Here is a 44,780-nt window from a genome sequence, read left to right on the forward strand (position 1 = left end):
GTGGTTTGACGTTGATTGTAGTGTTTGAAATTCATGTCTAATCATCTGTAAATCAGATATAAATATACAAATTGCAACTCTTTTATGCAAGAAAAAACGTAAAAAAAAACCGTCTCAAGTTGTGAGACGGCTTCTTTTTCTATACAGTAAATTGTTTTTATTAACTGTATACGCGCGCTACTTTTTCAATCCCATCGATCTTTTTGATGTTTTCAATCATACGCTTTAAAATCTGATTGTTTTGCACAATCACGGTCACTTGCCCATTGAAAATTCCCGCTTCGCCACTCAAGGAAATGCTTTGAATGTTTACGTGCATTTGGTTGGAAATTACTTTGGTTAATTCATTGGTTAAGCCCAACGTGTCCATTCCCGTAATGTTGAGCATTACTTTAAATTCTTGTTTGGTCGAATCAATCCAACGGGCTTGCATAATGCGGTAGGCGTAATTCGACTGTAAGCTGATAGCGTTAGGACAGTCTTTTTTATGGACTTTAATCCCTTCGTTGATGGTCACAAATCCGAAAACTTCATCTCCTGGAATAGGATTGCAACAGGAGGCCAGTTTATAATCCAAGCGGTCTTGTTCTTTACCAAAAACCAACAGGTCATAGTTGCTCGTCAACTCGGGTCGGTTGATTTCTTCAGGATTGTTACTATGGCTGCGTTTGATTTTATTTTTAAAGAAATTAATCAACGTATTGCTTTTTTGAGCAGCATAGTCTTTCAGTTGCTGGTTTTCTATGGCGCCAATGCCCACGCGATAAAACAGGTCCAAACTGGTTTTCAGTTTAAAATAATTCACCAACTCATTCACCACCGATTCATTTAAGGTAATCTTCAAATGTTTCAGTTTTCGTGTGAGCAATTCCTTGCCTTCTTCCGCAATTTTTTTGGTGTTTTCATTGAGAACGCTGCGAATTTTATTCTTCGCCCGAGAGGTCGTTACATAATCCAACCAGTTGATCGTGGGCTTTTGGTGTGGGGAAGTGATGACTTCCACCTGGTCGCCACTTTTCAACTCATGGTTTAAGGGAACCAAACGGCCGTTGACCCGAGTACCGCGGGTTTTGATCCCAATTTCGGAGTGGATACTAAAAGCAAAGTCTAAAGAGGTGGCGCCTTTGGGTAACGATTTAATTTCGCCTTTGGGGGTGTAAACAAAAATCTCCTTGGCATACAAGTTCATTTTGAAATCCTCCACAAAGTCAACCGCATTGGTTTCGGAGTTTTCCAAAGCTTCTTTCAACAAGTTCAGCCATTTCTCTAAGCCCGATTCTTCGGTGGCTCCTTGTTTGTATTTGTAATGGGCAGCATACCCTTTTTCGGCAATTTCATCCATGCGTTCGCTGCGCACCTGTATTTCAACCCAGCGGCCTTTCGGCCCCATCACGGTGATGTGTAAGGCTTCGTATCCCGTCGACTTGGGGGAGGAAATCCAATCGCGGAGGCGGCTCGGACTTGGGCGATAGTGGTCGGTTACCACAGAGTAAATCTTCCAGGCGAGGAATTTTTCATCATGGGGATTGGACTTGTAGATAATCCGCAGGGCAAATTTGTCGTACACTTCATCAAAAGTGACCCGTTGCACCAGCATTTTGCGTCGGATGGAGTAAATTGATTTTGGACGGCCTTTCAACGTATACTCAATGCCTTCTTCGTCCAACGATTTGCGCAACACATCAGAAACCATTTTAATATAGGCATCTTGCTCCTCTTTGGTTTCTTTGATTTTACTCACAATGTCGCTGTAAATGGCGGGTTCGGTATATTTTAACCCTAAGTCCTCCAACTGTGTTTTGATGTTGTATAACCCCAAACGGTGGGCGAGTGGCGCATAAATGTACAGAGTTTCCGAAGCGATTTTTTCCTGCTTGTACTGCGGCATGGAATCCATGGTTTGCATATTGTGCAAGCGGTCGGCGATTTTAATAAGAATTACCCGAACATCATCGTTTAACGTAAGCAGCATTTTTCGGAAATTCTCGGCCTGCATCGAGATGTTCATGTCCTTTTTTACCTGCGAAATCTTCGTTAATCCTGCGACCAATTGCGCAATTTTTGGATTGAACAAGCGCTCAATGTCCTCCACCGAAATGGGCGTGTCTTCTACCACATCGTGCAACAAGGCCGCGGCAATTCCGGTTGCGCCCAAACCAATTTCCGAGGCGACTATTTTGGCCACTCCGATGGGATGAAAAATATAGGCTTCTCCCGACTTACGGCGTTGGTCTTTGTGGGCATCGACCGCTACATCAAAGGCTTTGCGAATCAGTTTTTTATCGTCCTCAGTAAGGGTTTGGTAACTGATACGCAACAGCTCCTTGTACTCGCGTGCTAGGGCTTTTTTTTCTTCTTCTAAATCTATCTCGTGCATGGGAAATCGCTTAGTTGGCTAAATATACAACATTTTCAGGCAATTTTGCAACACTCATGAGCCTTTTTCTAATCGACTTTTGTAAACTCCAAATCCTGAAAATCGTAACTAAAATCGGTCAACGGCGAAATTGGAGCCATGGTAAAACCGATAAGCTTTCCGCTGGAATCCCGTTTGAAGTACACATGAGCGTCGGCCATCATGCTGCGGTTGAACCATTTGACCGCAAAGTGATCGTCTTTTACCCAATGTAGCGTTCCTGTAAGGCGAGGCGAACGGTGGGAGGTAAATAATATTTTGTTTTTGCCTTCGCTGATGGTGACCGCTCCAAACCAAGGGTCATGGTATTCGCCCAGCATATATTTTTTCGGGCGATAGCCTTTTGCCTGTTCGTTTTCGGTTACTTGTTGCCAAATCGCAGCTGTAATTTGATCGGCTTGGGCTTCTTTACTTGCACGATCCGATTGAAGGGTAGTCACATGATCGGGGTATTGCAATCCCAAATAGGCATCTTTAATGGTATTGGAAATCGCTGTAAATGCGGCGCCGCTTTGTTGGTTGGTGAACACGATGATGCCCAATTGGATTTCGGGAAAAAGCACCGTTTGCGTGACCATACCGTCTAAACCTCCTGTGTGTGAGACTTGCAAATGCCCGTTAATATCGGTCAATTGCCACCCCAGTCCATAGGCTTTAAAATGACATCGGTAAGGGGATACTCCGGTAGTAGGCATTACCGTTTGCGGTTTCCACATTTCCCGGTGTGTAGTTTCCGAAAAAAGGGTTTGCGTTGCCAAAGGACCGTATTTTCCTTGCTGCAATTGGGCGATAACCCATCGACTCCAATCTTCAACCGAAGTATACACGCCTGCAGCAGCATCAAAAATGGAATTGGTATAGCGTGGAATTACTTGCAAGCCTTTTTCCATAGGGATGTGCGGTACACTGCAATTGGTGGTGTCTTTTACCCGTTCCCAAGAAGTGGCACTGCGCGTCATGCCCAAAGGCGCCATCAAATGTTGCTCCACATAGGCATTCCACGACATTCCGCTCACTTTGGCAACCACTTCTCCAGCGATAATGTAAAGCAGGTTGTCGTAATCGTATTTAGCACGAAATCCCGAAACCGGTTTTAAATACTGAATGTTTTGCACGATATCATTTCGCGTGAAATTATGTCCGTCGGGCCAAATCATCAAATCACCAGCGCCCAATCCTAAACCACTGCGGTGCGTTAGTAAGTCCCGTATGGTAAATTCGGCGGTCACATAATCATTATACATTTTAAAATTAGGGAGGTACTGTACCACTTTATCGTCCCATTGTAATTTCTTTTGGTCGACCAACTGCCCCAAGGCCGCTGTTGTCATCGCTTTGGTATTGGAGGCTACCGCAAATAAGGTTTGGGCATTGACTTTTTCCTGGGTTTTGGCATTTCGCATTCCATACCCTTTGGCGAGCACCAGTTTTCCATCTTTTACAATACCTACGGCGATACCGGGGACATTAAAGGCGTTGCGGGTGCGTTCGACCACAGCATCGACTTGTGCTTCTGTAATTTGGGCTTGTACACTTCCTATACAAAGGAAAAGCATCGAAAAAAGGAATTGTTTCATGGGTAAAAATTTTAAGAAAAGCCGCGTTGACGTTTGGCTTCAAAGAGTAAAATTGCGGCGGCCACCGATACATTCATCGAATCGATGGTCCCCGACATGGGTATGATAATGTTTTGTGTTGCGGCGTCACGCCACGCCGCTGTGAGTCCGGTAGCCTCTGTTCCAACGACCAAAGCGGTTGGTCCCGTAAAATCATTTTCATGATAAGCGTTGGCGTTTTGCAACGTGGCACTGAATATGGCAATGTTTTTTTGTTGTAAAAAGGAAATAACTTCAGCCGTTGTTCCCATGGCAATTGAATTGGTAAACAAGCATCCCACACTTGAACGCACAATATTGGGATTGTACAAATCGGTTTTGGGATTGGCAATCACGACCGCATCGGCACCCACCGCATCAGCCGTTCGTAACAAAGCGCCTAAATTGCCTGGTTTTTCAATGGCTTCTGCCACAAGTAGCAGTGGATTTTGAGGAAGGACCAACGACTCGAGTTCGTGATTTTGCATTTTGGCCACAGCAATAATTCCTTCCGTAGTATCGCGATAGGCCAGTTTTTGATAGACTTCCCGACTGATTTCAATCCAGGCTACCGTATGGGGAACTTGGGACTGAAGGGAAGTTATTTCAATCATTTCGGGGACAAATAAAATCGTTTCAAAAGTATATCCTCCTTGCAAAGCCAAGCTGATTTCCCGCTGCCCCTCAATGAGAAAGGTGCCCGATTGTTTGCGCGCTTTGGCTTTTTCTTGCAGCAGCACTAAGGATTTTATATACGGATTTTGAGGTGATTGAATTTGTTTCAAAACAACGGATTTTAAACGGCTAAAATACAAGAAAAGTAGGAATCCTTAAAAGGTGAAATACAACCAACCCACGTAAGGCTCCGGAAAACCGGGGTCGTTTAATCTCAGGATGTAATAGTAGGTTCCTTTGGGAGAAATGTAGTTACTTACCGTATGGGGTTGGTTGGCAAATCCGTCCCAAGGCGATTGCGTATGATTTCCTTTCCAAACCAAACGTCCCCATCGGTTGTAGATTTCCAACTCAAATTGGAGGAAAACGCCATAAAGTCCGTCAATAGTAAAGAAATCATTGGCGCCATCGTTGTTGGCAGATACGTAATTGTAAATGGTTGGGGGACAGTTTTTCGTTTGCAATTCAAATTGACCAATTTGATAACAGTTGGCATTTTCAATCCGAAAATAAATCGTTTGGGGAGTTTGTATAGCGGTGTAATCTTCAGGATTGGCGATCGGATTGGTTCCGGCATCGGCGTTGGCAAAGCTTTCATAAAATCCAACAAACGTAGCTTCACTCGCATCAAAAGCGGTATCGGCGTAGTTTTGAAAGTCAAAAATCCCTCGCGTGAATCCTAAGTTGCAACTCACCAAAGGCGGGAGATCAGTGAGTTCAGGTTTAAAAATCAAGGTGTCTGAAAAGCTTGCGCCGTTGTTGGTTTCGTTCAATTCCAAAACGACCCCTTGTCCATTGCCGGTATCATCTACCTGACCCACTACCGTAAAGGCAGCTGTAATCGAGTTGGGTAGGGTGAACGTAATTTGTCCCGATTCACTCCCATTGATAGGGAGTATCGTTTGGGTAGCGGTTTGTCCGAGTAAAATGCCCTCCACATAAAAGGCGATTGGCGTATTGGCCGGTAACGGGTCGGTGGCGTTGGGATTGGAGACCGTATATTGCACGGTGATTATTTTGGAATCACAGGTTTTTTCAATGGCATCAATCGCCAAAGCGGCGTCGGGGAGTTGACTGTTGAAGGTGGTTAATATAACATTCATCAGCACCATATCTTGACCTGAGGTGAGTTGTATCAAGGCTGAAGTATCGCCCAGTTGGATGTTGTTTTGTATGGAATAAATGTCCAAATCCATATTGTATAATTGGCTGCTCCCCGTAACGCTATTGGTTCCATTAAAGGCATTGTTAGCGGGATTCAACGGGGGATTGCTTAAAACCGTTCCGTTGATGCGTAAACTTTCATTAATGGCCAATCCGCGATCCCCTTCCCAGGCAACAAAACCAATTTTAGCCCCAACATTATCGACCACATTCAAATTGGTTAGCGTGATGTCTATGGAGGTCGGGATATTTTGTAACCCATCGTAAAGGTTCAATTGGTTGATGGGTAGGGAAGGATCAGTGTAAATGATAACCAAGGTCCAGCCCGCAAAATTGGTTCGGTTCGTGCAGTAGCCCGCGTTAGCATTCAACACGCTGCTAATATCCAATTCCGATAAGGTGTAGGTTCCATTGCCTATGCTTGACACGATTGAAGTTACCTCGGCAAAAGCACTAAAATAGGTGAGACCGCTATTGATTAGGGTATTGTTGAACAGCCGTTGCGCGGAAATTGGTTGTCCATTGAGTTGTACCGTGGCATCGCCTGCCCCCGATCCGGCCCAGTACAAATAGGCTTTGTGCAATTGTTGGGTTGAGGTTAAATTCATTACCGCACTGGAAGAGGGTGCAATTAACTCGGCACATCCTTCACTGGTATTGTTTTCGCCCAAATTGAGTGTATTCCCCACAAAAGTAAAGTCATATTGGCCGTTAAATTGTTGGTATAAGCTCACATTTTGTGCTTTGATTTCCTTAGGAAAAAGACAGGTGAAGGCGAAGAGTATAAATAACCGCACGGACATTGAAATTTGTTTAATGCTCCGAAAATTAGTGATTTATTTTGATTTATCCGTATTTTTGAAAAGGGTTTGTAGCCCATTTATCATTTTAATTCACAGATAGCAAGTCGATTTGTATCAGGTTAGCACATATACCTCCGCCGATTTTGAAGCCTGGAATGCTTTTGTAGCCCAGTCCCGTAACGGTACTTTTCTATTTCATCGGCATTTTATGGAGTATCATGCCGATCGATTTCACGATGCCTCTTTATGTGTTGAAAAAAATGGCCAACTCTGTGCTGTTTTGCCAGCGCATCGTGTGGATGAGGCCCTTTATTCGCATTATGGGTTAACGTATGGTGGATTGGTACTTGCGAAAGGACTGCATTTTTCGGAAGTATTGGCTATTTTCAAAGCATTGTTGGCGTATGCGGAAGCCCAAGGATTTGCGACCCTTTTTCTCAAAGAGATTCCTCCCTTTTATTGCTGCGAATTCAATGGCGATATTGCCTATTTGATGCAGTTGTGTAGCGCAAAAATCCATCGTGCCGATTTGTTGGCTACGGTCAATTTACGGCAACCCCTCACCATTAGTAAAACCCGTAGGGAGAGTATACGAAGAGGGCAAAAAAAGGGACTCACCATCGTGGAAGAGTCCAATTTTGAGGCCTTTTGGAACACGCTTTTGATACCCAACCTTCGCGATCGACATCAAACACAACCCGTACATTCACTCGCTGAAATAACTTACTTACATCAAAAATTTCCGCAACACATTCGCCATTTCAACGTATATGAGGGGACACAACTGGTGGCTGGAACCACGGTGTTTGATACCGGTAGGGTGGCCCATCCGCAATATGTTGCCGCCGACCAACGCCGTTCTGAGACCGGGGCTTTGGACTTCCTCTACCACCATTTGATGACCGAAGTGTATGCGCAACGGGACGTTTTTGATTTTGGGATTTCTAATGAAAATCAAGGCAAACAAGTCAATAGCGGCTTACAGTTTTGGAAAGAATCCTATGGTGCGCAGCCCGTTGTACAACACTATTACCAAGTGCCCACCGCACAACACACCCAATTAAGTCAGGTATTACTATGATTCCGTTTCTAGACCTACAAAAAATAAACGCGCGCTATGCTGAGGCTTACCATCAAAAACTGGATGAAATACTCCATAAAGGATGGTTTATCCTAGGCGATGCTGTCCAGCAATTTGAGACCGAATTCGCGGCTTTTTGCCAGGCTCGTTACGCTTTTGGGGTTGGCAATGGATTGGATGCGATTACATTGCTTCTTCGGGCCTATACTCAATTGGGGCGCTTGCAGGAAGGCGATCACATTATCGTGCCTGCCAATACCTATATTGCCACCATTTTGGGTATTCAACAAGCGGGCTTGGTTCCGGTGTTGGTCGAACCCGATCCGGTGACGTTAACCCTTTGTCCGATACAGGCAAAAAAGGCTATTACCCCACAAGTAAAGGGAATTATGGTCGTGCATTTATACGGTCAACGGGCCGATATGCCGAGTTTGGCGGCTCTCGCAGCAGAGTATGATTTGGCACTCTTTGAAGACGCGGCGCAAGCACACGGGATATCGTTTTATGGGAATTATTGTAAAACCTTTAGTTTTTATCCCGGTAAAAATTTGGGCGCTCTCGGCGATGCTGGGGCTGTGGTAACCGATGATCCCGATGTTGCCGCGTTGGTTTGTCTTCTCCGTAACTATGGCTCTCCCGAAAAATACGTACACACGCTTGCGGGAACCAATTCTCGATTGGACGAACTCCAAGCGGCATTTTTACGGGTGCGCTTACCTCATTTGCTCGACGAAAATGAGCACCGTCGCCAATTGGCAGCGCGGTATGCCAAAGGAATTGTACATCCCTTAATACAATTGCCGCAGGTTGTAGATCCCGCGTTGCATGCTTTTCATTTGTATGTGATTCGTACACCAAAGCGCGAAGCATTGCAAGCGTATTTGTCGGCCAACGGCATTCAAACCATGATTCATTATCCTATTGCGCCTCACCAACAAGCGGCGTTAAAAAATTGTGCAACTCCTGCACTACCATTGACCGAACAGTTGCATCGCGAAGTATTGAGCTTGCCCATAAGTCCTGTACTTACTTTTGAGGAACAGCAAATGATTATTGACTGTATAAATGCATTTCCGGGGTGAACTGGCGTCATTACATAAAAGAGCAGGAACTCTGGCGGATTACCTCGCTCAATAGTCTGTCGGTATTGGTGCGTATGGGGACAGGGTTGATTTCGGCCAAGGTAGTTGCCTTGTGGATTGGCCCCATCGGAATGGCATGGGTGGGTAACCTCCGCAATTTTATCACTGCAGTAGAAAATATCGCTACGCTTGGCATGACCAATGGCATTGTCAAATACATTACTGAATACCGCAATGACCCCAATACCCAAGCCGCATTTATTCATACGGTGTTGACCGTACTAACGGCAGTTGCGCTTCTCACCTCCTTGGGGATTGGGAGTTTGGCCGTATTGTGGAATCCCATGCTCCTTGAAGGATATACCACCGATACCGCTTTATGGTGGTGGATTGCCGTTGCCTTACCTTGGTATTTAGTTTCCATTGTTTTGGTCGCTATCCTCAACGGAATGGAGGCTTTTCGTCAGGTGGTTCAAATTCAAACCTGGGGCGCTATTTTAGGATTGGGTGCCACGGTTGGGTTGGTGTATGCTTATGCCACTTGGGGCGCCTTGCTCGCTGTTGTTGTCGCTCCTGCGGTATCGTTTGGGTTATCTTTTTGGGCGCTGCGGAACACGATGTATCAGTATCGGCCTAGGGTACAATGGTCATTTATTGGGAATTTAAGCCATTATTCGCTCATGGCATTAGCGTCCGCTGTTGTTGGACCCTGGGTGATGATTCTTATTCGAAAAAAATTGATTGCTTTTCATGGTTTGGAGCAGGCAGGCTATTGGGAAGCTTTGAATCGGTTGTCGGGATTTTACTTTGTTTTTGTCACTACCCTCATCGGATTATATTTCCTCCCCAAGTTGGTTCAATCCGAAAGTCGTGCTGCCGATAGGGAGGTTTTTCGAGCCTATTATGGAAAAATTATCCCGCTGTTTGGAGTCGGATTGTTTTTGGTTTATCTGTTGCGTAATTCACTGATTACATTTTTGTACACGGAAGAATTTCAGCCGATCACTTCGGTGTTGGTCTGGCAATTGCTTGGGGATTTTTGCAAAGCCTTAGCGATATTGTTGGGGTATCGTTTTTTTGCCAAGCGGCAAACGTTCCAATTTTTAATCACCGAATTAGGATCGTTGGCCTTACTCTACTTTCTATGCTCTTTGTGGATTCCAATTTATGGATTGTTGGGCTTATTGTATGCCTATGCCCTAAATTACGCGGTTTATTTTATACTCCTAGTACTGTTATACCGTTTTCGCCAGTCGCAATAATTCCCGGTCTCCACGACCGTTACCATAAACTTCAATGGTAGTGTATTGGTTTAAATCGTAGGCTAAATTAACCCGTCGCACTTTCTCAGGTCCTGTACAATTGGCTCCCTCAAGTTCGCCTGTTAATTTTCCATCATCATATTTCAAACCCGTTGCTAAAAGTTGAAAGTGCTCGCGTTTTGCCCATGCTTCTATCCATGCTGCTGCCGAGGCGGTGACAATGACAATGGTACTGTCGTGTTGGGTTTTTAGATAGTGGTAAAGCGTAGGGTTGAGGTGATGGTCAATTTCATGGAGCGCAAATGATTTTCCCATAGCTTGAAAAGTCGCTGCAGGCCATCCTCCGAAGAAATAACGCAACCAAAGCGCTTTGGTTGCAGCCCCTTCGCGCAGTCGGAGTCGATACGTGATGAGGATAGGCATTAATCGAACGATACCCCAAAACCATCGACGGGTTCCCACCGCATACCGGGTAAATTCCAATAAGCTATCCCGACGGTACAAGGTACGGTCAAAATCTACTAATATCAATTTTTTGCTAGCCATATAAGAGTCCTCCCAAAAAGATAATCCACCCCAAAATTGCACCTTGAATAATGCGGTCGTCAAGCAATATACTATTGGGCGATTTTAGGGTATGTTGCCACAACGCCAATTGCAGGTACCGCAAGAGTCCAATCGCTACAAAAACCGCCGATACAAATACCCATTCAGAGCCATAGCGCCGCATCACTTCGGGCGTTAAGCAATACCAAATATACCCTAAAAGCAATGCGATGCTTAGAAATAGTAGCCCAATATCTACCGTTTTTCGGGTGTAGTGGTGAATGTTCTTGCGGGTCACGACACCTTGCTCATATAGCAATACCTCGGTACGTCGTTTGGCTAGTGCCAAAAACAAGGCAAGAAAAAAAGTTTCTCCCAAAATCCACAGCGATAAGTTTGCCGCACTGGCATAGCTTCCGGCCACCAAACGGAGCACAAAACCAATAGCAATGATAGTGATATCGAGGTAAGGCCATTTTTTGAGTTGTACGGTATAGGCTACGTTGAGTAGGGCATAAGCTAAAAGTACCCCAGCTACACCTAGGTCAATACAAACGCCTACACCGAGTGCCATTGTACTTAGCAACCCTGCCAAACGCCATGCCGATGGTACGGGGATACGACCTGCTGCCAAAGGGCGATTTTTTTTTTCGGGATGAAGTCGGTCTTCGGCGATATCGTGGTAATCGTTGAAAATGTATACGGCACTCGCCATAGCACAAAAGGCCATAATGGCTCCCAGTGTGGGTAGAATCCCTTTTCCGAGTTCATGACCAGAAAAAAAAAGGGGTGCTCCTACAAAGCAATTTTTAAGGTAATGTTCGGGGCGAAGAAGTTTGAGGTAAGGGTGCATCTATGGGAGTTCCGTTGTAAATCAAAAAATGTTTTGTTTCGCGTTGTAAACGAAAGTGACGAACGATATAGTCGGTTACCACACTAAAATCTTCTCGGTTTTGGGGCATGAAATGTTCGTTACCCTGTACAAAAGACTTTTCAACGAAAATAACGTTTTCTTTCGAACTGGCAATTTCCAAGAGGGTTTTGGGATCGCGATGGATTTCCCAATTCAACAACCAATCGGCAGGGAGCGGATTGTGTAGGCCCATGGCGTAGTAAAACAAGGCCATATTCGGAGCAACAATGGGTGTTTTGTTACGAAATTGACGACGTAGTTTTTTGAGTTCCAGCCACTTTTCGTAATGCACTTTACTCGTTTTTATACCGGCGAGTTTTGGACTAACCGTACCCAAGTCGTAATGCAGTTCATTGAGTGGTCGTTCGGCATAGGGTTGGTATTGGTAAACCGTGCCACACAGGATACCAATGATTAAAAGGCCTTGCGCGAGGGATGTGTAAGACGGAAAATACCTTTGTAAAAGCCAGAGTAGAAGCACCAACATCCCGGTTCCCATCAGTATAGGGTAGGGATACCCCAAACTTATAGCAGCACACCAAGCGACTGCCAAGACAAGTCCCAACACGCTCGCTTTATGTCGACTGGCTTTCGTCCCCAACATCGCCATCATGCCCAGCAGGACTCCAAGCCAAAGGAGTCGCGAACCCTCTTGAAAAGAGAAAACAACCGCCCATAACACCCCATAGATTCCAAAGCATAGTGCTAGTATTTGCCCCCTTTTTTCCCAACCACAACGCGTTTTCAACACCCATATACCCCAAGCCAATACGATGCAAAGTAGGGGGATCCATAAGATTTCAAGTTGTTGATAAGCAATGAAATAATTGATTGCCCCACTGTAAATTAAATCGGTCAATGCGGTTTCTCCCGTGGTATGCGAAATAAAATTTTCCCAAGAGGTGAAGGATAAAAGGGCTGCAAAAAACAATCCCAACCCCAACAGTTGACTCAGGAAAAGGTAGCCCACAGTACGCATGGGATAACGGAGTGCCGTTGCGAGTAAAAAAGCAACAGGGACGGCATAGAAGGATTGTTTGGTCAAGGCAGCGGCGATACTAAAGAGACCAATCCAGAGGATGTAAAAATTGATTTTATAGGTTTTAAAACACAGGGTCCATAAATAAAATGCAATCGCGCTATACAACAAGCCATCAGTGGTAGGCCAAGGATACATGGGAAAAAACTGTACCGAAAACACAACCCCCATCCACCCGATAAGGTTGCGATTGGGTATTTTCCATCCCAAACCACGCTCTATGCCCGCAAGCCAAAGCTGTGTTTGCCAACCGAAGAGCAACCAATTGATAAGTTTTAACACATAATACTGTCCCCAAACGGGTAGTATTTTAATCCCTATCGACCATAGAAAGAGTGTTGCCGGTGGGCCTTTGTAAAAAAAGTCTTGATAGGGGAGCGCTCCATTGGCTATGCGCCAGCTGTATCCGACGATATACCCGCTATCCCACAAGTCCAATCCCTGGGTGGCCATGTAAGCCGCGCCGGCCATGAGGATGAGGTAAAAACTTAGATTACGGACTCCCATCGTTGGCAATAGGTTTGGGCAATGTGTATGTGGTCATGGTGCTGGCGGATAAACGCTTGGGCACGTTCACTAATTTCACTAATTTTTTTGGGATGTTGAATAAAATCTTCCATTTGTTTTACCAAATAGTCCACATCAGGCAAAGCATTGATGGCTACCTCGTTGGCTTGCACCCCGTAATGCGATAGAAACTCTTGTTCGGCTCCTGTGAATACCACCTTTCCTTGGGCCATAGCTTCTAGGGCATTATACCCTTGGTCAAAGGCATACACTTGGTCCAATACGATGTGGGCCCGCTGAAAATGCGTATGATAGGTTGCATAGGGCACATCTCGGGTAATGATAATTTCGGTTTGATCAGGCCAACGGGATTGAATTTTTTGCAAGGCTTGTTCAAAAAAACGGATTCCTTTTACGTGGTAGTTTCCCGAATTAATACCCAAAAAAAGCACCACTTTATTACCAAGAACTAGCGGATTGTAGGGGTTTCTATGGGTATTGATGGGATTGGGAATCAACCCAAGGTATTTTGGATGCTTGACAAGGGGCGCCACATAATCGAGATCGGAGGCAATTATGCCGCGGCAATGCGTCATCAGTAACCGATGAATTTTTTGATGTGAAGGCGTTTGGTATTCCCACATGAAAGCATATTCTTGCGCAGTGGCGGTTGGATTTTCAAAATACGGCGTCAGGATGGAGTAACGTTCTTTTTGGGCCAAGAGATGCGGCAGGTTGATTGCATCGACACCACAACTCAGCAGAAAACAGTGTTTGTTTTGACGAATGATTTTTTGCAATAAATAGTGTTCCAAACTTGGGAGCGTTTGGATGGGTTTTTCGTTGATGCATTGCACTACATCAAACCCTTGAAGTTGGTGAATCAGTCCCCAACAGCGTAACCCATGTTCGAGTAAAGCCAAATCAAACCGAAAGAGGCGGTGCCATGCCTTGCGGATCAAGGTTCCCAAGGGTGAAGTAAAAAAGTGCGCCCGAATGGAATAATCGGCAGGGTAATTTTTAAAACCATCACCGTTGTTGACCAATACAACCTGATGACCCAAGGTTTCCAATCCTTCTTTCAAGGTATTGTGCAGCCGGCTGAATTCCCCCAACAGTAATATCCTCACTTTCGTTATATTTGCTTGGGCTAAAATAGAAAATTTTGGGTGTACCATCAAATAACATAACCGTTTGTTTAGTTTCCGATCAATTGGCTGGGGGAGGTGCTGAGCGATTTTCCGCACAATTGTCAACATTCTTGGTTGAAAAAGGGATTCATGTTCACCATGTATTGGTTTTAGATGCAATTGAGTATCCCTACCAAGGTGAAGTGTTTAATTTGGGTCGCTTGAAAAAAAAAACACCCTTTTTTTTGCATCGTTTCCGACGTTTTGTAGCCTTCCGCAATTTTTTCAAGACCCATAATTTTACTGTTATTATTGACACTCGTGTAAAGAAAAAATACCTTCAAGAGTTGCTCATTCATCGTTGGATATACCAAAGTCCTTATATATTAATGGTGCACAGTGCGCGAACAGAGTGGTATGTTCCTATGGGAAGTTGGGGCGCCCGTTGGATATATAAAAAGGCTGCTGCGGTTGTTGCCGTATCTCAGGGGATTCAGCAACTATTGGAATTACAATATGATTTAAAAAAAGTTACCCATATCCCCGTAACCTATCCTACATTTACAACTTGTTCCTCTTTGGATTTACCCCCTTTCATTTTGGCTGTGGGGAGAATGAATGATCCTATCAAGCAGTATGATCGATTGCTTGCGATGTATGCTCGATCGGAATTACCACAAAAAGGAATTCATTTGATTGTATTGGGTGAGGGAAATCTTCTTCCTGAATACCAAAAGCAAGCAGCCCAGTTGGATTGTTCCGCGTTGATTCATTTTCCGGGCCGCGTGACGAATACTAATGATTATTATTCTAAGGCCCTATTTTCAGTACTTACGAGTAAAAATGAAGGCTTCCCAACGGTATTGTTGGAGTCGTTGGTCATTGGAACGCCTGTCATAGCTTACGATTGCCCTACTGGGCCTAATGAAATTATTCAGCACGAATACAATGGTTTGTTAGTTCCCGATCAAGATGAGATGTCCTTTATTCGAGCACTAAATCGAATGATTTGTGATAAAGACTTATATTTACGCTGTAAAGACCAAGCAAAGTCCTCAGTTGCAAAATATTCAATGGAGCAAATAGGGGCGCAGTGGTTAAATTTGATAAGCCAAAAACTATGATTATTGATTGGATAGATATACCAAAAGTTAAGAATCCCAAAGGGAATATTGCGATTTTGGAAGGGGATACACTTCCTTTTGAAGTTAGACGCGTCTATTATTTGTATGATGTTCCTTCAGGAGCGCGAAGAGGAGGGCATGCGCACAAGACCTTGCAACAAGTTCTTATTGCAGTTTCGGGAAGTTTTGATGTGGTGTTGAAAAATGGAAAAACGACCCAACGTATAACGCTTAATCGTCCCGACAAAGGCTTAATAATTTCCCACAATACATGGCGTGAATTAGAAAATTTTTCATCAGGTGCTGTTTGTTTAGTTCTGGCTTCTGAGCCTTACGATGAAACAGAATATATTCGTTCCTATAAAGAGTTTTTGAAGTTTATCTCATGAAACTTTTGTATGTTCTTCCAAGAATGTCTGGTGAAGGGGGAGTGCAACGAGTTATCGCATTCAAGCTCAATTACCTAGTTACTCATTTTAATTTTGACATTCATCTTCTTTGTCATGACCAAACGCCTGCTTTTTATCCCTTGGACTCACGTATACAAATGCATTACTTGACTTTAGAGGGTAATCGCTGGTCTTATTTTCAAAAATATCGCCGAGGAATTAAAAATACCGTTGCTACAGTTAGACCTGAAGTTGTTGTAGTTTGTGATGGTTTTAAAGGGTACTTTCTTCCCTATTTTAAGTTGGATGTTCCTTTGATTTTTGAAGTACACGGTTCGTATTACAATCGCATTTATCCATCAAGAGGTTGGGGATGGAAAAATATAAAGTACTTCTTCGAATTGCTTATAAAACGACGATTGGCAGCTCGTTTTAATTGTCTGGTTGTATTATCAAAGGAAGCAAAAGAAGAATGGAAGTTGCCGTCAACCGTGGTAATTCCTAACCCTAATTGGATTATTCCATTACCCAGAAATCCGCAAAAAGTAGCCTTAATGGTCGCACGACATAGTTATGAAAAAGGGATTGATCGTATGTTACCCATCTGGGCTCAATTCATTCAAAATCACCCCGATTGGATATTGCGAATTTTTGGGTCGGGTTCCAAAATCAATTCTCATTCATTAGCCCATCAATTAGGAATTTTGGATTCGGTACATTTTGAAGATCCTACCTCGTCCATCACTGAAGTTTATGCACAATCGGGTATGTTTTTGATGACATCGCGTTTTGAGGGTCTTCCCATGGCGTTAATGGAAGCAATGGCTTGTGGGGTTCCGAGTGTGGCCTATGATTGCCCTGTAGGACCGCGAGCATTACTACTTACCAAAGAACATGGGTATTTGATTCCCGATGGAAATTCGGAAGCCTTTTTGTCGGCAATGAACGAGATAGCTCTAGATTTTCCAACGGCTCCACATGCCAAAACAGCCATAGCATCAGTAGCGCGTTTTCAGCCAGAAATAGTTATGAAACAGTGGGTTGTGTTATTAGAATCAATACGGTCTAACGCCAATGACAATAAAGTTTGAACACATCTAACACCCATAGTTTTGGTCTCGGCCCTTCTAAATTTTTTTGTAATGCAGGGGCGACTTTTCTAAGAATTACCCCTAAAAACGGTTGAATCCCCCATTTTTTTAGACGTTGACTCCAATAAACAACTTTCAAATCATTACTTTCTAATTTTCCTAAGGAGCGTAATTTTTCGGCGTGTCGCATGGCTTCGGCAGTTTTGGCTAAAAAAACAGTTGCATCTTCTAATCCATCGTGATAAGCTGGATTTTCAATGTGATGAATAGGAATCCCATTTTTTCGTAACGTTTTTATAAAAAGTAAATCTTCATACCCATAAGCGGTTAGTGCAGCATCAAAAGGATATGCATCAAATATTTTTTTCGCAATTAGTAGATTGGAGGTGAAACAAGTTGTATATGGATTTTTTATTCGTTGATTTAGAGCGTATGCTTCTCTTGAACGGCCGAATAGCCATCGTAATTGATAGTTGTTTTCTGGTGATGTTTCTCGGTAAGCAATTCCGCCAAATACCACAGGATAGTGCGTGCTCATGGCGATATATTGCGCTATGAAATTTTTGCTTTTTGGCCACATATCACCATCCAAAAATAGAAGAATTGTCCCTTTTGCCTTTTGTGCTAATGCATTTCGGTTGCCACTTCGCCCCAAAGTTTTTAAATTTTTATGGTAATGACAATTTGGCAAGTTGTTAATGTTTGACGCTACAGTAGTATTTGCAACTAATGAGTCGTCAGAGACAAGAATTTCATAAGGAATTCCCGAAGCGATACATTGTTTTTGCAGCTCCATTACCAAAGGATAGGGATCGAGTTGATAAATAGGAAGGAGTATGGACAGCATTACACCGTTTTTTGAACCACTTCAAAAAGGGCTCCGTCTTCACATTTTAAGGTTTTCGAGGGATATTTTAACAACAAGGCATAATCGTGGGTAGCCATAATAATGGTTTTGCCGTTGCCGTTAATTTTTTTCAACAATTCCAAGACTTCAGCGCTTGTTTGTGGGTCAAGATTTCCGGTGGGTTCGTCGGCCAAAATGACTTCTGGATCATTCAATAACGCCCGCGCTATAGCCACCCGTTGTTGTTCCCCTCCCGACAGTTGATGCGGCATTTTGGCAGCAAATCCTTTCATTCCCACATGGGTCAGCACTTCATCGATTTTATCCTGCATAGCCACTTTATCGGTCCACCCCGTTGCTTTCAGCACAAACAACATGTTTTCTTGAATGCTGCGGTCGGGGAGTAGTTTAAAATCTTGGAATACCACACCCAATTTTCGGCGGAGAAAAGGAATGTCTTTTTCTTTCAAGGCAGCCAAATCATAGTCCACCACATGGCCTTGCCCTTGGGTTAACGGTAGGTCACCATACAACGTTTTCATCAAACTACTCTTTCCTGTACCACTTTTTCCGATGATGTATAAAAAATCACCCGGATTCACTTCCAAATTTACTTGCGAGAGTATTACTCGATTTTCTTGATAAATAGTGGCTTGTTGTAACGAAACGACAGCGTTTGACATAAGTATGGTTGTTAAGTGGGGTAAAAGTAGTAAGATAACGGAGGTTTTCAAAATAAATTTTGCACGTCCACCAACCTCACCCCGTGAAATCGGCTAACTTCGCTTATGCACTCTCCATAACCTCCCATTGTCCAGTAATGTCCGCTTTTGTCCGGCAATGTCCGCTATTGACCGCGTTGTAATGTCCTGTGATTTTTTGAACATTTTTTTTCGACTTTGTTCGGGACTTGTTCGGGACTTCTTCGGTACACCTTCGGGAAAAGGGGTACTTTGCCGAACAAATGCCGAACAAGTCCCGAACAAGTCCCGAACAAGACCCTATTTTTGATTTCTTTTTTTTGCCGCTTTTGGAAAACGGTATTCACCCAAAGGAAAACCTTTTTTGGGGGTGTTTTTTGTCCCCTAGAAGAATGCTTCTTTTCCTGTTGGAATAGCAACGTTGTTAAGAAAAATGTTTATAATAAAACCACGGTATCTCCCGTTGTACATGGGAGTACTTTATTTTTGAGACATCGCTAAATTGGATACCCATGCGCAAATTAGAATTGTTTTTACTGTTTAACGGCTTGGCAATCACCCCGGTAGTGACGGCTCAACAGTCGGCTGTATATACCCACAACCGCTCCGAAATGGACCGGGCTGTGGCTTTGTATAATGATCAACAATACCAAGCGGCCCAGTGGTTGTTTGAAACGGTTCGTCGGAGTCAAAAGAATCCCGATATTCAAGCCGATTGTGCCTATTACATCGCTTCCTGTGCTTTGCAACTCAACCAACCTGATGCGCCACAATTGGTTGAGGCGTTTGCGGCCAATTATCCGTCGAGTACCAAGTTGAATCAAACGTATATCGATATGGCGCATTATTATTTTGCACAAAATGATTTTGGTCGGGCATTGACTTATTTTGATAAAGTTGACGAAAGTGGTTTAACACCCGAGCAGCATGATAAATTCAACTTTCAAAAAGGGTATGCCTATTTTGCGGACAAAAAAATTAAAGAAGCATCCAATTATTTCAACCGGGTGGCCAATACCAAAACCTATGGTCCCCAAGCCCGGTATTATTTAGGTGTCATTGCCTACGAGGGGGATAATTTTAAAGATGCCTCCAAGTATTTTGAACAAGTATCGGGGGATGAAAAGTACAAGGAGAAACTATCCTATTTTCAAGCGGATATGAGTTTCCGTCAAGGCGCTTTTGAAAAAGCAATCACCGAAGGAAAAACCGCAATGGCGAAGTCGTCACCGGCTGAAAAATCGGAGTTGAATAAAATTATTGGCGAAAGTTATTTTAACCTAAAAAATTATGCTGAGGCGCTCCCGTATTTGAAGGAATACAAAGGAAAAAAAGGCAAATGGAGCAATACGGATTATTACCAATTGGGGTATACCTATTACCAGCAAAAAGACTACGAAAACGCCATCCTACAATTCAATAAAATCATTGACGGTAAAGATGCGGTGGCGCAAAACGCCTATTATCACTTGGGCGAGAGTTACATGCGCACCGAGCGAAAACCTCAAGCATTGACGGCTTTTAAAAGCGCTTCGGAAATGGATTTCGAACCTAAAATTCAAGAAGATGCAAGTTTGAACTACGCCAAATTGAGTTACGATATCGGGAACTCGTTTCAAAGTGTACCGGATATTCTCTCAGGTTTTTTGAAAAAATATCCCAATTCGCCCAACAAAGCCGAAGTTGAGGGGTTGCTTATCAGCTCGTACATCACTTCCAAAAATTACAAAGAGGCGTTGTATTTGCTGGAACAAAATAAAGCGCCTGAATTGCGTGCAGCCTATCAAAAAGTAGCGTTTTACCGCGGCTTGGAGTTGTATACCGATGGGGATTACAAGGAGGCACACGTTTTATTCAAAGCCTCTCTACGCGATCCACGGGATGCCAAATTTACGGCCCGTGCTACTTTTTGGAAAGGGGAAATCGACTATTTGTTCAACAACTTTCAGGAGGCCTTGTTGAGTTTCAAACAGTTTGAAGGCATGGCCGAGGCTAAAAATACGCCAGAATACAAAAATATCAACTATGCCATTGCCTATTGTTATTTTAAGCAAAAAGAGTACGATCAAGCGGGCAATTACTTCCAAAAGCAAATTGACGCGGTCAAAGACGACCGTACGCGTTTAAATGATGCCTATTTGCGCTTGGGGGACAGCCGATTTGTAACGTCAAAGTATTGGCCCGCGATGGATGCCTACAACAAAGCCATTGATATGAAAGGGGTCGATGCCGATTATGCGGCTTACCAAAAAGCAATCAGTTATGGATTTGTATCCAAAAATGACCGTAAGATTGAAGACTTCAACCGTTTTTTACAGAGCTTCAAGTCGTCACCCTACCGCGATGACGCCTTATTTGAGTTGGCAAATACCTATGTTACCGAAGGAAAAGCAGATCTAGCGATTAAAACCTATGACGCCTTGTTGAAAGAATTTCCAAGCGGAACCTACGCGGCCAAAGCGGTGTTACGTCAGGGATTGGTATACTACAACGGCAATCAAGATGAGGCCGCTTTAGGTAAATTCAAAAAAGTCGCTGCCGATTATCCGGGTACTCCCGAAGCCCTAGAAGCCGTGGCCACTGCGCGCTTGATTTATGTCGATAACGGAAAAGTTGACGAGTATGCTACCTGGGTGCGTACCCTCAATTTTGTGGAAGTGACCGACAAAGAGTTGGATGACGATACCTACACGGCTGCCGAAAAGCAATATTTGCAAAATAATACCAAGTTGGCCATTTCGTCTTTGAACGGGTATTTGGCTAAATTTCCACAGGGTGCGCATGCGTTGAAAGCCAATTTTTATTTGGCACAAACCTATTATGCGGATGGGTTAAGTGAAAATGCAGTACCCCGCTATGAGCAGGTAATCGCACGTCCGAAAAACGAATTTACCGAACAGTCGTTGGTTCGTTTGAGTGAGATTCATTTGAAAAAGGACAACTATGCTTCGGCAAAGCCTGTTTTGGAGCGATTGGAAGCCGAAGCGGATTTTCCACAGAACAAAACCTTTGCGCAAGCCAACTTGATGCGGGCCTATTATGAAACCGAAAATTATGCCCAAGCGGTCGTATATGCCGATAAAGTGTTAGCCAACCCCAAAACGGATAATAAAATAAAAAGCGATGCTCAAATTATCGTAGCACGCTCGGCGATTAAGTCGGATGACGAACCCAAAGCGCGGGTGGCCTATGCCAATTTATTGAAAATAGCCAAAGGGGAATTGGCTGCTGAAGCCTTGTATTATGAGGCGTATTTCAAACATAAGGACGGTAAATTTGCCGAATCGAATAAGGGAATTCAAAAATTAGCCAAAGAATACTCAGGGTACAAATATTTTGGTGCCAAAGGGTTGGTCGTGATGGCCAAAAATTATTACGGTTTGAACGATAGTTTCCAAGCTACCGCCATTTTGGAAGGGGTAACGCAAAACTTTACCGAATACGCCGACGTAGTGCAAGAAGCCCAGACCGAGCTTACCCGTATCAAAGCTGAAGAAGCTAAAACCAATTCGTCCCTTGAAAAATAACTGATGCCATGATGAACAAACGTTTGCAATATATCGTACTAAGTAGTGTTTTCCTCAGTAGCTTTGGGGGATACGCTCAAAAACAAGATGAAAATATCGGAACCGAGGTGGTCAATGTAGTAAAGCCTTATACACCTACCATTTCGGATGCTTTCAAGGTGAAAGAAACGCCCAATCTGGACGATGAGGAAACCACCAAGCGGGAAACCATTCGATATACCATTTTTTCCTATCCGGTGGCCTCAACCTTCACGCCTGCCAAAGGAAAAGCGGCGGCCGTAGAACAAGATACTAAAGCGCGTTTATTCGCTAACTATGCTACCTTGGCGGCCGGAAATTACGGCAATGTTAATGGAGAATTGTTTTTGAACCACAATTTTGAAGACGGCAATTATTTTGGATTGATGTTGCGCCATTTATCGTCGCAAGGAGGCATTAAAAATGTAGCGTTGGACGACAAATTTTCCAATACCGGTTTAGACCTTACCTACGGCGGAAAGTCCAGTACGATGTCTTGGGCAGCCGAGGGCGGATACCAGCGCCAAGCTTATCGCTGGTATGGGATTAACAGTTATTTTACCGAAGGACTCACTTCAGAACAAGCGGATCTTTTTTATGGGGGTATCGAACCCAAACAAGTGTACCAAACGCTGTATGCAGGTGGACGCGTGGGATTCAATCAAGGAGCCTTCAAAGAAGCCATGGTGCGCTATACCCGTTTCTCCGATCGCTTTGATTCGGCCGAGAATCGCGTTGTGCTCAAACCTTCTTTTGCGTTTCCCGTAGCGGGCGAGAATATTGCGTTGGATGTAGTGTTTGACTACCTAAGTGGCAGTTTTGCTCGCAATTATGTTTTCGATACTGCCATTAATTACGGCTTTGCCAATATCGGGGTACAACCTTCATTTCAATTGACCGACGGTGATTTTTCAGCGCAATTGGGAGCGGCCTTCTTTTATAGTGCTGCTACCGAAGGAGGGGAGAGTCGCTTTTTTGTCTATCCCAAAATCAATGTAAGTTATAAAGTTGTGGGTGATATTATGGTGGCGTATGCGGGCGCTGAAGGGAATTTGAAACAAAACGCGTATCGCGATTTTGTGCAAGAAAACTTCTTTGTTTCACCCACCTTAGCCATCACCCCAACCGATCAGAAATACGATATTTTTGTGGGATTAAAAGGAAAACTGGCCAATACCATCGGGTATAATGTGCGTGCTTCCTACCTTACGGAAGACAATCGGGCGTTGTTTATCTCCAATCCCTATGACAGTTTTTCCACCAATCCCAACGGATATATCTGGGCCAACTCTTTTGATGTAGTGTATGATAAATTAAATACATTACAATTGTTTGGGGAACTTAAAGCAGATATCTCAAAGAATGTGCAGTGGAGCGGACAAGCCACCGTGAGTAGTTTCAGTACCGATACACAAGCGGAGGCATGGAACTTACCTGCCCTTGAAATGCGCTCGGCTATCGATGTGGTGTTTACCCCCAAATGGTATGCAGGGGCCTCTGTCTTTTTTGTTGGAGCGCGTAAAGATCAGTTCCGCTATACCGATGATACGGCCGTGGTTCAACCTACCTTTATTACCCGTGACATAACGTTGAAGAGTTTTATCGATCTCAACGCCCACGTGGGCTACAAACATAGTGAACGCATTACGTTCTTTTTGCGCGGACACAATTTAACCAACCAAAATTACCAACGCTGGTTCAATTATCCGGTACAAGGCCTACAACTTTTGTTGGGCGCTCATTTTAAGTTTGATTTCTAATTTTTTCTATCGTAACTTTCCCAACCTGTAAGTCCATCTTGCAGGTTTTTTTATGCATGAAATCCGAAATTAAAGCATATTACCAGCAATTACTGCAAGACCGAATCGATGTCTTTCAAGATATGATTGTCCAACTCACCGATGGGGCGCAAAACGATGCCAAAGGATCGGCAGGGGACAAACACGAAACCGCCTTATCCATGATGCATTTGGAGCAGGAAAAGTTGGCGGCCAAATTGCAAGAAGTGTTGCATCAAAAAGCGATCATTGATCGTATTGATCCTACGGTACGTCCCCCTCGTGTTGCTTTGGGGAGTTTAGTAGAAGTGAGTGGTTTATGGCTGTTTATCGCTGCAGCGCTTCCCAAGATTACCCTCAACGATCAAACTATTTTAGCCGTTTCACCCCAAGCCCCTTTGGGAAGTGCACTAATGGGGCAAACGGTGGGTTATTCGACACAAATAAACGGCAAAGAATATACGATTACAGCGATTTGGTAGTTATATAAAAAATGTAACGCCATGAAATACTGTATCACCCTCCTTGCCTTGTGCATCGCCCCAATGGTTTGTTCTCAGTCGTATGGAGAATTTAAAGTACACCCCAACGGTCTCATTTATTCCCCAGCAGCCGTTGGAAAATTGAAACATATTGTTGATTCCTTGAATTTGAAGTTCAAAGTATGTGATTTCAGTAAGCGATTTCAAAGTTTGCCCCAAGCCCAAGGGTACTATGTGACTTTAGAAGGCACGCGATGCAAAGAAGCTTTGGCCGATATGAAAGCAGGCATGGCTCCTGAAACGTTTAGGCAAAAATACCCCACAGAAACCTATGCCAAGTTGCCTCTTTACGAAAAACGCTATACGGATTACGACAAAAAACCCATGATTACTTGGCAAATGTTGGACATAGAGCACAATGATCAACATGGTTTGGAACTGCCAATGGCCGATTATCAAACCCAATTTAAAGAACCTCTAGTTCAACAATGGGTGTACTCTTATGAGGTTTGGGATTATGACAAAAGTGAACACCTCACCGCCATCTATTTTACATCCGCACCCACAAGGATTACGTTACCCGACAACTATTCTAGAGCCATACAATATGCCTTGTGTATGATTGATACCACGCAATCGGTGATATTGGCAGATCGAGATCAATTTCAACGTTTTGAACGTAAGCACACCAAAGCTTTTTCAAGTTTTTGGAACTATTTGGAAAAAAAGTATCCTCGGGCCAAATCACGGCCTTTCAACTACGAATTGGAATTTACATTGCATCAATTAAATAATGACGAAACGCCCGATACCACGGCGGCTTATCCATTTGATGTTGCCGAAGAAGTTGACTACACGGGAATTGATACTACGGCTGTCGATACCACTGCTGTCGATACTGCAGTGATGGTGGTTGATTCGGTGGCTTTGCCCATTGAACCCGACAAGCCCTCACGGATGTATCGACGATTACAACGAATGTCCAAAGAAGAGCGGCAAAAATTGATGGCTGAAAATGAGGCGAATTATCGGTACAATTATGTACAGGATAGTATTTGGGAATCCCATTTGGCCGAACGGGTTCAAACACTTTATGCTACTGACAAAAAATTCAAAAGTTTATTGCACAATGCGTATGAAGAGGCCAAAAGCCAAAATAATTCCAATACCGATTTGGAGCGCGTAGTTGCTTGGACCCTTGGCGGACGGGAAGCGTTGGAAATGAAACGCCGCCGTCGCGTTGTTGGCGGCTGTAGTATGGATCAAGGTCCGCGTATCCACGCTCAAGAAATTGCGGTATTGGCTGCAGAGACGACCCATTGGGAAATCTTTTTACGCAGTCATTTAGACATCATGAACGATCGTTTTGATCGGGTGAGTGATGGGAGTTATGCCTATGCGGGTCGGAAAACCTACATCCGTGAATTGGAGGTCTTAGATATCAATCTCACCGATTTGCTGGTGGGCATTACCTTGCGTATTGATGATGCTTCGCCCCATCATTATTTCAGTTCGATCAGTCGTATAGGACGTGCATTGGCCGAGTCTCAAAATCGTGAGCCTATAGAGAAAACAATGTTAGCAGCCGTCACCGCTTCTGATTTGGATATATACAACCGACAATTGTTTTACTACTTATATCTGAATTATGTATACAATTTGCCTGAGTTGGCTCAACGGGAAGCAGCAGGCGCCCAATTGAATGCTGTCTTGGCGTCCTTGCCTTTTGCCGCGAAAGGGTATGTGAAGAAGGAGTGAGGTGTAAAGATTGTGAAACACCATATTAATTGGATTTTTGCCTTCAATTTATGAGGAGAATAAAGTGTTGTATCAGGATTAAAGAATGCCTCTTTTTTGCAATAAAAAAGCAAGATTGAGGCCTTTTATATTTCAATAATTAGATAGATTTTTTTTATTTTTATATATATTTATTCGGATTTCTAGTACGGACAGGTCGCGACCTGTCCGTACATATCGATAAAATATCTATAAAATATCTATAAAATATCGATAAAATATCTATAAAATATCTATAAAATATCGATTTTATATCCATTAATATCCATTAATATCCATTCAAATTCAATATAAGCCATGAGAAAAAGAAAATCCAATCGATTAAAAGGGTATGATTATTCTAGGAATAATTTATATTTCGTTACAAATTGTGTAAAAAATAATTTGTGTTGTTTGGGGAATGTGATTCCCATTGGGACAGGTCACGACCTGTCTGTACAAGTACAAGATTGCCAATCGCATCATCCAAGATTCTTTAATTCCAAATCGGATCTTCCCAATAAAGGGTATACGGTGGCCTTAAATCAATATGGTTTAATCGTTCAGGAAAAGATTAATTGGTTGATGAGTACCTATCAATATGTAGTTATTCATTCAAGTGTGGTTATGCCTAATCATTTTCATTTCATCATTGAAATCGATAGCCAGCGTGTAAAAGATAATGCTGTAAAGATAAAATCCCTTTCAAGTTTGATGGGAGCTTTGAAAACGACAACTTCCAAGCTCATTCACGAGGCTGGTTTTGAGGATTTTGCCTGGCATCGCTCTTTTCATGACCATATCATTCGCAATGATTTGGAATTCCATAGAATTTCGCATTACATCGCTATGAATCCTCAAAAATGGGCACTCAATAAATTTTACTCCAAAGTGTAAAACAATTTCGACAGGGTGGGTAGAGGGGCTTTAAGAACTTAAGCTTTTCCCCAAAAAAAACGATGTTAACAAATTGCTTGTTGGGGAGGCGCAGGAGACTTACTTTAATTATAGGTTGGAGTAGTAGATGAATTCGATTTTTATCTACATCGGCAAGTTATTCTACGAGATTATGCATAGCCGTTATGCTCATGCAGATTTCAGGACGGTCAATCACCACAAAACGATATCTACATGCTATTAATGCTTCACGTTGTGCTGTTTTAATGACTGATTGTAAGTTTTGTGAGGCAATTGGCGCTTTATTTTCGTGGAGGAGGGTACGTTTTTGCTATTGTGATTGGTGTAATTTTTTGTTTAATAGCAATTAATAGTGATTTATGAAGAAATGTTTTTTATGTATTTCAGAATATACTGTTTGAACGTATTTTGATTAAAGTAATGATTATGAGAATTGTATTGATTTTACGTTCATTTTTGAATTTCAAAACGTAAAATTATGTTCCTTTCATTGGATGTCGTCTTACAGATTCTTAATTATGGATACATAAAAAAACAAGTTTGCTTAAATTATTTTTAAAAAGAGCTACAAATTGTTTTTATTTTAAATCAAATCGCGCTTATTTGTTTTTAATTTACATGTAATGCTTCAATTTTGCTTCCATAATAAAATAAAAGAAGACGAATATGTGTGGATTTTTAGCCATTATCGGAAAAGGAAAAGACGAACAATTAATTAAAGCCCTTTCAAAGCGTATGGCGCATCGCGGCCCTGATGAAAGTGATATTCACGTTACTGAGCAGGGACATATTTTAAGTCACGAGCGCTTGTCCATTATAGATTTGCATTCAGGAAAACAGCCCATTCAAGGCACAAAATCGGCTTGGATGGTTCATAATGGCGAAATTTATAACCATCATGCCTTGCGAGAAGGCGTGTTGAAAGGACATAGCTTCCGTACAAAGTCAGATTCGGAGGTGATTGTCCATTTGTATGAAGAATTTGGATACGATTTTGTCGATCAACTGGATGGCGATTTTGCTTTTGTGGTTATCGACGGTGACAACTATATCGCGGGAAGAGACCCGTTGGGGGTAAAACCGTTGTATTATGGAATGGACGAGCGTGGTCGTATGTACTTTGCTTCCGAGATGAAAGCCTTGGCCGATCAATGCACTACATTCTCAACGTTTCCTCCGGGGCATTATTACACGCCCGAAACGGGATTTGTGAAATATTATCAACCGCAATACGAGGATTATACTGTTTGTGTAGCCGAGGTTGATTTGGCGCTGCTTCGCGAGAAACTGACCGAAGCCACCCGCAAACGCTTGATGAGCGATGTGCCTATTGGCGTATTGTTGTCGGGCGGATTGGATTCGTCCTTGACCTCGTCTATAGCTTCACGTTTACTCAAGGAACAAGGCAAATCGTTACATTCTTTTTCCATTGGTTTGGATCCCAATGCGCCAGACGCGGTAGCTGCACGAAAGGTGGCTGAATTTTTGGGAACCGAGCATCATGAAGTTCATTTTACTATTGAACAAGGAATTGAAATTTTAGAAAAATTAGTGTGGCATCTAGAAACCTACGATGTAACCTCAATTCGGGCGAGCACGCCAATGTATTTCTTGGCCCAAGCGATAACAGCGAAAGGCATTAAAGTGGTATTGTCGGGCGAAGGAGCTGATGAAGTATTTGGAGGCTACTTGTATTTCAGAAATGCCCCGAGTACTATAGATTTTACCAAAGAAACCATTGAACGGGTCCAGAAGTTATTTACAGCCGATTTGTTACGCGCTGATAAGTCGACCATGGCGCACGGTTTGGAAGCCCGCGTTCCGTTTTTGGATAAAGCCTTTTTGGATTATGCGATGTTGATTAAAGGCGAAGAAAAACTCCCGAAAACCTATGATGGGGTGGAGAAATACATCTTGAGAAAAGCTTTCGATACGTCCGATCAACCCTATTTACCGCAAGAAGTATTGTGGCGTCAAAAAGAACAATTTTCCGACGGCGTAGGGTACAACTGGATTGACACGCTGATTGATTACTGTTCAGCCCAAGTCACCGATGCACAAATGGAACAAGCGGCAGCATTATTCCCCTACAACACCCCAGCGACCAAAGAAGCGTATTTCTACCGCACCTTATTCCACAAACATTTTCCGCAAACGAGCGCAGCGCAAACCGTGCGCAAGTGGATTCCGAAATGGCAAGAAAATCAAGATCCGAGCGGTCGCGCCAATACAGCGCACGTGCAAGCCGATCCCGAAATTGCGAAGACCTCATTACCGGTGTAAATAATTTTTTTCAATTAGAAGTTTAGTTTGTTTGTTTGAAAATGCCTGTAGTTGCCACTGCAGGCGTTTTCTTTTTTAGGACGCGCTTAGGTGTTCCAATGCGGGTGTTTCATTTTTACTTTTCTAGCGCCTTAAAAATCAAGGGTATAGGAATGGGACTTGAAATAGGTCTTTTTTAGGTTTTATTTTTGATTTAAAAGCCGAAACGATTATTAAACATAAATGTTGATAACTTAGCCTATAAATTGCCTTATAGCGCTTTAAAATCGCCTTTGATTTTTTATATTTGCGTGTTAGACAAAATTCCGACAGTTACTTATGAGCGAAGAAGTTAAAAAGAACGCGTATTCGGCCGACAGTATTCAGGCGTTAGAGGGAATGGAGCACGTACGGATGCGTCCTTCGATGTATATTGGAGACACCGGCGTACGCGGTTTGCACCATTTGGTATATGAGGTGGTGGACAATTCCATTGACGAGGCCTTAGCGGGGCATTGCGATACAATTCGCGTGACCATCAATGCCGATAATTCGATTACCGTTGAAGATAATGGCCGGGGGATTCCGGTAGATTTACATAAAAAAGAAGGAGTTTCTGCCCTTGAGGTAGTGATGACCAAAATTGGAGCGGGAGGGAAGTTTGACAAAGATTCCTACAAAGTATCCGGTGGATTGCATGGCGTAGGGGTTTCCTGTGTGAATGCCCTTTCTGATCATTTGCGTGCCACAGTATACCGCGATGGTAAAGTATGGGAACAAGAATACGAGCGCGGTAAGGCAATGTACCCGGTGAAACAAATCGGAACTACGGACAAGCGCGGTACAACCGTTTCGTTTAAACCTGATGGGACGATTTTTACCCAAACCTTAGAATATTCGTATGACACGTTGGCGGCACGTATGCGTGAATTGTCGTTTTTGAACAAAGGCATTTCCATTACGTTGACTGATTTGCGTCATACCGATGATAAAGGCAATCCCGTAGCCGAAACGTTCCATTCAAAAGAGGGATTGAAAGAATTCGTTAAATTCTTGGATGGTAACCGAATGCCGATCATTGCCAGCGTGATCAACATGGAAAACGATAAAGGCGAAATTCCTGTGGAGGTAGCGTTGATTTACAACGACAGTTATTCAGAAAACATTTTCTCGTATGTAAATAACATCAACACGCACGAAGGAGGTACGCATTTGCAAGGATTCCGTATGGGGTTAACGCGTACGTTGAAAAAATACGCTGATGCTTCGGGAATGTTGGATAAATTGAAATTTGAGATTTCAGGAGATGATTTCCGTGAAGGGTTGACCGCTATTATTTCGGTGAAAGTGGCTGAGCCCCAGTTTGAGGGACAAACCAAAACCAAATTGGGTAACCGTGAGGTGGTATCTCCGGTATCGCAAGCGGTTTCGGAAATGTTGGAGAATTATTTGGAAGAAAATCCGAACGATGCCCGTACCATTGTGCAAAAAGTAATCTTAGCGGCACAAGCGCGTCATGCGGCAAAAAAAGCCCGTGAGATGGTGCAGCGCAAAACCGTTTTAGGCGGTGGCGGATTACCCGGTAAATTATCCGACTGTTCCGAACAAGACCCAGCAAAATGCGAGATTTACTTGGTAGAGGGTGACTCGGCGGGTGGAACGGCCAAACAAGGTCGCGACCGTAATTTCCAAGCGATTTTGCCGTTACGTGGTAAGATTTTGAATGTGGAAAAAGCGATGCACCATAAAGTGTTTGAAAACGAAGAGATTCGCAACATCTTTACCGCACTTGGGATTACCATTGGTACTGAAGAAGACAGTAAAGCGTTGAACTTGGAAAAACTACGTTATCACAAAGTGATCATCATGACCGATGCTGACGTTGATGGTAGTCACATTTCGACCTTGATTTTGACCTTCTTCTTCCGATTCATGCGCGAGTTGATTGAAGCGGGTCACGTATATATTGCGTCTCCACCGCTGTATATGGTCAAAAAAGGAACGAAAAAAGAGTATGCTTGGAACGACGACCAACGCGATTTGATTTCGCAACAAATGGGCGGTGGTACCAGTGTACAACGGTATAAAGGTTTAGGAGAAATGAACGCGGAGCAGTTGTGGGAAACTACGATGGATCCGAGCATGCGTACGTTACGTCAGGTGACGATTGACAACCTCACCGAAGCCGACCGCATCTTTTCGATGTTGATGGGGGATGAGGTGCCACCGCGCCGCGACTTCATTGAGAAAAATGCAGTATACGCAAAAATTGATGCCTAACGAAATTTGAAAAAGGATGTCCTAGCCCCGATGGGAGTGGAAATCCTTTTTTGTTTTATCCGGTTACGGTACAACAAAAAAGATTGAAACGTACAGCGGGAATAGCTTCAAAAAATAAAAACAGTACAAACTTATTAAATACATTTTACAATGAAAGTTACGATAGTAGGAGCAGGAAACGTAGGCGCAACATGTGTAGATGCGATTGCTCACCGAAGAATTGCCAGTGAAATTGTGGTCGTTGATATCAAAGAAGGCTTTGCAGAGGGGAAAGCAATGGATATCATGCAAACGCAAACGACTTTAGGATTTAATACGAAAGTAGTAGGGAGCACCAATGATTATACCAAGACAGCGGGGAGTGATGTTGTGGTGATTACATCGGGAATTCCCAGAAAACCAGGCATGACCCGTGAAGAGTTGATTGGGATTAATGCTGGCATCGTAAAAGGTGTGGCCGAACAATTGTTGGCACATTCTCCCAATGCCATTATTGTAGTGGTTTCCAATCCTATGGACACGATGACGTACTTGACGCTGAAAGCTACAGGTTTACCTAAAAACCGAATCATCGGTATGGGGGGAGCGTTGGATAGTTCCCGTTTTAAATATTATTTATCGCAAGCCATGGATAAGCCGGCAAATGACATTCAAGGGATGGTGATTGGTGGACATGGCGATACTACCATGATTCCGTTGACCCGTTTGGCTTCCTACAATGGTGTGCCTGTTTCGCAATTCTTATCGGAAGAAGCTTTGGCCAAAGTGGCTGCCGATACGATGGTTGGGGGTGCTACCTTAACGGGATTGCTTGGAACCTCTGCTTGGTATGCTCCAGGCGCTTCGGTAGCGTATTTGGTGGATGCCATTTTAAACGACCAAAAGAAAATGATTCCTTGTTCGGTATTTCTAGAAGGCGAATACGGTCAAAACGATATTTGTATGGGTGTGCCTTGTATTATTGGTAGAAACGGGGTAGCGCAAATTGTTGATATCGCCTTAAATGACGCGGAAAAAGCCTTGTTTGCGAAAAGTGCCGATGCGGTTCGCGCGATGAATGGCGATTTGAAATCAATTTTAGGATAATTTATTCCTTCCGAAATAGAAATGAGACCGCATTTTTGCGGTCTTTTTTTTAATAATAAGTGTCCAAATAATTTGTTAATCATTTGGTTAATTTTATATTTGCACGTTTCAAAAAATCTGTCTGCGGGATAGACTGTTGGTTTTTTCTGAGAATCAACCGCTTAGCCTGCGATGGATGTTTTTGGTGAAGAGTTAACAAAAATTAATTAATTTTTAGGAGTAATGCAGAATAAAGGACTCGTTAAGTTTTTTGCAATTTTATTTGCTTTGGTAAGTATTTACCAGCTTTCATTCACTTTTGTAGCGAATGGAATTAAGAAAGACGCCAAGGCATATGCCGAGCAAAAATTGGCACAAATCAAGAAAAAACCTACCCCAGGGCAACCCCTTCCGGAGTTGAATACACTGGAAGTAAGTTATTTGGATTCATTGAAAAAAGTAGAGGTTTTCAGTCTTGGTTTTGCCGACTACACCTATGAGGATGTAAGCAACAAACAAATCAACAAAGGATTGGACTTGGAAGGAGGGATTAACGTAATCCTTCAAATTTCCGTGAAAGATGTTTTACGTGGTTTAGCCAATGAGTCTAAAAATGCAGTTTTCAACAAAGCGTTGGACAATGCTGCTAAAATACAACAAGGGAACGAGTCCTATTTGGATGCGTTCTTCCGTGCTTTTGATGAAGCCGCCGCGGGAACTTCTGTAAAATTAGCTTCTCCTGATATTTTTGCCAACCGCAACTTATCGGATGAAATCAACTTCAACATGACCAATGATCAAGTGAAGAAAGTCATCCGTCGTAAAGTAGACGAGTCGGTAGATTCAGCGTTTGGCGTATTGCGCAAGCGTATTGATAAATTTGGGGTAACCCAACCCAATATTGCCAAATTAGGGCAAACGGGTCGTATTTTGGTCGAATTACCCGGTGCTAAAGATGAAGACCGTATTAAGAAATTATTACAGTCAACAGCCCAATTGGAGTTTTGGGAAACCTATCGTTTGGATGAATTGGGTGGGTTTTTACAAACGGCTAATGAAACCTTAAAGATTACAGAGAAAAGCACTGCTACCGCCGCAGCACCAACAGCCAATGACTCCATTGCCAAAATGTTGGGCAATAGTAAATCAAAAGATTCTGTAGCGGGAGCCAAAGGCAATAACCCATTGTTGGATAAGCTAACTCTTGTAGGTGGTCCGGTATTGGGTACTGTTTCTGTACAAGATACGGCCAAAGTGAACAGCTATTTACGTCGACCTGAAATTCGCAACTTACTTCCAGCCGACAAGCGTTTTGCGAAGTTTGTGTGGAGCAAAGGGACTACGAAGAAAGATCCTAAAACAAATAAAGAGAGTCAAACGTTTGAATTGTATGCTTTAAAAGGCAATAAAGACAACAAAGCGCCCCTAAGCGGTGGTGTAATTGTTGACGCTCGCGATACGTTTGACCAAATGGGTAAACCGGCGGTTTCGATGCAAATGAACGGTCAAGGCGCCAAGGTTTGGGAAGAAATGACGGGAAAAGCCTATACTGATAAAGGATTCATTGCGATTGTATTGGATAATGTGGTGTATTCTGCTCCGGGGGTATCTTCGGGTCCGATTGCAGGGGGGCGTTCTGAGATTTCAGGAAATTTTGATGTAGCCGAAACCAAAGACTTAGCCAATGTTTTGCGTGCAGGGAAATTGCCAGCGGCAGCTGAAATCGTTCAATCCGAAGTGGTAGGACCTTCTTTGGGTCAGAAAGCCATCGATGCAGGGACAATTTCGTCAATCGTTGGATTGATTTTAGTTTGTTTCTGGATGATGTTCTACTACGGTAAAGCGGGCTTGTATGCCAATATGGCTTTGATTGTAAACTTATTATTCTTGTTTGGGATTTTGGCAAGTTTGGGTGCGGTATTAACCTTACCCGGTATTGCAGGTATTGTTTTAACCCTTGGAACTGCGGTAGATGCCAACATCATTATTTACGAGCGTGCCAAGGAAGAGTTACGCGATGGCAAATCATTGAGTGATGCTGTTCGTTCCTCCTACGGCTGGAAAGGAGCCATGCGTTCTATCATTGATGCCAACGTGACGCACGTGTTGACAGGAGCCATTCTTTTCATCTTCGGTACGGGTCCGATTCAAGGATTTGCAACGACGTTATTGATTGGTATTTTCACGACCTTGTTCACGTCCATCTTTATTGCGCGTATTTTCATTGACAAAGATGTAGCGAGCAACAAACCGTTGGCCTTTACAACCCCTATTACTAAAAACTGGTTTACAGGGTTCAATTTTGATTATATCGGCATTAAAAAGTATTCGTATATTTTCTCTTCGTTAGTAGTCGTGGTAAGTTGCGTTTCTTTTTACTTTAATGGATTGGATGAAGGGGTTGACTTTGTGGGTGGACGTACGTTCCAAGTGAAGTTTACTAAAGCGGTTGAACCTTCCGTAATCGCTGAAGCTTTAACGAAAGAATTTGGTACCACTGTGGAAGCCAAAGTATTTGGTGATGACGACCAGTTGAAATTAACCACCAAATACAAAATCAAAGACGAGTCGGTAGACACAGATAGAGAAGTTAATGAAAAGCTTTACAATGCGTTGAAGAGTTATTTTCCAGGGACTTCTTACGAGCAGTTTATCAATAATTTTGACGGTAAAAAAATCGGTGTTTTACAATCCTCTAAAGTAGGAGCTGCGATTTCTGCTGACATTAAAACCAACTCGTTTTGGGCGGTTATTGGTGCTATGGCGATAGTGGGATTGTATTTGATTATCTCGTTCCGCAAATGGCAATATTCTCTTGGGGCGATTGCCGCAGTATTCCACGATGTTATCTTTGTATTGGGTGTGTATTCGTTGTTCTATAAATATGCCCCATTCCACATGGAAATGGACCAGCATTTTATTGCTGCAATTCTGACCGTTATTGGATACTCAATGAACGATACGGTAATTGTATTTGACCGTGTGCGTGAATTCTTGGCGGGGGATCGAAAAGGACACTTTAAAGATGTGGTAAACGCCTCTATCAACACTACTTTATCCCGTACATTAAACACTTCTTTGACGATGATTATGGTATTGTTAATCATGTTTATCTTTGGAGGTGAATCGATACGTGGTTTCGTATTTGCGATGTTGATTGGTATTATTGTCGGTACGTATTCCTCTTTGTTTATCGCAACACCGGTATTGGTGGATACGATGAATAAGAGTGCAATTGATGATATTGAAAAACGTCACTTTACAGATCAATAATAAGCGAATTAAGTACTATACAAATAACGCCATTCCAATGTGAGTGGCGTTTTTTTTTGCTTCTAGTTTACTTCCGCTTTGGGTTGTATCCCTGAAATTCGTGCATAGTTCGTTGGCTGTATACTTGTTTAGCAGTGCTGTTGTGTAGAAATAGTAGTGATTACGCTTTAAATACAACCAAAATTAAGCGATTTGCCGCTTTGTTATAAATGGTGTAAAAGGGCTCTTTTCTTTCTATTTAGGGCATAAAAAAACGCCCCGAAAGGCGTAAAGTATGACAATAAATCCTATTTGTTACAATTCGATATCTTCAGGTAATGGTTTTTCAGCCATAAATAAGAAGTAGAGTCCTACGAGGATGAAAGGGATGCTTAACCATTGTCCTGTGGTAAACTGACCGAAAACATCTTCTAATCCCCCTTGTTTCGACTTGACAAATTCCACAGCAAAACGAATAGACCAAAGGGCAATTAAGAACACCCCAAAGATAAGTCCGTGTTTTTCGGCTGCTTTGGTGCGCCAGTATAAAAAGAACAACAGCGCAAAGACAAATATATAACAAAACGATTCATACAATTGTGCGGGATGACTGTACGGTACTTGGGCGAGGAGGGAAGCAAACTTAGGATTGTTGACAAGGGCATCATAAGCGGCATCGGGATTCGGGATACCTGTTTTGGCCATAATCGTTTCGGGACTGTAATATTCGCGCACAAATTTTACTGCAAAAGGGTTGGAGGCATCCGTGGCTACGCCTGTAATCTCGGAATTGAAAAAATTACCGATACGCACAAAAACAGCACCACTTGCCACAGGAATAACCACGCGATCGAGTACCCATAGCGGGGGTCGATTGATGATTTTTTTACTGTAAAAATACATCGTGATAATGATGGCGATGGCTGCTCCATGACTGGCTAAGCCTGCAAAGCCAGTGAATTGAAATTCAGGTTCAAAGCGAAAGGGTAAAAGGATTTCCAGTTTATGGTTTTTAAAATATTCCCAATCGTAGAAGAAGACTTGTCCCAAACGTGCGCCTAATAAAGTAGCTAAAACCGTCCAGATGAACAAAGTATCCAATTTTTCCATGGATTCTTTTTCATTTTCATAAATGCGTTTCATGATGTACCACCCTAGTGCAAAGGCAATGACAAACATGAGGCTATACATACGGATGGTTAAGGGTCCAAGATGGATACCTTCCATAGGGTTCCAAATCATTGTTTTTAGGTATTAGTTTACCACCAAAAGTAAGGAATTAATTTGGGGTGTGCCTTAAAAATATGTTATAAATCCGATTGTTTTTTGGGCGGGACAGGGTCGTAGCCTGATTTCCCCCAAGGGTGACATGAGAGGATACGTTTGAGACCTAGCCAAGTTCCTTTGATAGGACCGTGTGTGCGTAAGGCTTCCATACAATAGTTGGAACAGGTAGGGTGAAAGCGACAAGTTGCCGGCATAAAAGGGGAAATGGCTACTTGATAAAAGCGAATGATTATCAGTAGGGGCGCTACGATAATTTTTTTGAACATGGATTACAAGGTGAAGGTTGTCCCATCTTTACCATCTTTTAGGGTAATTCCTAAAGCGGCCAAACGATCGCGAATTTCGTCAGAAAGCCCCCAGTTTTTATCAGCACGGGCTTGGTTTCGCATAGCAATGAGCATTTCGATGACTCCCGCTAATTTATCGCTGTGAGAGGCTTCTTTTTTACTATTGCGAAGACCCAAAACATCAAAAGTAAAGGCTTTAATTGTTTGTTGCAAACGTTCCATGTCGCCCGCAGTTAATGTTTCCTTTTGATCATTAACTAGATTGATCCATCGTACGCCTTCAAACAAATGGGCCATTAGAATGGTAGTATTGAAATCATCGTTCATGGCTTCATAACAAGACGCAATCCATTCAGAAACATTTAAAGTCGAGGTGTTGCCCGGTTTGAGTTTTTCGATAAGATCAATGGCTTCCATGAGACGTTGGTATCCTTTTTCACTAGCCATCATTGCTTCATTGGAAATATCGAGAACGCTGCGGTAGTGGGCTTGCAGAAAACAAAATCGAACCACAGCAGGGTCAAAAGCTTTTTCAAAAAAGGCATTGGTTCCCTCAAATAAATCCATGGGTAAAATATAGTTTCCCGTTGATTTACTCATGCGCAAACCATTCATGGTAAGCATATTGGCGTGCATCCAGTAGCGCACAGGGTCTTTGCCATTGCACGCTTTTCCTTGGGCTACTTCACACTCGTGGTGGGGAAATTTTAAATCCAAACCTCCTCCGTGAATATCAAATTGTTCGCCGAGGTATTTCGTACTCATGGCGGTACACTCTAGGTGCCAACCGGGAAATCCTTCGCCCCAAGGGGAATTCCAACGCATGATATGTGCAGGGGAGGCTTTTTTCCAGAGGGCAAAATCTTGAGGGTTTTTCTTTTCATCTTGACCGTCTAAGTCTCGGGTATTGGCCAGAAGTTCCTCAATATTACGGTTGCTTAATTCGCCGTAGTTGAGCCCTTTTTGGTTGTATGCCAATACGTCAAAGTAAACGGAACCGTTGCTTTCATATGCAAATCCGGTTTCAATAAGTTTTTGGGTCAATTCTATTTGCTCAACAATATGCCCCGTAGCTGTAGGTTCGATGCTGGGAGGCAACAAGTTGAAAAGCTCAAGCACCCGATGAAAGTCGACGGTATATTTTTGAACCACTTCCATGGGTTCTAGTTTTTCCAAACGCGATTGTTTAACAAAGCGATCATTGTCAACGTTACCGTCGTCGGTGAGGTGTCCCGCATCGGTGATGTTGCGTACATAGCGAACTTTGTACCCAACATGCGTGAGGTATCGGTAAATCATATCAAAACTCATAAACGTCCGAAGATTTCCCATGTGAACATTACTATACACGGTTGGCCCACAGACATACATGCCCACATTCCCCTCCACCAAAGGGGTAAATATCTCTTTATTTCCGGTGAGTGAATTGTAAATTTTAAGCGTTTGGTTTTGATGTAAAGGGTTCATGAGGTTTAGAATTGGGTGTCCAATTTAATATAATCTAAAAATTCACGGCGAACGGCTTCTTCTTTGAATTTGCCTCCAAATTCAGCGGTAACTGTACTGCTTTCAATGTCGCGAATTCCACGGGAATTGACGCATAAATGCTTGGCATCGATGATACATGCCACGTCTTCAGTGTTTAAAACCTGTTGCAATTCGCGAACGATTTGTATGGTGAGACGTTCTTGCACTTGCGGACGTTTTGCATAATAATCAACAATACGATTCATTTTGGAGAGTCCCACAACTTTTCCATTGGAAATGTAGGCAACATGTGCACGTCCCACTATGGGGAGTAAGTGATGCTCGCACGTAGAATAAACGGTAATGTTCTTTTCTACGAGCATTTCGTTGTATTTATATTTATTTTCGAAAGTCGACGAACTCGGTTTTTTTTGGGGATTGAGTCCGCCAAAAATTTCTTTGACAAACATTTTAGCTACACGATTTGGCGTTCCTTTGAGGCTGTCGTCGGAGAGGTCCATGCCCAAAGTGTGTAAGATGTTTTGTACATCTTTTTTTATCAACTCTATTTTTTGCTCTTCGGTCAGTTCAAAAGCATCGGTTCGGAGGGGAGTAGACGCATTGGTAGCGATGTGATTGTTGCCAATATCGTCGTGTAATTGATCTTCAGAAATCATGCGTAAGTAAGCGTTTTTTTACTAAAAATTGAACCGCAAAGATAGCTATAAATGGCTTAAAAAGCTCAGATTCTCATTCAAAATTAAAAAATGCGGATTTTAAGAAATTGTTACTTTTATTTTAACTATTTTTAGGCCTTAAAAATTACGCTCGAATGAAACTTTTTACGCTCAAATTATTCTTTATTACTCTGTTTGTTAATCAGTTAAACGCTCAAAATTTATTGGTTAATGGCGATTTTGAATCGGGAGGAGCAGGGATAGGTTTTAACATAAATGCAACAGGGTATACCTTTGTGGCTGCTCCAACGGGGACAACAAGCGCGGGGAATTATGCTATTGCAACAAACCCGCAACCCTACAACACCGCAAACTTTATTTCGACTGGTGATCACACTTCAGGTACAGGAAATATGATGTGGTTTGATGGCAGCTCTGATGGTGGAAACCCAAGTTTTTGGAAAGCTGGAAATACGGGCGGAGGCGTCTGTGGCTTGGTGGTTGGTGCTACCTACACGTTTCGGTATTGGGTACGTTCGATTTCGCCCAATGTAACCGGTCCTGCGACACAAGCGGATATTCGAGTTGTTTTCAATAATGCCACGGTTACGTCATCACCGGCTTCAACTTTGGCACCCCTAACCACTGCAGGCTGGGAGGAACGTGTGTATACCTTTACTCCAACAAATTCTTGTGTAAATATTGAATTGCGTAATTTCAACACAAGTTTTGTAGGCAATGATTTTGCGATAGACGATTTGGCTGTTCTTCCGCCGCCTCAACCGTTAGGCGTTCGGTTTTCAACAGTAAGTCCGTTGTGTGCTTCTCCGGCAACAGGGTCTATTGCCTTGTATGGAATTGGAGGAACAGCGCCTTATACCAACTTCACCGTTACTGGGCCAGTTACACAAAACAATGCCACAGGGATTTTCCCTAACCTACCAGTTGGCACCTATACTGTGAGTGTTACAGATACAGCTGGAAATACCGCTTCACAAAGTAACGTGACGATTGTTCCGGCGCTCAATCCGTTGATTGTTTCTCCTAATACGAGTATTTGTTCAGGGGGGAATACCACATTATCGGTAAACGGCGGAACTACCTATACTTGGACCGCTTCACCAGCGGACCCGTCGTTGACCACTCCTACGAGTGCAACTCCTGTGGTGAGTCCCACAGCAACCACAACCTACACCGTAACTTCCCCTGCCAATGTTACTCGAAATTTAATTTTCAATGGTGATTTTTCGCAAGGTAATGTTGGATTTAGTACGGACTATGCGTTTTTACCCGTAAATACCAATTTAACGCAAAAGATTTATGGAATTGTAGCTAATCCAAATACATGGTTTACTGCATTTACGAATTGTCCTGATCATACTACAGGTTCGGGAAATATGATGGTAGTCGATGGTTCTACTTCTAATGGAGGAACCGATGTGGTATGGCGTCAACAAGTTCCTGTGACTACTGGATCTGTGTATACTTTTTCGTATTGGGTGCAATCTGTTGCTTTACTGAATTATGCAACATTACAGGTGCGGATTAATGGTGTTGCTTTGGGTGTTGCACAGGCTCCGTCTACGATCGCTTGTGGCAATTGGACGCAAGTAACGTATACTTGGAATTCCGCAGCGAGTACCGTTGCCGATATTTCAATCATTAATACAAATACTGCTTCATCTGGAAATGACTTTGCTTTAGATGACATTGCGTTTACCACGAACGTTACCTGTAATGCAACGCAATCGGTGACGGTAACGGTTTCAACCTTATCGATTACTGTGCCTTCGAATCAAACCTATTGTACTGGGGCTACAGTTCCAGCACAAGTATTTACGAGTTCACAGCCAGGAGCAACGTTTTCTTGGACCAATTCGAATCCCAACTTAACGATTGGTGGGGCAGGATCAGGGAATATAGCTTCATTTACAGCAAGTAATAACACGACAATCCCCCAAACGGCAACAATTACTGTTACGGGTTCCTTAAGTGGTTGTGCAGATGTGACCTCCTCTTATACGATAACGGTTAATCCTAGACCTGAGGTAATGGTTAATAATGTAGTAAAATGCTTGGGCGATACCTCACCCGCAGTAATTACAGCTACACCATCTTTTCCCGGCACTTACACCTACACATGGTCTGTTCCAACGGGAGTTCCTGCACCCGGGAATGTGGCTTCCTTTAATACAACGATTCCAGGAAATTATTCGGTAACCATAACCAATACCCTCAGTGGTTGTTCGGCTACAGCACCGTTTCCAGGTGTGTTTTCTATTGTAACCGATTGTTGTACAAATGATTTTGATGTTACAGCCACCGATCAATTACTTTGTAATGATACAAGTTGCTCGGTTTTGAATGCGAGTTTTTTAGATATTAAAGATACGACATCCTACACGGTAAGTTCGATTCCATTTGCTCCTGAGAATCCACTAGGGGTATTAGCGACGGCTTTGTGTACTTCTGATGACCGTTTTTCAGATCCTGTAAATATTCCTTTTAACTTTAGTTTTTATGGTCAGTGTTACAATCAATTCCAAGTAGGAACCAATACCTTTTTGACCTTTTTAGTTGATCCTACCCGTTTATGTGCAACAGGTTTGGGGAGTGGTTGGGCTTTTACCCAAGCTATTCCAAGTGCTGCTATGAATCCGTTTTGGCGGAATTCGATTTATTTCCCAATGCAGGATACGAATCCAGCAGTTCCCTCGAATCCAGCCGTTCAGATCAATTACATTGTTGATGGAATTGCTCCTTGTCGAAAATTGATTGTCAATGTGCGTAACATGCCATTATACTCTTGTGGTACAGCTCAAGGTCTTCAGGAGAGTCAGTTGGTTTTGTATGAAGGAACCAATGTTATAGATGTTCACGTTACCCGTCGCACGGTGTGTGCAAACTGGAATAGTGGTAATGCGGTATTAGGTCTTCACAATGCTACAGGTACACAAGCAATTACTCCTCCCGGTCGAAATACAGGGACATGGGTAGCGAACAATGAATCATGGCGTTTTACTCCTTCAGGGAATTCTTTGACAACCATTCAATGGTTGGATGGTGCCACAGTAATTGGAAATACACCAAGTATCGCGGTATGTCCAACTTCTACAAAAACCTACACGGCACAAGTTCGATATAATGTATGTGGTACCGTTCGTACGGTGACTAAACCGATTACAATTGAAGTTAGTCCCGATGATACACAGCCAGCCCAAGCCATTGAGAACTGTTTACCCAACAATGTTTTCAATTTAACCTCAAATGAGCCAACGGTGTTAGGTCCGTTAGTGGGAACGGGTGATTATGAAGTGTATTATTACACCAATCAATCGGATGCTGAAAATTTAGCAGCGAATTCGATTGCTAACCCTTCCGCTTATGTATTGAGTTCTGGAACGAGTCAAACCATTTATATGAGTTTGTACAACATTTTTACGGGCTGTATTCGCATTCGTCCGTTTAATATTTCTATGATTGATTGTTCGGTTTGTCCAACAATAACTAATCCTTCCGCTACTCAAGTATTGTGTTTGGGCGCCGATGTTGATCCGTTATCGGTTTCCACGACTTTTACCGGCACCGATGCGATTACCTTTGTTTATTTTACTACGCCTCAAGTAGGAAGCAATATGTATAATGGAGGAACCGTATTAGGTAGTGCAACACCCAATGCTTCCAATGTAGCGACCTATAACCCAGGGGTATTAGGAACTGCAGGTTCTTTGCCTAATGTGTTGGGAACCTATTATGTTTATGCTATTGCCAATCCTACACCTAGCAATCCTACTTGTCGAGTGTTTGGATTTATTGAAGTGCAAGTCACCTCTAATTCTTCTGTACAATTGACCAGTTTACCTGCGACTTCAAATCAAGCGGTGTGTGTAAATCAATCCATTGATCCAATTACGTACACCTTTGGAGGTACTGCCACAGGTGCAATAGTTACCGGACTACCGCCTGGTGTTAATTTTAATGTTACAGGGAATGTTGTAACTATTTCTGGAACCCCTACAACACTTGTTGGTTCTCCATTCAATTACGTTTTAACAACAACGGGTAGTACCTGTGGTGCACCTACAGCTTCAGGTTCAATAACTGTTGCCAATCCAGCATTTTTAGTTTTGACAACACCCTTAAGTTCAACATCGCAAACTCTATGTGATGGTGATTCCTTAGCAACAATTCAGTATACATTTGGCGGTACTGCATTAAGTGCTGTGGTCACCGGTTTACCCGCTGGAGTTACAGCTAGTGTTAGTGGAAATACTGTTACAATAAGTGGAAATCCAACTTCAGCAACAACGGCAACTTTCACTTATACAGTGACAACTACAGGCGGAAGCTGCGGAAGTCAATCGTTAACAGGAACGATTACTGTTAATCCAGTAACTACCTTAAATTTAACATCAGCTGCTGGAACGGATAATCAAACGGTTTGTGTGAATTCACCAATTACACCGATTGTATACACTTTCGGGGGTTCTGCTACTGGAATTGTAATTAGTGGTTTACCTGCGGGGTTGATTCAAACGGTTTCTGGAAATACCGTAACCATCAGTGGCTCACCATCGACAATTACTGGTTCACCCTTTACAATTTCGGTGCAAACGTCAGGAGGAAATTGTGGAACACCTTCTTTGACGGCAACTTTAACAGTACAACCTCAAGCAACACTTGTTTTAACTTCTGCTGCAGCGACTACTAACCAAACCTTGTGTGTGAATACCCCAATTACGGATATAGTTTATACTTTTGGAGGAACCGCAACTGGTGTAAACGTTGTAGGTCTACCCCCTGGATTGAATGTTCAAGTGGTAGGTAATGTCGCAACCATTTCAGGAACTCCTACCAATAATGCAGGATCTCCGTTTAACTATACCATCTCAACCACTGGAGGAAATTGTGGTGCACCTTCATTGACTGGAACAATAACAGTTAACATTGGCGCTACTCTTGTATTAAGTTCAACCCCCTTTTTAGCTAATCAAACGGTTTGTATTAATGAACCCATCACCAATATCGTGTATACTTTTGGTGGATCGGCAACAGGAGCGACCGTTACTGGTCTTCCTTCAGGAGTTATTTCCTCGATTTCAGGGAATTCAGTTATTATAAGTGGAACTCCAAGTGTTTTAGCCGGTTCTCCGTATACATTTAACGTGGCAACTAGTGGCGGAACTTGTGGCGCTCCTACCTTGACGGGAACGATTACGGTACAACCGTTGGCTACCTTAGCGCTTACTTCAGCGCCTGCTACTGCGGCACAAACGGTGTGTGAAAACGGTGCGATTAACGCTATTACGTATACGTTCGGCGGAACAGCTACGGGTGCT

29 protein-coding genes and 1 pseudogene are annotated in these 44,780 nt (G+C 42.9%); 16 read left to right on the top strand and 14 right to left on the bottom strand.

The window, feature by feature from the left end; all coding sequences use genetic code 11:
- Positions 1–160: 160 nt before the first annotated feature.
- The 4 genes from O9316_RS04760 to O9316_RS04775 form a co-directional block, all read right to left on the bottom strand.
- Complete coding sequence (locus O9316_RS04760) at positions 161–2,377, bottom strand: RelA/SpoT family protein (protein ID WP_298347041.1); 2,217 nt, start codon at positions 2,375–2,377, stop codon at positions 161–163.
- Positions 2,378–2,445: 68 nt separating this feature from the next.
- The gene (locus tag O9316_RS04765; protein WP_298204349.1) at positions 2,446–3,993 is read right to left on the bottom strand and encodes a serine hydrolase; all 1,548 of its coding nucleotides are present in this window, start codon (positions 3,991–3,993) and stop codon (positions 2,446–2,448) included.
- A gap of 11 nt (positions 3,994–4,004) precedes the next feature.
- Positions 4,005–4,796 (bottom strand): RNA methyltransferase, encoded by a 792-nt coding sequence (locus O9316_RS04770; protein ID WP_298204350.1) that lies wholly within the window; start codon positions 4,794–4,796, stop codon positions 4,005–4,007.
- Positions 4,797–4,841: 45 nt separating this feature from the next.
- Positions 4,842–6,653: a gliding motility-associated C-terminal domain-containing protein gene (locus O9316_RS04775; protein WP_298204351.1), complete on the bottom strand. Its 1,812-nt coding sequence runs from the start codon at positions 6,651–6,653 to the stop codon at positions 4,842–4,844.
- A 109-nt stretch (positions 6,654–6,762) separates the two neighbouring features.
- On the opposite strand from O9316_RS04775, the gene O9316_RS04780 reads away from it, so the two are divergent.
- From O9316_RS04780 to O9316_RS04790, 3 genes are read left to right on the top strand one after another with little or no spacing between them, the layout of a single operon-like run.
- Positions 6,763–7,734, top strand: coding sequence for a GNAT family N-acetyltransferase (locus O9316_RS04780; protein WP_298204352.1), 972 nt, complete (start codon positions 6,763–6,765; stop codon positions 7,732–7,734).
- Entirely contained in the window at positions 7,731–8,816 is a 1,086-nt protein-coding gene (locus tag O9316_RS04785) for a DegT/DnrJ/EryC1/StrS aminotransferase family protein (protein WP_298204353.1), read from the top strand. The genes O9316_RS04780 and O9316_RS04785 overlap by 4 nt, the downstream gene beginning before the upstream one ends.
- Positions 8,813–10,078, top strand: coding sequence for an O-antigen translocase (locus O9316_RS04790; RefSeq protein WP_298204354.1), 1,266 nt, complete (start codon positions 8,813–8,815; stop codon positions 10,076–10,078). Before O9316_RS04785 ends, O9316_RS04790 begins: the two co-directional genes overlap by 4 nt.
- On the opposite strand, the gene O9316_RS04795 is transcribed toward O9316_RS04790, so the two are convergent.
- From O9316_RS04795 to O9316_RS04810, 4 genes are read right to left on the bottom strand one after another with little or no spacing between them, the layout of a single operon-like run.
- Entirely contained in the window at positions 10,052–10,609 is a 558-nt protein-coding gene (locus O9316_RS04795) for an HAD family hydrolase (RefSeq protein ID WP_298204355.1), read from the bottom strand. The two genes, O9316_RS04790 and O9316_RS04795, sit on opposite strands and share 27 nt — an antisense overlap.
- Before the next feature lie 7 nt (positions 10,610–10,616).
- Positions 10,617–11,477 carry a UbiA prenyltransferase family protein gene (locus tag O9316_RS04800; protein ID WP_298204356.1) on the bottom strand — a complete coding sequence of 287 codons (861 nt, stop codon included), beginning with the start codon at positions 11,475–11,477 and terminating at the stop codon, positions 10,617–10,619.
- Positions 11,434–13,083, bottom strand: coding sequence for a hypothetical protein (locus O9316_RS04805; RefSeq protein ID WP_298204357.1), 1,650 nt, complete (start codon positions 13,081–13,083; stop codon positions 11,434–11,436). The genes O9316_RS04800 and O9316_RS04805 overlap by 44 nt, the downstream gene beginning before the upstream one ends.
- The gene (locus tag O9316_RS04810) at positions 13,065–14,213 is read right to left on the bottom strand and encodes a glycosyltransferase (RefSeq protein WP_298204358.1); all 1,149 of its coding nucleotides are present in this window, start codon (positions 14,211–14,213) and stop codon (positions 13,065–13,067) included. The genes O9316_RS04805 and O9316_RS04810 overlap by 19 nt, the downstream gene beginning before the upstream one ends.
- Before the next feature lie 35 nt (positions 14,214–14,248).
- On the opposite strand from O9316_RS04810, the gene O9316_RS04815 reads away from it, so the two are divergent.
- The 3 genes from O9316_RS04815 to O9316_RS04825 are packed head-to-tail and all read left to right on the top strand — an operon-like array spanning position 14,249 to position 16,817.
- Positions 14,249–15,337 carry a glycosyltransferase gene (locus tag O9316_RS04815; protein ID WP_298204359.1) on the top strand — a complete coding sequence of 363 codons (1,089 nt, stop codon included), beginning with the start codon at positions 14,249–14,251 and terminating at the stop codon, positions 15,335–15,337.
- Positions 15,334–15,726: an FdtA/QdtA family cupin domain-containing protein gene (locus O9316_RS04820; protein WP_298204360.1), complete on the top strand. Its 393-nt coding sequence runs from the start codon at positions 15,334–15,336 to the stop codon at positions 15,724–15,726. Before O9316_RS04815 ends, O9316_RS04820 begins: the two co-directional genes overlap by 4 nt.
- Positions 15,723–16,817 carry a glycosyltransferase gene (locus tag O9316_RS04825; protein ID WP_298204361.1) on the top strand — a complete coding sequence of 365 codons (1,095 nt, stop codon included), beginning with the start codon at positions 15,723–15,725 and terminating at the stop codon, positions 16,815–16,817. Before O9316_RS04820 ends, O9316_RS04825 begins: the two co-directional genes overlap by 4 nt.
- Here the strand turns inward: O9316_RS04825 and O9316_RS04830 are convergent.
- Positions 16,792–17,613 carry a glycosyltransferase family A protein gene (locus tag O9316_RS04830; protein ID WP_298204362.1) on the bottom strand — a complete coding sequence of 274 codons (822 nt, stop codon included), beginning with the start codon at positions 17,611–17,613 and terminating at the stop codon, positions 16,792–16,794. The two genes, O9316_RS04825 and O9316_RS04830, sit on opposite strands and share 26 nt — an antisense overlap.
- Positions 17,614–17,663: 50 nt before the next feature.
- Positions 17,664–18,347 (bottom strand): ATP-binding cassette domain-containing protein, encoded by a 684-nt coding sequence (locus O9316_RS04835; RefSeq protein ID WP_298204363.1) that lies wholly within the window; start codon positions 18,345–18,347, stop codon positions 17,664–17,666.
- Positions 18,348–18,877: 530 nt separating this feature from the next.
- Here O9316_RS04835 and O9316_RS04840 point away from each other — a divergent pair.
- From O9316_RS04840 to secDF, 9 genes are all read left to right on the top strand, one after another.
- Complete coding sequence (locus O9316_RS04840) at positions 18,878–21,892, top strand: tetratricopeptide repeat protein (RefSeq protein WP_298204364.1); 3,015 nt, start codon at positions 18,878–18,880, stop codon at positions 21,890–21,892.
- An 8-nt stretch (positions 21,893–21,900) separates the two neighbouring features.
- Positions 21,901–23,670 carry a TonB-dependent receptor gene (locus O9316_RS04845; protein ID WP_298204365.1) on the top strand — a complete coding sequence of 590 codons (1,770 nt, stop codon included), beginning with the start codon at positions 21,901–21,903 and terminating at the stop codon, positions 23,668–23,670.
- A gap of 56 nt (positions 23,671–23,726) precedes the next feature.
- A complete protein-coding gene (locus O9316_RS04850) occupies positions 23,727–24,170 on the top strand; it encodes a hypothetical protein (protein ID WP_298204366.1) in 444 nt (147 codons plus the stop codon).
- A 21-nt stretch (positions 24,171–24,191) separates the two neighbouring features.
- Entirely contained in the window at positions 24,192–25,928 is a 1,737-nt protein-coding gene (locus O9316_RS04855; protein ID WP_298204367.1) for a hypothetical protein, read from the top strand.
- 336 nt (positions 25,929–26,264) lie between these two features.
- Positions 26,265–26,843, top strand: a complete 579-nt coding sequence (locus tag O9316_RS04860; RefSeq protein WP_298204368.1) for a transposase — start codon at positions 26,265–26,267, stop codon at positions 26,841–26,843.
- Positions 26,844–27,530: 687 nt separating this feature from the next.
- Positions 27,531–29,147, top strand: a complete 1,617-nt coding sequence (gene asnB / locus O9316_RS04865; RefSeq protein ID WP_298204369.1) for an asparagine synthase B — start codon at positions 27,531–27,533, stop codon at positions 29,145–29,147.
- 318 nt (positions 29,148–29,465) lie between these two features.
- Positions 29,466–31,406 carry a DNA topoisomerase (ATP-hydrolyzing) subunit B gene (gyrB, locus tag O9316_RS04870; protein WP_298204370.1) on the top strand — a complete coding sequence of 647 codons (1,941 nt, stop codon included), beginning with the start codon at positions 29,466–29,468 and terminating at the stop codon, positions 31,404–31,406.
- A 150-nt stretch (positions 31,407–31,556) separates the two neighbouring features.
- Complete coding sequence (locus O9316_RS04875) at positions 31,557–32,492, top strand: malate dehydrogenase (protein ID WP_298204371.1); 936 nt, start codon at positions 31,557–31,559, stop codon at positions 32,490–32,492.
- Positions 32,493–32,714: 222 nt separating this feature from the next.
- Positions 32,715–35,744, top strand: a complete 3,030-nt coding sequence (gene secDF, locus O9316_RS04880; RefSeq protein WP_298204372.1) for a protein translocase subunit SecDF — start codon at positions 32,715–32,717, stop codon at positions 35,742–35,744.
- Positions 35,745–36,038: 294 nt separating this feature from the next.
- Here secDF and lgt read toward each other — a convergent pair whose 3' ends face one another.
- From lgt to folE, 4 genes are all read right to left on the bottom strand, one after another.
- Entirely contained in the window at positions 36,039–36,965 is a 927-nt protein-coding gene (gene lgt, locus O9316_RS04885) for a prolipoprotein diacylglyceryl transferase (RefSeq protein WP_298204373.1), read from the bottom strand.
- A gap of 65 nt (positions 36,966–37,030) precedes the next feature.
- Positions 37,031–37,276, bottom strand: a complete 246-nt coding sequence (gene yidD, locus O9316_RS04890) for a membrane protein insertion efficiency factor YidD (protein WP_298204374.1) — start codon at positions 37,274–37,276, stop codon at positions 37,031–37,033.
- A 3-nt stretch (positions 37,277–37,279) separates the two neighbouring features.
- Positions 37,280–38,764: a cysteine--tRNA ligase gene (gene cysS, locus O9316_RS04895; protein ID WP_298204375.1), complete on the bottom strand. Its 1,485-nt coding sequence runs from the start codon at positions 38,762–38,764 to the stop codon at positions 37,280–37,282.
- Between the two features lie 5 nt (positions 38,765–38,769).
- Entirely contained in the window at positions 38,770–39,441 is a 672-nt protein-coding gene (gene folE / locus O9316_RS04900; protein ID WP_298204376.1) for a GTP cyclohydrolase I FolE, read from the bottom strand.
- A gap of 155 nt (positions 39,442–39,596) precedes the next feature.
- On the opposite strand from folE, the pseudogene O9316_RS04905 reads away from it, so the two are divergent.
- Positions 39,597–44,780 (top strand): annotated as a pseudogene (locus O9316_RS04905) (hypothetical protein); the annotation flags it as partial.

This window comes from Flavobacterium sp., from assembly GCF_027533505.1.
Classification (GTDB): Bacteria; Bacteroidota; Bacteroidia; order Flavobacteriales; family Flavobacteriaceae; genus Flavobacterium.

What these genes read in the sequence shown, in the direction of transcription:
- O9316_RS04765 (WP_298204349.1), bottom strand. Translation starts at nt 3,993, where the DNA reads ATGAAACAATTCCTTTTTTCGATGCTTTTCCTTTGTATAGGAAGTGTA.
- O9316_RS04855 (WP_298204367.1), top strand. Translation starts at nt 24,192, where the DNA reads ATGAAATACTGTATCACCCTCCTTGCCTTGTGCATCGCCCCAATGGTT.
- O9316_RS04835 (WP_298204363.1), bottom strand. Translation starts at nt 18,347, where the DNA reads ATGTCAAACGCTGTCGTTTCGTTACAACAAGCCACTATTTATCAAGAA.
- gyrB (WP_298204370.1), top strand. Translation starts at nt 29,466, where the DNA reads ATGAGCGAAGAAGTTAAAAAGAACGCGTATTCGGCCGACAGTATTCAG.
- yidD (WP_298204374.1), bottom strand. Translation starts at nt 37,276, where the DNA reads ATGTTCAAAAAAATTATCGTAGCGCCCCTACTGATAATCATTCGCTTT.
- O9316_RS04800 (WP_298204356.1), bottom strand. Translation starts at nt 11,477, where the DNA reads ATGCACCCTTACCTCAAACTTCTTCGCCCCGAACATTACCTTAAAAAT.
- lgt (WP_298204373.1), bottom strand. Translation starts at nt 36,965, where the DNA reads ATGATTTGGAACCCTATGGAAGGTATCCATCTTGGACCCTTAACCATC.
- secDF (WP_298204372.1), top strand. Translation starts at nt 32,715, where the DNA reads ATGCAGAATAAAGGACTCGTTAAGTTTTTTGCAATTTTATTTGCTTTG.
- O9316_RS04850 (WP_298204366.1), top strand. Translation starts at nt 23,727, where the DNA reads ATGAAATCCGAAATTAAAGCATATTACCAGCAATTACTGCAAGACCGA.
- O9316_RS04860 (WP_298204368.1), top strand. Translation starts at nt 26,265, where the DNA reads ATGAGAAAAAGAAAATCCAATCGATTAAAAGGGTATGATTATTCTAGG.
- O9316_RS04845 (WP_298204365.1), top strand. Translation starts at nt 21,901, where the DNA reads ATGATGAACAAACGTTTGCAATATATCGTACTAAGTAGTGTTTTCCTC.
- O9316_RS04830 (WP_298204362.1), bottom strand. Translation starts at nt 17,613, where the DNA reads ATGGAGCTGCAAAAACAATGTATCGCTTCGGGAATTCCTTATGAAATT.
- O9316_RS04875 (WP_298204371.1), top strand. Translation starts at nt 31,557, where the DNA reads ATGAAAGTTACGATAGTAGGAGCAGGAAACGTAGGCGCAACATGTGTA.
- O9316_RS04760 (WP_298347041.1), bottom strand. Translation starts at nt 2,377, where the DNA reads ATGCACGAGATAGATTTAGAAGAAGAAAAAAAAGCCCTAGCACGCGAG.
- cysS (WP_298204375.1), bottom strand. Translation starts at nt 38,764, where the DNA reads ATGAACCCTTTACATCAAAACCAAACGCTTAAAATTTACAATTCACTC.
- folE (WP_298204376.1), bottom strand. Translation starts at nt 39,441, where the DNA reads ATGATTTCTGAAGATCAATTACACGACGATATTGGCAACAATCACATC.
- asnB (WP_298204369.1), top strand. Translation starts at nt 27,531, where the DNA reads ATGTGTGGATTTTTAGCCATTATCGGAAAAGGAAAAGACGAACAATTA.
- O9316_RS04825 (WP_298204361.1), top strand. Translation starts at nt 15,723, where the DNA reads ATGAAACTTTTGTATGTTCTTCCAAGAATGTCTGGTGAAGGGGGAGTG.
- O9316_RS04805 (WP_298204357.1), bottom strand. Translation starts at nt 13,083, where the DNA reads ATGGGAGTCCGTAATCTAAGTTTTTACCTCATCCTCATGGCCGGCGCG.
- O9316_RS04775 (WP_298204351.1), bottom strand. Translation starts at nt 6,653, where the DNA reads ATGTCCGTGCGGTTATTTATACTCTTCGCCTTCACCTGTCTTTTTCCT.
- O9316_RS04820 (WP_298204360.1), top strand. Translation starts at nt 15,334, where the DNA reads ATGATTATTGATTGGATAGATATACCAAAAGTTAAGAATCCCAAAGGG.
- O9316_RS04785 (WP_298204353.1), top strand. Translation starts at nt 7,731, where the DNA reads ATGATTCCGTTTCTAGACCTACAAAAAATAAACGCGCGCTATGCTGAG.
- O9316_RS04840 (WP_298204364.1), top strand. Translation starts at nt 18,878, where the DNA reads ATGCGCAAATTAGAATTGTTTTTACTGTTTAACGGCTTGGCAATCACC.